This window comes from Pseudomonas sp. Pf153 (assembly GCF_001269775.1).
Lineage (GTDB): Bacteria > Pseudomonadota > Gammaproteobacteria > Pseudomonadales > Pseudomonadaceae > Aquipseudomonas > Aquipseudomonas uvaldensis.
The window spans coordinates 55,383-109,841 of record NZ_LHVL01000005.1; the positions used below are offsets into that span (position 1 = coordinate 55,383).

The following is a 54,459-nucleotide window of genomic DNA, read 5'->3' on the forward strand; positions in this document are numbered from 1 at the left end:
TGGCGTTTGAGGGGAGGGACGGGTTCGGAAAAGCCGGCAAAGGTACGCATCAAGCGAGGCCAGATCAAGCGTTTGTGGACTAACGTTCTGTATTGTCTATAGGACAACATCCCCGGATAGATTAATCTAGCCCGGTTTTTTTGCCCGCCGCCGGAGCCTTCCCATGCCCATCCTCGAGATCCGCCATCCGCTGATCAGACACAAACTCGGCCTGATGCGCCGCGCCGACATCAGCACGAAGAACTTCCGCGAGCTCGCTCAGGAAGTCGGTGCGCTGCTCACCTACGAAGCCACCAAGGACCTGCCGCTGGAAACCTACAGCATCGACGGTTGGGCCGGAGCGGTCCAGGTGGAAAAAATCGCCGGCAAGAAGATCACCGTGGTGCCGATCCTGCGTGCCGGCATCGGCATGCTCGAAGGCGTGCTGAGCCTGATCCCGGGTGCCAAGGTCAGCGCGGTGGGCGTGGCCCGTAACGAAGAAACGTTGCAAGCCCATACCTACCTGGAAAAACTGGTGCCGGAAATCGACGAGCGCCTGGCGATGATCATCGACCCGATGCTCGCCACGGGCAGCTCCATGGTCGCCACCATCGACCTGCTGAAAAAGGCCGGTTGCCGGGACATCCGCGCCATGGTGCTGGTGGCCGCGCCCGAAGGTATCAAGGCTGTGGAAGACGCCCACCCCGACGTGACCATCTATACCGCCTCCATCGACCAGAAGCTCAACGAGCATGGCTACATCATCCCGGGCCTGGGCGATGCCGGTGACAAGATCTTCGGCACCAAGCAGAAGGACGCTTGACCATGCAGGATGAGTTCAACGATCCGCTCTGGCGGCAGGTGGTGTCCGGTGCCCAGATGTTGTTCGTCGCCTTTGGCGCGCTGGTGCTGATGCCGCTGATCACCGGGCTGGACCCGAACGTGGCACTGTTCACCGCCGGCCTGGGCACGATCCTGTTCCAGGTGGTGACCGGGCGCCAGGTGCCGGTGTTTCTGGCCTCCAGCTTTGCATTCATCACCCCGATCATCCTCGCCAAGGGCCAGTTCGGCCTGGCGGAGACCATGGGCGGCGTGATGGCGGCCGGTTTCGTCTATACCTTCCTGGGCCTGGCGGTGAAGATCAAGGGCACCGGTTTCATCGACCGACTGCTGCCGCCTGTGGTGATCGGTCCGGTGATCATTTCCATTGGCCTGGCGATGGCGCCGATTGCCGCGAACATGGCCATGGGCAAGGCCGGTGACGGCACCGAGCTGATTCACTATCAGACCGCGATGATGATCTCCATGCCGGCCCTGCTCACTACTCTGATCGTCGCGGTGTTCGGCAAAGGCATTTTTCGTCTGGTACCGATCATTTCCGGCGTACTGGTGGGCTTCGCCATGTCGTTCTTCTTCGGCGTGGTGGACACCGCGAAGATCGCCGCCGCGCCATGGTTCGCGCTGCCGAACTTCACCGCGCCGGCGTTCAACTGGCAGGCCATCCTGTTCATCGTACCGGTGGCCCTGGCCCCGGCCATCGAGCACATCGGCGGCGTGATCGCCGTGGGTAGCGTGACCGGTCGCGACTACCTGAAAAAACCTGGCCTGCACCGCACCCTGTTCGGAGATGGCATCGCCACCACCGCCGCCGGCCTGTTCGGTGGCCCGCCCAATACCACTTACGCCGAAGTCACCGGCGCGGTGATGCTGACCAAGAACTACAACCCGAAGATCATGACCTGGGCAGCGATCTTCGCCATCGCCCTGGCATTCATCGGCAAGTTCGGCGCGCTGCTGCAAAGCATCCCGGTACCCGTGATGGGCGGGATCCTGTGCCTGTTGTTCGGTTCGATTGCAGCGGTGGGCATGAACACCCTGATCCGCCACAAGATCGACCTGGGCGAGGCACGCAACCTGGTGATCGTTTCGGTGACGTTGGTGTTCGGTATCGGCGGCGTGCTGATCGGCACCGGCAACGGCCCGGACGACTTCGGCCTCAAGGGCATCGCACTGTGCGCGGTGGTGGCGATAGGGTTGAACCTGATCCTGCCGGGCAATGACAGCTGGAAGCACAAGAAGGCGGATGAACCGCTGATCTGATAGGTGTGTTATCTGATGGGGCCTCTTCGCGAGCAAGCCCGCTCCCACAGTGGATCTTGGGTGGTCACAGGACTTGTGTACACCAGAGACCCCATGTGGGAGCGGGATTGCCCGCGAAAGGGCCCTTGAACTCTATAGAGCGATCGGTGCCCGCTCGCATAATGTGCTCAATGCCTTTACCCACTGCGGCTGATCATTGAGACACGGCACCAACACCAGTTCCTCCCCACCCGCCTCGCGAAACTGTTCACGCCCACGGTCGCCGATTTCCTCCAGGGTTTCGATGCAGTCCGCCACGAATGCCGGACACATCACCAGCACCTTCTTCACCCCGCTTTTGGCCAGCTCATCCAGCCGTGCTTCGGTATAAGGCTCGATCCACTTGGCGCGGCCCAGTCGCGACTGGAATGACACCGACCATTGGCCATCCGCCAGCCCCAGGCGCTTGGCGAACAATTCGGCGCTGCGAATGCACTGGGCGCGGTAACAGGTGGCCATGACTTGAGGCGGCGCGTTCTTGCAGCAGTCGGCATCCTTGAAGCAGTGAAAACCCGTTGGATCGAGCTTGGTCAGGTGCCGTTCCGGCAGGCCGTGGAAGCTGAGCAACAGGTGATCGTAGTCTTGCGCCAGATAGGGCTTGGCGCTGGCAACCAGCGCGTCGAGGTATTCCGGCTGATCGTAGAATGGCTGAAGAATCGAGAACTGCACATCGAGCCCCTTCTCCCGTACGACACGCCTGGCTTCCTCGACCACCGTGGTCACGGTGCTGTCGGCGAACTGCGGATACAGAGGTGCCAACGTGATTTTCTTGTGGCCCTGGCTCGCCAGGCGCACCAGCGCCGACTCAATGGACGGCTGGCCATAGCGCATCGCCAATTCCACCGGGCCCTGGGTCCATTGTGCGGTCATCGCCTGTTGCAACCGGCGGCTGAGCACCACCAGCGGCGACCCTTCCTCCCACCAGATCGACGCATAGGCGTGAGCCGATTGCTCGGGGCGCTTGATCAGGATCAGCGACACCAGCAACCGCCGCACCGGCCAGGGCAAGTCGATGACGTAAGGGTCCATCAGGAATTGATTGAGGTAGCGGCGCACATCGGCCACCGAGGTGGAAGCAGGCGAACCCAGATTCACCAGAAGCAACGCGTGATCGGTCATGCAATGTCCTATTTCAAAAGCGGGGGGACAAGTCGTCCAGCGCCGCGGGCAAATCAGTGAACCGGAAAATGAAACCCGCCGCCTGCAATCGGGCCGGCATGGCACGCTGCCCGCCCAGCAACAGCAATGACATTTCTCCCAACGCGACTTTCAACACCAGCTCCGGCAACGGCACCACCGCAGGCCGGTTCAATACCTCACCCAAGGCCTTGGCGAAGTCGCGATTGCGCACCGGGTTCGGCGCGCAGGCATTATAAGGACCGCTGGCATCATCGCGGTGCAGAAGAAAATCAATCAGGGCGATTTGATCGTCGATATGAATCCACGGCATCCATTGCCGACCATTGCCGATACGCCCGCCCAGCGCCAGTTTGAAGGGCAGTAGCAGCCGCGACAAAAAGCCGCCGTCGGCGGACAGGACCAGGCCGGTACGCACCAGCACGACACGCACCCCCATGGCCTCGGCCCGTTGCGCGGTCTCTTCCCAGGCGATGCATAGTTGACTGGCAAAATCTTCGCTCACCGGCCCCGATTCTTCGGTCAGCTCACGCTCGCCACCGTCACCGTACCAGCCCACCGCCGAACCGGAAATCAACACCCGGGGTTTCTGTTCGCAACGCTCCAACCAGGCCAGCAACACTTCCGTCAGGGTGATGCGGCTGCTCCACAAGAGCAACTTGCGCTTGTGGCTCCAGGGTCGGTCGGCAATCGGCGCGCCGGCGAGATTGATCACAGCGTCCACCGGATCGTCGATCTCATCGAGCTTGGCGATCCCCCTCACCTGCGCTCCACAGAGCTCCGCCACCTGTTCGGGCCGACGACTCCACACCGTCAGGCGATGCCCCTTCGCCAGCCAGTGACGGCAAAGCGCGCGTCCGATTAAACCAGTACCGCCGGTCAGCAATATGTGCATGAGGTGATCCTCTCATCGCGTTTTACCCGGCCCATTAGTCTATTTTTATAAGCAGGGATTTTTCGTATCGGACAGGGTCTGTTTTAACAATAGGACAACCTGTCGAACGCGAACGGTAAAAACTTATACCAAAAACCCGAATTGTACAGGTTTAAACGACGGCGTAGTCTGTACAGAAAGGTAAACGAGGCCCTCATGACTGTACCTATCGCAATCATCGGCACCGGCATCGCCGGACTCTCAGCCGCCCAGGCCCTGACGGAGGCCGGGCATGTCGTTCAACTCTTCGATAAAAGCCATGGCAGCGGCGGACGCATGTCCAGCAAACGCAGCGACGCCGGTTCACTGGACATGGGCGCGCAATATTTCACCGCCCGCGATCGCCGCTTCGTGACCGAAGTGCAGCGCTGGCAGGCCAATGGCTGGGCGGCGGAATGGAACCCGCAGCTATACAACTCCCAGGGTGGGCAACTGACGCCCTCGCCGGATGAACAGACCCGCTGGGTCGGCACCCCGCGCATGAGCGCCATCACCCGCGCCTTGCTCGGCAAATTGCAAGTGCAGTTCTCCTGCCGGATCACCGAGGTGTACCGCGGCCAGGAGCATTGGCACCTGCAGGATGCGGAAGGCTTCACCCACGGCCCTTTCGGCCAGGTTGTCATTGCCACGCCCGCCCCCCAGGCCACTGCATTGCTGGCAGCCGTGCCAAAGCTGGCCAGCGTGGCGGCCGGAGTGAAAATGGACCCGACCTGGGCCGTGGCCCTGGCCTTCGAAAAACCGCTGGACACTCCCCTGGAGGGCTGCTTCGTACAAGACAGTCCCCTCGACTGGCTGGCGCGCAACCGCAGCAAGCCGGGACGCGACAGCCGGCTCGACACTTGGGTGCTGCACGCCACCAGCGACTGGAGCCGGCAGCACATCGACCTGTCCAAGGAAGCGGTGATCGAACATCTGCACGGTGCATTCGCCGAACTGCTGCACAGCGCAATGCCTGCTCCCAGCTTCAGCGTGGCCCATCGCTGGCTGTACGCCCGTCCCGCCGGCAACCACGAATGGGGCGCTCTGGCCGATGCCGACCTGGGGTTGTATGTCTGTGGCGACTGGTGCCTGTCCGGCCGGGTCGAAGGTGCATGGCTCAGCGGCCAGGATGCCGCCCGCCGCCTGCACGCCAGCCTGCAGTAATTCGCTTCACCCCGCACTACCGCTGCTGTCGCAACAGACAGCAGCCTGTCTGCGAACACGCCGCTTCTCCCCTGCACGCTGAAACCGGTTGACTTGCGCGCTGGCAAATCTATGATGAAATAATTGTACAGAAATATAAATTTGTACAAGATCATGGAATCAGAGGTGCCCATGTCCAACGAAACCGTCGCCAAGCCGAAGATCGCTATCAGCGCCTGCCTGATGGGCGCACAAGTCCGCTTCAATGGCGGGCATAAACAGTCGCAACTGTGCAGCCAACTGCTGGCGGAGCATTTCGATTTCGTACCGGTGTGCCCGGAAGTCGCCATCGGGCTGGGCATTCCGAGAGAAGCGATCCGGCTGGTGGGTAACCCGCTGCATCCCGAAGCGGTCGGCACGGTGACGCCTGACCTGAACGTGACACGGCCGCTGGCCGAATACGGTCAGCAAATGGCTGACACACTGGGTGACATCTGCGGCTACATCTTCATGCAGAAGTCACCGTCCTGTGGGCTGGAGCGGGTCAAGGTCTACGATCATAACGGCGTGCCGCAGGGCGGTGGTGGACGCGGCCTGTATGCACAGGCGTTCTGTAACCGTCATCCGGACCTGCCGGTGGAAGAGGATGGCCGCCTCAACGATCCAGTGCTGCGGGAGAATTTCCTGACCCGGGTTTTCGCCTACGCAGCCTGGCAACCGTTGCGCCAGAAGCACCTGACCCGCCGGGATCTGATTGAATTTCACTCCCGCTACAAATATCTGCTGATGGCCCACAATCCGGTGCAGTACAAGGCGCTGGGCAACCTGCTGGGCAGCATGGGCAAGACCGATCCAAACGAACTGGGGCCACGCTACTTCAGTGCGCTGATGGCCGCGTTGAAAAAATGCGCCACCCGAGGCACCCACACCAACGTCTTGCAACACCTGAGCGGTTACCTCAAGCATGTCATCGACAGCGAAGACAAGCAGGAAGTCCAGCACCTCATCGGTCAATATCGGCGCGGCATCGTACCGCTGGTGGTACCGCTGACCTTGCTCAAGCACCATTTGCGCCAGCATCCCGATCCCTATCTGGCGCAGCAGGCCTACCTGCAACCGCACCCGGAAAACCTCAGCTTGCGGAACGCTATCTGATGGCGCGCGAGCCGGATTCGAGCGCTCGGGAAGACCTCGGTGCGGACTTCGCCGAGGCTTTGGCGCAGGGTTGGCTTCCGATACGCGAGGTCGCGCGCCGGACCGGTGTCAACGCCGTCACGCTGCGGGCCTGGGAACGCCGTTATGGCTTGATCGTGCCGCACCGCACGCCCAAGGGCCACCGGTTGTTCAGCGCCGAACATGTACAACGTATCCAGACCATCCTCACCTGGATCAACCGAGGGATGGCGGTGAGCAAGATCAAGCCCTTGCTCGATGCACCGCAACCGCCAGCCGAGCCTGTGGAAAATGATTGGCATCGCCAGCGCAACGCCCTCATCGTGGCTGTCACGCAACTGGCCGAGCGCCAGGTCGATGAGCGGGTGAACCAGGCCATGGCGCTCTACCCGCCCCTGACAGTGTGCGAACAGTTACTGCTGCCCTTGCTGAGCGATCTGCAGTTGCGTTGGCAGGGGCAGTTCGGGGCGCAGTTGGAACGGGGGTTCCTGTACTCCTGGCTACGCAGCAAATTTGGCAGCCGGATCTACCACAACAACCGCCAGCTACGCGGCGCGCCGTTGCTACTGGTCAACCATTCGGACGAGCCCCTGGAACCCCTCCTGTGGCTCACCGCCTGGCTGGCCAGCAACGCCGATTGCCCGGTGGAGGTATTCGATGGGCCGATACCGGCGGGTGAACTGGCGGTGGCCGTCGAACGCCTCAAGGCTCGCGGCGTGCTGTTGTATTCCAGTCACGCCCTGAACCTGTCCCAACTGCCCAGGCTGCTGAGCGGTATCGACTGCCCGGTCGTTATCGCCGGTACTCCCGCATCGATTCACCACGCCAGGTTATCCACCGGCGCAGCGATGATGAACATCACCTGGGCCGAAGATCCCTTGGCGGCCTACCGTGAATTGAGCCGCAGAGCCCTTCTCTGAATGGAAAACCCAATGCAACTGATCTGGCTGCGCAGCGACTTGCGCCTGCACGACAACACCGCCCTGGCCGCTGCCGCAGCACGTGGGCCCTGCGTGGCGGTGTACCTGCCAAGTCCGGAACAATGGCGCAGCCACGACGATGCGCCGTGCAAGATCGATTTCTGGCTACGCAACGTGGCTTCCTTGAGCGCGGCCCTGGGCGAACTGAACATCCCATTACTGATCCGTCCGGCGCCACGCTGGGACGAGGCACCGCAAGTGCTGCTCAAGGTATGCCGCGAATTGAAGATCGATGCAGTCCATGTCAATGAAGAATATGGCCTGAACGAAACCCGGCGCGACGCTGAAGTCGCTCGCACGCTGGACGATCAGGGCATCGCGTTTCACAGCTACCTCGATCAGTTGCTGTTCAAGCCCGGCAGCGTGTTGACCAAAACCGGCAACTATTTCCAGGTGTTCAGCCAGTTTCGCAAAGTCTGCTACGGCCGGCTGCACGTCTCATTGCCAAGCCTGGTTCGCGCACCGGCCCGGCAGGCACACACCGGCATCGCCAGCGATCCGGTGCCGTTGCACATCGAAGGCTTTGCGCCCTCCGGCGAAGCCCTGCGTGCCCTTTGGCCCGCCGGCGAAAGCGAAGCCCGACGACGCTTGGAGACGTTCGTCGAGCAGCACCTCGACCATTACCAGACCGATCGGGATTTTCCGGCCAAACCCGGCACCAGCCAACTCTCGGCTTACCTGGTGGCCGGCGTGGTGTCGCCGCGCCAGTGCCTGCACGCCGCACTGCAAGCCAACCAAGGCGAATTCGAAAGCGGTAATGTCGGGGCTGTGACCTGGATCAATGAATTGCTCTGGCGTGAGTTCTATAAACACATTCTGGTGGGCTATCCCCGGGTATCCCGTCACCGGGCATTCCGCCCGGAAACCGAGGCGATGGCATGGCGCGATGCCCCTGAAGAACTGGCCGCTTGGAAAGAGGCCCGCACCGGCCTGCCAATCATTGACGCGGCCATGCGCCAACTGCTGGAGACAGGATGGATGCACAACCGCTTGCGGATGGTTGTGGCAATGTTCCTCACCAAGAACCTGCTGATCGACTGGCGCGAAGGCGAGCGCTTTTTCATGCAGCACCTGATCGACGGCGATCTGGCCGCCAACAATGGCGGTTGGCAGTGGAGCGCCTCCACCGGCACGGACGCAGCGCCCTGGTTCCGGATTTTCAATCCACTGAGTCAATCGGAAAAATTCGACCCCACAGGATCGTTCATCAAACACTGGTTACCGGAACTGAACGATCTGGACAGGCAACAGGTCCATAACCCCAAAGCCCCCTGTGGATTGTTTGACCGTGTGGATTATCCCGCTCCGATCGTCGACCTCGGCCGATCACGAGCGCGTGCGCTGGCCGCTTTCAGACAGCTGCCAACGCAATAACGCCGCGCCGCCGAACCGTTGGGCGATCAACGAACATGAAATTGATTGAATGCGGATGCACTTTCCACCACTCGGGATATAGTCTTACTTAATCATGGATTAGCCGTAAAGCCTTGTAGCAGACACGGCGCAACCCTAGCGGAAGGAGCAAGGAATGGGTGTGAAACCGCCACGGCGATACTGGCTGACAGGGGCGGGTGACGGCGTTGCCGCTTCGCTTGCCGTAAAGCTGCTTGAAAGCGGTGCGCACCTGGCGATCAGTTCGCGCTCGGCCCAACCCTGCGAAGCCCTTTGTGCACGATATCCGGACCAGCTACTGATCGTGCCCGGCGATCTGACCGACAGCCAGACTGTGCGCGAGATCGGCGAGCGAATCGCCCAGCAGTGGGGCGCCCTGGACACCGTCATCCTGAATGCCGGAACCACCGAATACGCCGGCGCCCATCCTACCCCCCAGGCATTCATCGAACAGCTGGTACGCAGTAATCTGCTGGCGGCCAGTTTTTGCATCAAAACGGCTTTGCCGCTGTTACAGGCAGGCGTCCTCCCCCATCTGACAGGGATTGCCAGCCCGGCGACTTACTTGTCTCCATCACACACCGAGGCCAGCGGCAGCACCATGGGCTCTCTGTTTGAATCGACTCGCGTGAGGCTCGCCCCCAGGGGCATCGACGTGACGCTGGTCCGCCCGGGGTTCGACCATGTCTCGCTGTGCCTCGACGATGGTGTGTTGCCTACTGTCTGCTCGACAGACGAAGCAGCGACCTACATTCTGGCCAACCTGGCCGAAAGACCCCCTGAGCTGATCCTCCCGGTCGCCGCCCTGGCAGCGCTCTGGCCGCTGCCCGAATCGGCCCGGACCGGGCAGACGGACATCGCCCCTTGCCAGCCCGATACTTGGTCACCGATCAAGGGTCGCCCTTGAAGGACCCGGTTGCCTTACACTGCCGGCCATGAAAAACATCCCTCTTGTAGATCTCCCTGCGCCGGCCATTACCTGTTCGAGCTGTGCGGCATGCTGCTGCCGACTGGAAGTGTTGTTGATCACCGACACCGGCGTCCCGCAACGATTCATCGCCGTGGACGATTGGGGCGCAGAAGCCATGTTGCGGCTGGATGATGGCTGGTGCGCGGCGCTGGATCGCGACAGCATGAGGTGCACGATCTACGAAAAGCGTCCGTTGATTTGCCGGGAGTTCGAAATGGGTGCGCCGGAATGCGTTGAAGAACGCCAAGGCATTGCGACGGTGTATCGATAAAGAACAGCACGCCCTTGATGAGGCCCAGCTCGCCGAGATGGGCGGCGGGATCGATTTGCTGGTGCTGAACGGGCGCTATCGCGAGCAGGCTCGCTCCCACATGGAATTCAGGCGAGGTCCCGTTGCGGGGAGCCTCGACAGACTTGTGGGAGCAGGCTTGCTCACGTAGCACGTAGGGGCCGGCCCCCACAGGGCTGTCGGGAATTACAGCGGCATCGTGTAATGCAGCGCGTAGCTCTCCACACCGTCATTGTCCGACGCGATACCCGCGTTGGAATAATGGGTGGCGCGAATGCCCACTTCATGTCCGCCATTGAAGCGCAGGCCGAAACCAATGCGATCTTCGAACTGGAACGCACTGCCCAGCTTGTTATCTTCCAACTCAGTGTTGGCAAACAACGCAACGCCGATACCCGCCTCGATGTAAGGCTTCACGTTCTGGCCGGAAAATTCATACACGAAGACCGGCGAGAACGACAGGCTGTGGTTACTCGAAGTCTCATCCCCTTCCCAATAGGTGTAGGCACCGCTCCAGTAGCCCGTCAGACGACCCACATCGCTTTGCAGCCAGCTCTTGTCCCAATCGAACTGCATGCCCAAGCGATAGGTCATGGTCGAATCGCTGGTCTGACCGATCCCGAACTCCACACCCGCCGCTTGCGCAGTGTAAGTGTGCCCCAGCAACGCAGCCGCAATGGCGGCAAAACAGAATAAGCGCTTCATTAGAAACATCCTTTTCCGAACAGACTTAGTTAGTTTTTTCTTACAACCAGACAGAGCTATAGAAATCTCCGTTGAAACAGAAGTTCAGCCCCATTTACGCAATTTTCACGTTTTTTTTACAGATCGAAGCTTCGCACAATGCCAGACGATTGCCACAACATTGGTAGGATTTTTCCTAAATGTATCGGATCCGCGCTACTCCAGAACTGGGTTTCGCTGACAGGCCCCTCCGCCAACGCTCCCCGCTCAGCCAACAACCGCTGCAGCTGGCGAGCCACGGCGGCGCCAGTGTCGATCAGGCTGATATGCGCCGGAATCATCTGCTTGAGCATGGGTTTGAGAAACGGATAGTGGGTGCAGCCCAGGATCAGCGTGTCGCAACCGGCGGCCAACAAGGGGTCGACATACTGACGCAACAGTTCATACAAGGCCGGGCTGTGCAAATCCCCCGTTTCGATCAGCTCCACCAATCCGGGACACGGCTGGGTGATGACTCGCACATCGGTGGCGAAGCGATCGAGCAGCGCGGCGAACTTGGCGCTCTGCAAGGTGCCGGTGGTGGCCAGTACCCCGACGATGCCGCTACGGGTAGCGGCAGCCGCCGGCTTGACCGCCGGCTCCATGCCGACAATGGGCCAATCGGGGAAGTCACGGCGCAGATCGGCCACGGCAGCCACCGTTGCGGTATTGCAAGCGACCACCAGGGCTTTGGCGCCCTGCCCCAAAAGAAAGTCGGCGATGATGGAGCTGCGCTGCCGGATGTATTCCGGTGTTTTCTCGCCATAGGGAATATGCCCGCAATCGGCGACGTACAGCAGCGATTCATTGGGCAGCAGATGACGGATCTCTGCCAGCACCGAAAGCCCGCCGACCCCTGAGTCAAGCACCCCGACCGGCGCGTTATTCATGCCTGTCACCACACACGCTGCAGCCCGGGTCGCGCTTGACCCTCAGTTCGCGGAAACGTGAACCCAGGGCATCGATCAACAGCAGACGTCCTACCAGCGGTTCACCAAACACGGCCAATAGTTTCAGCGCCTCGAGGGCTTGCAGGCTTCCCACCACCCCCACCACCGGACCGAGCACGCCCGCTTCGCTGCAGGTCAGCTCGGCTTCGCTGCCATGGCCGTAGAGACAGTGATAGCAAGGGCTGTCGGCGCGGCGCGGGTCGAATACCGACAGTTGCCCTTCCAGGCGGATCGCCGCGCCGCTGACCAGCGGTTTACCCGCTGCGACGCACGCTGCATTCACCGCTTCGCGGGTAGAAAAATTGTCGGAGCAGTCCAGCACCACGTCCACGGCTCCGACTGCGACGGCCAGGCTGTCTTCGTCCATGGCGGTCGGATGAGGGACCAACCCGATCTCCGGGTTCAGCGCTGCCAGGCGACGCATCGCCGAATCGACCTTGCTCAACCCCACGCTGCCAGTGTCGTGGATGATCTGGCGTTGCAGGTTAGTGAGGTCAACCGTGTCGAAATCCGCCAGATGCAACTCGCCGACGCCGGCGGCGGCCAGGTACAACGCCACCGGGGCGCCGAGGCCGCCAAGACCGACGATCAATGCGCGGCTCTGCTTGAGCCGTACCTGGCCGTCGATGTCGACGTGCTGCAGCAGGATCTGCCGGCTGTAGCGCAACAGCTCCTGGTCGTTCAGCACGGCAGACACCCCAGGCTGATGCGTTCATGGCCGCCCAGGTCCTTGCGACTGTGGACTTCGGCAAATCCCTGGGTTTGAAGCAGGTCACGCACCGCATTGGCCTGGTCGTATCCATGTTCGAGCATCAGCCATCCACCCGGAGCAAGATGATCCGGCGCTTGGGCGATGATCGTGCGCAGGTCATCGAGCCCATCCTGGCCCGCCACCAGCGCACTGGCCGGCTCGAAACGCACGTCGCCTTCGGCCAGGTGCGGATCGGTGGCAGCGATATAAGGTGGATTACTGATGATCAACTCGAAACGCCGGTCGGCCAGGGCGCTGAACCAATGACTGTTCAGCACCGTGACATTGCCCAGGTCCAGGCGCTGGCGATTGCGTTCGGCCAGGGCCACAGCCTCGAGCACACGATCAACCGCGGTAACCGTCCAGGCCGGGCGTTCACTGGCCAACGCAAGGGCAATCGCACCGCTGCCGGTGCCCAGGTCCAGAACCCTGACTGGGGTGGCCGGCAGCAATTGCAGCGCGGTTTCCACCAGCAGCTCGGTGTCCGGACGGGGAATCAGGGTGTGGGGCGCGACTTCCAGGTCGAGCTTCCAGAACCCCTGTTGCCCCAGGATATAAGCCACCGGCTCGCCGGAGCGACGACGACGCAGGTACTCGGAGAACAACAGCGCCGCTTCGCTCGGCACGATCCGCTCGGGCCAGGTGTGCAGGAAGCTGCGGGGCTTGCCCAGGGCTGCCGCCAGCAGCAACTCGGCATCCAGGCGTGGTGTCGGCGAATCCGGCAGCTGGGCGGCGCGTAATACACTGGCGATGATGGTCATGGGGTCACCTCTGCTTACTCGCCAATCGCGGCCAGTTGATCGGCCTGGTATTCGGCCAGCAACGGCTCGATCACGGCCTCGACGCCCCCGGCAAGGATCTCGTCGAGGGAATACAGCGTCAGGTTGATTCGATGATCGGTGACCCGACCCTGGGCGAAATTGTAGGTACGGATCCGCTCGGAGCGGTCGCCCGAACCCACCAGCAATTTTCGCTCGCTGGAAATGGCATTGGCCGCGGCGCTGGTCTGCTGGTCGTTGAGCTTGGCCGACAGCCAGGCCATGGCCCGTGCACGGTTCTTGTGCTGGGAACGTTCTTCCTGGCATTCGACCACGATGCCCGAAGGCAAGTGAGTGATACGGATCGCCGAATCGGTCTTGTTGACGTGCTGGCCGCCGGCGCCGGAGGAGCGGTAGGTGTCGATCCGCAGATCCGCCGGGTTGATTTCGATGGCTTCCTGCTCGTCCGGCTCGGGCAATACCGCCACGGTGCAGGCCGAGGTATGGATGCGGCCCTGGGATTCAGTGGCCGGCACTCGCTGCACACGGTGGGCACCGGACTCGAATTTCAGCTTGCCGTAAACGTTCTCGCCTTCGACCCGGGCAATGACTTCCTTGAAGCCGCCGTGTTCGCCTTCGTTCTCGGACAGAATTTCCACGCGCCAGCCGCGACGCTCGGCGTAACGCGAATACATGCGGAACAGGTCGCCGGAGAAAATCGCCGCCTCGTCGCCCCCCGTACCGGCACGTATCTCGAGGAAAACGTTGCGCCCGTCGTTCGGGTCCTTGGGCAACAGCATGCGCTGCAGGTTGCTCTCCAGCTCAACCAGCTGTTCCTTGGCTTCGCGGACTTCCTCGACGGCCATTTCACGCAGGTCCGGGTCGCTGTCCTTGAGCAGCGCCTGGGCACCGGCAAGGTCTTCCTGCACTTTGAGCAGCTGTTTATATGTCGCGACAATCGGCTCGACTTCCGCGTATTCCTTGGAGTAGGTGCGGAACTTGTTCTGGTCGGAAATGACTTCGCCATCGCCCAGCAAGGCGGTCAGTTCCTCGAAACGGTCCTGGAGAACGTCCAGTTTATTGAGCAGTGACGCTTTCATTACGATTTCTTATCCGAAAAGCTATCCGGTGAACCCTCACCGAGGGCAAAGAGTTCCTGGGCCATGGCCAGCGCATCGAGGCGGCCTTCGGCGGTCAGCTTCTTGAGCTGGACACTGGGGGCGTGGAGCAGTTTGTTGGTCAGGCCGCGAGCCAGTTGCGTCAGCACATCTTCAGCGTTGCCACCGTTGGCCAGCAGACGCTGGGCCTTTTGCAGCTCTTCGTCGCGCAGGCGCTCGCTCTGCTGACGATACGCCTTGAGTACATCCACAGCTGCCAGCTCGCGCAGGCGCACCATGAAGTCCTCGGCGCCGACGCTGATCATCTCTTCCGCCGCCTGGGCCGCGCCCTGCCGGCTCTTGAGGTTCTCGGCGACCACTTCGTGCAGGTCGTCGACGCTGTAGAGATAAACGTCATCCAGCTCGCCGACTTCCGGCTCGATGTCCCGGGGAACGGCGATGTCCACCATGAAGATCGGCTTGTGCTTGCGCAGCTTCAGGGCGCTTTCCACCGCGCCCTTGCCCAGAATCGGCAATTGGCTGGCGGTGGAACTGATGACGATGTCGCTATGCACCAGCTCCGCCGGAATGTCCGACAGCAACACTGCATGGGCTCCGAACTGTTCGGCCAGGGTGCTGGCGCGCTCCAGGGTCCGGTTGGCGACCACGATGCGCTTCACACCCAGGTCATGAAGGTGACGAGCGACCAGGGTGATGGTCTCGCCGGCACCGATCAACAGGGCCTGGCTGCGTTGCAAGTCACTGAAAATCTGCTTCGCCAGGCTGACAGCGGCAAACGCCACGGACACCGGGTTTTCACCGATAGCCGTGTCGGTGCGCACCTGTTTGGCGGCGTTGAACGTGGCCTGGAACAGCCGCCCCAGCAGCGGCCCGACGGTGCCGGCTTCGCGGGCCACGGCGTAGGCCGATTTCATCTGGCCGAGAATCTGCGGTTCGCCCAGTACCAGGGAATCGAGCCCGGACGCGACGCGCATCATGTGACGAACGGCCGCATCGTCTTCGTGCACATAGGCGCTGGCGCGCAGCTCTTCGAGGCTCAGATCATGGTATTCGGCCAGCCAGCGCAGCACCGCATCGGCCGAAACGTGATCCTGTTCTATATAAAGCTCGCTGCGATTGCAGGTGGAGAGGATCGCAGCCTCGCGGCTCTCGGTGAGCCGGCAGAGCTGCTGCAGGGCCTCAACCAGCTGCTCAGGCGTAAAGGCCACGCGCTCGCGGACGTCTACTGAAGCAGTCTTGTGGTTAATACCAAGTGCAAGGAAGGCCATTCAAGGTCGCTGATGGTGACGTGAAGCCGGCAATTGTCCTACTTCGCCAGATTCAGGACAACCACTCGATCTCTATCGCCTCGCCTGACAGCGTAAATCGACGGGGCGGTTATGTTTGGTCGAAGGCTTGTGTCATGATGATCCGACCGCAGGTTAGTCGTCCTCTTCCTATATGAATAGATCTTCCGCGTTGCTCCTCGCTCTTGCCCTGCTCAGCGGCTGCCAGTCCATGGCCCCCGTATCGACGGACGGTTCGCCGCCGGTCGAAGACAGCACGCAGGCCCCTGAAAAGCCCAAGGTCTACGGCTCGTTCAGCGAAGAAACCATCTTCAGCCTGTTGAGCGCCGAACTGGCAGGCCAGCGCAACCGCTTCGACATTGCGCTGGATAACTACGTGACCCAGGCCATCAATACCCAGGACCCTGGCATCTCCGAGCGGGCGTTTCGCATTGCCGAATACCTGGGGGCCGACCAGGCGGCGCTGGATACCGCCATGATCTGGGCGAAGAATGCGCCGGATGACCTTGAAGCGCAGCGCGCCGCCGCCGTACAGCTGGCACGGGCCGGCCGTTATGACGACTCCATGATGTATATGGAGAAAGTGCTGCTGGGCAAGGGTGACACCCACTTCGATTTCCTTGCATTGTCTGCTGCCGATACCGACCAGGAAACCCGCAGCGGCCTGATGAAAAGCTTCGACCGCCTGCTGCAACGCCATCCGAACAACGGCCAGCTGATTTTCGGCAAGGCGCTGTTGCTGCAGCAGGACGGCGATTCCAAGGGTGCCCTCACGTTGCTCGAGGACAACCCGCCGGAAGCCGGCGAAGTAGCGCCGATCCTGCTGCGGGCGCGCCTGCTGCAAGGCATGAACCGGGGTGACGAAGCCCTGCCGCTGCTGGAAAAAAGTATCAAGAAATATCCGGACGACAAGCGCCTGCGCCTCACCTACGCCCGCATGCTGGTGGAAAACAACCGCATGGACGACGCCAAGGTGGAGTTTTCCAGCCTGGTCCAGCAATACCCCGAAGACGACGAACTGCGTTACTCCCTGGCCTTGGTTTGCCTGGAAGCCAAGGCCTGGGAAGAAGCCAAGGGTTATCTGGAAGACCTGATCGCCCGGGAGAGCCACGTCGATTCGGCCCACCTGAACCTGGGGCGCATCGCCGAGGAACGCGACGACCCGGAGACCGCGCTGATCGAGTACGCCCAGGTCGGTCCGGGGAATGACTACCTGCCGGCGCAGCTGCGCCAGGCCGATATCCTGATGAGTAATGGCAAGACAGCCGAGGCCCAGAGCCGCCTGTCCGTTCAGCGCGACGCCCAACCCGACTACGGAATCCAGTTATACCTCATCGAAGCGGAGACCCTGTCGAGCAACAATCAGGGCGACAAGGCCTGGGGTGTGCTGCAGCAAGCCCTGAAACAATACCCGGACGACCTGAACCTGCTCTACACCCGGGCCATGCAGGCGGAAAAACGCAATGACCTGGCGCAGATGGAAAAAGACCTGCGCCTGATCATCCAGCGCGATCCCGACAACGCCATGGCCCTCAATGCCCTCGGCTACACCCTGTCGGACCGTACCACGCGCTATGACGAGGCCAAGGTACTGATCGAGAAGGCCCACCAGATCAACCCGGAAGACCCGGCGGTGCTCGACAGCCTGGGCTGGGTGAATTATCGCCTGGGCAACCTCGACGAAGCCGAACGCCTGCTGCGCCAGGCCCTGGAGCGCTTTCCCGACCAGGAAGTCGCTGCTCACCTGGGCGAAGTCCTGTGGGCCAAGGGCAAGCAACGCGAAGCCCGGCAGATCTGGAACAAATTCCTCAAGGAACAGCCTGACAGCCCCATCCTGCGCGGCACCATCAAACGCCTGACCGGATCAGAGACCCTTTAAGACCATGTTTTTGCGCCACTTCATCGTTTTCAGCTTCATTGCCCTGCTCGCCGGTTGCGCGGGCTTCGGCGCCCGTGAATCCGTCCAGGGCCACGGCAACCCGACCCAATGGCGTGAGCACAAGGCACAACTGAGCGGCCTCGACGGCTGGCAGATCGACGGCAAGATCGGCATTCGCGCCCCAAAAGACTCCGGCAGCGGCACGCTGTTCTGGCTGCAACGCCAGGACTATTACGACATTCGCCTCTCCGGCCCGCTGGGTCGCGGCGCGGCGCGACTGACCGGACGCCCCGGCCAGGTCTCGCTGGAAGTCGCCAACCAGGGGCGCTACGACGCGCCCTCGCCCGAAGCCCTGCTGGAAGAACAATTGGGTTGGAAACTGCCGGTCTCGCATCTGACCTGGTGGGTTCGTGGGCTGCCGGCACCGGACAGCAAGAGCCGCCTGACCCTCGACGCCGACAGTCGTCTGTCCAACCTGGAGCAGGACGACTGGCAGATCGAATACCTCAGTTATGCCCAGCAAAACGGCTACTGGCTGCCCGAACGCATCAAACTGCACGGCAGCGATCTCGACGTCACGCTGGTGATCAAGCAATGGCAGCCGCGCAAGCTGGGGCAATGACATGACTACCCCGCGCCTGACCCTGCCCTCCCCGGCCAAGCTCAACTTGATGCTGCATATTCTCGGTCGTCGCCCGGACGGCTATCACGAGCTGCAGACGATCTTTCAGTTCCTGGACTACGGCGATGAAATCACCTTTGCCGTGCGCGACGACGGCGTGATTCAGTTGCACACCGAATTCGAAGGCGTCCCCCACGACAGCAACCTGATCGTCAGAGCCGCGAAAAAACTCCAGGAGCAATCCGGTTGTTCGCTGGGCGTCGACATCTGGATCGAAAAAATCCTGCCCATGGGCGGCGGTATCGGTGGCGGCAGTTCGAATGCGGCGACCACGCTGCTCGGGCTCAACCATTTGTGGCAGCTAGATTGGGACGCGGATCGCCTCGCCGCCCTGGGCCTGACGCTGGGGGCCGATGTACCGGTTTTCGTACGTGGCCACGCGGCTTTTGCCGAAGGCGTAGGGGAAAAACTCACACCGGTAGAACCCGAGGAACCCTGGTACCTCGTGCTGGTGCCGCAAGTATCTGTAAGTACAGCAGAAATTTTTTCAGATCCGCTGTTGACACGTAACTCTCCTCCCATTAAAGTGCGCCCCGTTCCCAAGGGAAACAGTCGAAATGACTGCTTACCGGTGGTAGCGAGGCGTTATCCAGATGTTCGTAACGCTTTGAATTTGCTAGGTAAATTTACCGAAGCAAAACTCACCGGAACTGGAAGTTGTGTGTTTGGGGGCTTCCCAAGCAAAGCTGAAGCTGATAAAGTCTCGGCCCTTCTTACAGAGACCCTTACAGGGTTTGTGGCAAAAGGAAGCAACGTTTCTATGTTGCATCGCAAGCTACAAAGCCTGCTCTAAAAGGAATCGAGTGTTAGGCACTCGCAGCAACAGATACAGGGGCGTCGCCAAGCGGTAAGGCAGCAGGTTTTGATCCTGCCATGCGTTGGTTCGAATCCAGCCGCCCCTGCCATTTTCCTATACTCATCCAGGCATACCCTCAGCCTCCAGGTACTGCGCGTGTCCAAGATGATGGTCTTTACGGGGAACGCCAACCCCGATCTGGCTCGGCGTGTCGTACGTCAGCTGCATATCCCTCTCGGTGACATTTCTGTCGGTAAGTTTTCCGACGGCGAGATCACTGCCGAGATCAATGAAAACGTTCGCGGTAAAGACGTCTTCATTATTCAGCCGACCTGCGCTCCGACCAACGATAACCTGATGGAACTCGTCGTGATGGCTGATGCCTTCCGCCGTTCCTCGGCTACTCGTATCACTGCTGTTATTCCTTACTTTGGTTATGCCCGCCAGGATCGCCGCCCGCGTTCCGCGCGCGTGGCGATCAGCGCAAAAGTCGTCGCCGACATGCTGACCGTCGTCGGCATCGACCGTGTCCTCACGGTTGACCTGCACGCTGACCAGATTCAGGGCTTCTTCGATATTCCCGTGGATAACATCTACGGCTCCCCGGTCCTGGTGGATGACATCGAAGATCAGCGCTTCGAGAACCTGATGATCGTGTCCCCGGACATTGGTGGCGTCGTGCGTGCACGGGCCGTTGCCAAATCCCTGGGCGTGGATCTGGGTATCATCGACAAACGCCGCGAGAAAGCCAATCACTCCGAAGTGATGCATATCATCGGCGACGTCGAAGGCCGTACCTGTATCCTTGTCGATGATATGGTCGATACCGCCGGCACCCTGTGCCATGCGGCCAAGGCTCTGAAAGAGCACGGCGCGGCCAAGGTCTTTGCCTACTGCACACACCCTGTGCTGTCGGGTCGGGCGATCGAGAACATTGAAAATTCCGTGCTGGACGAGCTGGTGGTCACTAACACCATCCCGCTGTCCGCAGCAGCACAAGCCTGTGCACGTATCCGCCAACTGGATATCGCACCGGTTGTTGCCGAAGCGGTTCGCCGCATCAGCAATGAAGAATCGATCAGCGCGATGTTCCGTTAAGGGCCCTGCCCTTGCCATGACATCCCGTTGACGAAAAGCGCCCCGCCCCAACACTCATGTTGGGGCGGGGCTTTTTTGCCCATCCGCTTTGACGTCGGTCGCAGACGTCACCCGGAATGGCTATTTTGGAGATACAAAATGACTGATTTCATCCTGAACGCCCAAGCGCGTACCGACCTGGGGAAAGGTGCGAGCCGCCGCCTGCGTCGTCTCGCCAACCAGGTTCCTGCCGTTGTCTACGGTGGTGACAAGGCCCCTGAGTCCATCACCATGCTGGCCAAAGAAGTGGCCAAGCTGTTCGAAGACGAGGCTGCCTTCAGCCACGTGATCGAGCTGAACGTCGATGGCAAGAAGCAAAACGTCATCGTTAAAGCGATGCAGCGTCACCCGGCCAAGCAATTCATCATGCACGCTGACTTCATTCGCGTCGTGGCTGGCCAGAAACTGACCGCAACCGTTCCAGTGCACTTCATCAACGAAGCTGCTCCGATCAAGAAAGGCGGCGAGATCTCGCACGTCACTTCCGAGCTGGAAGTTTCCTGCCTGCCGAAAGACCTGCCTGAATTCATCGAAGTCGACCTGGCTAACGCCGAAATCGGCACGATCATTCACCTGTCCGACCTGAAAGCGCCTAAAGGCGTTGAGTTCGTGGCCCTGGCACACGGCGACGACAAGGCTGTTGCCAACGTCCACGCTCCACGTGTTGCTCCAGAAGCTACCGAAGAAGGCGCAGCAGAGTAATTTCACTCTGTCGCCGGAGTGACCGGTAACATCGCGGACTGGAACGTAGCGAGGCAGCGGGCGGGAACGCGAAGTTTACTCAAGGGTAGATCCGCAATTTTCGTCCACTGTCGCCAAAGTACCTGACCGCGACTTGTTATCCACACTCCAGGAAGGGCCCCTATCGTGACTGCCATCAAACTGATCGTTGGCCTGGGAAATCCAGGCACCGAATACGAACAGACCCGGCATAACGCAGGGGCCCTTTTTGTTGAGCGCATCGCGCACGCACAAGGCGTCAGCCTGGCGGCCGATCGCAAGTATTTCGGCCTGACCGGGCGCTTTTCGCATCAGGGTCAGGATGTTCGTCTGCTGATCCCCACCACCTACATGAACCGCAGCGGCCAGGCCGTGGCGGCATTGGCCGGTTTCTTCCGTATCAAGCCCGAAGAAATCCTGGTGGCCCACGACGAACTCGACCTGCCTCCGGGCGTTGCCAAGCTCAAGCAGGGCGGCGGCCATGGCGGTCACAACGGGTTGCGCGACATCATTGCGCAGCTGGGTAACCAGAATACCTTTCACCGCCTGCGGCTCGGCATCGGCCACCCGGGCGTTGCCAGTATGGTGTCGAATTTCGTCCTGGGTCGTGCGCCTCGCGCCGAACAGGAAAAACTCGATGCCAGCATCGACTTTGCCCTCGGCGTGCTGCCGGATATTCTCGCCGGTGAATGGAACCGCGCGATGAAGAACCTGCACAGCCAGAAGGCCTGACTCTTACCGAGGGGAAACACCATGGGATTCAATTGCGGCATCGTCGGCCTGCCTAACGTCGGCAAGTCCACCCTGTTCAACGCCCTGACCAAATCCGGCATCGCGGCCGAGAACTTCCCCTTCTGCACCATCGAGCCGAACAGCGGCATCGTGCCGATGCCGGATGCGCGCCTGGATGCCCTGGCGGCCATCGTCAATCCCAAGCGTATCCTGCCGACCACCATGGAATTCGTCGACATCGCGGGCCTCGTGGCTGGCGCGTCGAAGGGCGAGGGTCTGGGCAACAAATTCCTCGCCAACATCCGCGAGACCGATGCCATCGCCCACGTGGTCCGCTGCTTTGAAGACGAGAACGTGATTCACGTCTCCAACAGCGTCGACCCGAAACGCGACATCGAGATCATCGACCTGGAACTGATTTTCGCCGACCTCGACAGCTGCGAGAAACAACTGCAGAAAGTCGCCCGCAACGCCAAGGGTGGCGACAAGGACGCCGTCGTCCAGAAAGGCCTGCTGGAGCAGCTGATCGCCCACTTCACCGAAGGCAAGCCGGCGCGCAGCCTGATGAAAAACATGAGCACCGAAGAGAAGCTGGTGATCAAGGGCTTCCACCTGCTGACCACCAAGCCGGTCATGTACATCGCCAACGTCGCTGAAGACGGTTTCGAGAACAACCCGCACCTGGACGTGGTCAAGGCCATCGCCGAAGAAGAAGGCGCCATGGTGGTTCCGGTCTGCAACAAGATCGAAGCGGAAATCGCCGAACTGGACGACGGCGAAGAAAAGGACATGTTCCTGGAGGCCCTGGGCCTGGAAGAGCCTGGCCTGAACCGCGTGATCCGCGCCGGTTACGAAATGCTCAACCTGCAGACTTACTTCACCGCCGGTGTCGAAGAAGTCCGCGCCTGGACCGTCCGCGTCGGCGCCACCGCCCCGCAAGCCGCCGGCGTGATCCACACCGACTTCGAAAAAGGCTTTATCCGTGCCGAAGTCATCGCCTACAACGACTTCATCCAGTACAAAGGTGAAGCCGGTGCCAAGGAAGCCGGTAAATGGCGCCTGGAAGGCAAGGACTACATCGTCAAGGATGGCGATGTGATGCACTTCCGCTTTAACGTCTGACTCTGCTGAAAACGAAAAAGCCGCGATGATTCGCGGCTTTTTTGTGGGCGACGATCAGCCCAACAGATGCCCTGGATCGACCTCGGGCGCGACCCCGATCAGCCCTACCCCAGCGTCGGGCGCCACGATCAAGTTGTCGTCATCCAGGTTTTCCCGCCAGTCCCCCGCCAGCGCAATCTGGAACCTGTGGCCTTGTGTGTCTGCTTCCACATTCGTCACATAGGTGCGATCCAGCGCCTGGTTGTAAATCATCTTCAGCGTAGTGTCCGTGCCGTCTCCGAAGCCGGTATACCCCAAGGCCGATACATCGATCTTGTCATCGACCGTAAAACCTTCGATAAGGTCGACCGCGCCATGGCTGTCCGTCCGGTAGCTGTCCTCTACTGAGGTGTAGCGGAACACATCGGCGTTCTGCCGATTATCTGTCCACAACGAAATGTCGGCTCTGTCTCCACCATTCAGGCGATCAGCGCCACCACCACCAACGATGACATCAGCTCCGGCGCCACCGTTGATACGGTCATTGCCGTCCAGCCCATAAATGATTTCCGACAACGCAGAACCGGTAATCGTATCGTTGGCAGACGTACCCTCAACGGTAGGCGCGGCGAGCACCAGGTTGGTGTTGTTCAACAGCCCCACCAGATTGCCGTCCAAAGCCAGTTCAAACCGATGCCCGGAAGCATCGACGTCGTAACTCTTGAGATAAGTATGGGAACCATCGGCACTGGCCTGGATAGCCAAGGTGCCGTCATGGCCGTTGCCAATCCCGGCGAAGCCCAAGGCAGTCAGGTCGATACGGTCCTGGGAGACGTCGAAGTCCAGGATCCGGTCGCTGCTGCTGTGTGTCGCCGTGCGGAAACTGTCGCCGAGTTCGGTGAAGCGAAAGATGTCAGCGCCCGTGCCACCTTGCAGGACGTCACGCCCGCCATTGCCTTGCAGCACATCATCTCCCCCCAGGCCGTGGATGATTTCGCTGGCGTCAGTACCTTGCAAGATCTCATTGCCGGCGTATCCGTCCACGTGTAGCTTGCCGTCCTGGCTGCCGAAGCCGGTATCGATACTGCCATCGGCGTTCAGGCGGATGATGCTGAAATCGCCGTTGTTCGTGCCGGCCGCCAGGATCTTGCCATCGGCTTGCACCGTCAAAGCCACAGGTGTGCCGGTCTCGAAAGTCACCGTACCATTGGCGCCAAAAGTGGTATCGAAGGAGCCGTCGGCATTAAAGCGCGCTACGGTAGTGTGGGTGTCGCCGTCACCATGGCCCATGACGATGATCTTGCCGTCAGCTTGCAGGGTAACCACCGAATCTTCGCCAAAGCCCATGGCGGGGTTCAAGTAAAGGGCACCGTCGTCACCAAAGCGGGTATCGGGTTGACCATCGGGGGTGAAGCGCTGCAGGACGTATGTCGGATCGCCCATGCCGGCGGCATTGTATGCAGCCCCGACGACCACGCTTCCATCTGCATGCACCGCAGTCGAAATTGCGCCGTTGTAGTGTTCGTCGGCGGGAATGCTGACCGTCAGCACGCCACCGTCGCCGAAGCCTTCGACCAAAGAGCCGTTATTGCCGAGCCTGGTCACTGTTGCCTGGTCAAACCCTCGGGCGCTGACCTGGAAGGTGCCATCGGTATTGGCCGTCAGGTCAATGTCCTTGAAGCTGTGGTTGATGTCGACCGTAACGACACCATTCTGACCGAAGGCGGCATCGCGAGTCCCATCGCTGTTGTAGCGCTCCACCTGTACGCCCGTATCCAGGGCGACGGCAACAAGCACCTTGCCATCGGACTGCACTGCCGTCAGCTCGTAGCGAGACGCCGGGGCTATCGCGGCAGGAACCATGTCGACACCACCTTCATGGAAGGTGGTGTCCAGACTGCCATCGGCGTTCAAGCGGATAATTGAATGGTTTTGTTCGTAGCCGTAGCTTTCCTCGCCCGGCGCCCCGGGGTACCCCCATGCAAGGTACTCGGTATAGCCGCCAACCAGTATCTTGCCGTCCGGCTGGATAATGATGCTCTGGTTCTCGTCGAATTGACCGGTGAGGTCGACCTGGACAGTGCCAGGGCCGGTTCTTACGGTATGGGTACTTGCCGTCGTGCTGTCGGTGTTTGCCATGGGATAGTCCTTTAAGAAGTCCTGGATCCATCGCTCCAGTAGAGCAATTGGGACTTGCTCGCTTTCCCATCGTTCCCACCAATTGCGACCTGCGGGCTTGCTCAATCCTGAGAGATGCCCCTTGTGGTACGTCGCTAGAACAGATACTCCATGTAGATCGCCGCACCACCACCGGCCTGCGCGTCAGCATTCATACCCGCCATCACTACCGCTCCTTTGGCCGACTGCAGGAGTTGCCGGTTGACTGTGCCGGCAGCAATGAGAAGCCGCCGGGCTGGCATTCAAGGCCGCCGACAATGCCAGCAGCTTGGGATCGAGCCCGAACAACAGGGCCGTGGCCGAACCGCCCACCACCAGGCCACCGCCCACTTCGGTGTACATGCAAGGGCCGGTGATGTCGTCTTCGGTCAGGTCACGGCTGACCAGCGCGTCGCTGACAAACACCTTGCCGAAGCTGGGGAAAGCCTCTGCCGCGCCGGCCGCTCCCACGCTCTTGCCCTTGATCTGGATATTGACCTTGCCGAAACGCGGCAGTCGCGCGCCGAATCCAGCCCCGACGCCGACGCCGCCTTAGCGATAGCTGACGCCCTTGCCTTCGGGTGAACGCAGGATGATCGAACCGCCCCTGGGGATAAGATATTTTTTCGCCAGTAGCCGTGGTAAAGGCGATTTCAGGATGCGATCCACCGGCATTCAAGTGACTGACGATGCCATCGGCGACCTCTGCGTGAGTCAGGAACTCGCGGCGATCCAGGGTGAGATTGAGGGCAATGCCCAACAAGCCAATACCGATCAGGGCGAAAAGCAGGCCCAGCAGTATCTTCCCGATGGGTGACGGGTGTCGTTAACCATGGCAGGTCTCGATATTCGTCCATGGAAAAAGGGGGCTCAGGATAACTAGATGTTTCGCCGTCTCCCACCTGCGATACACACCTCCTTCATTTACTTGCGGTAGCCATCAACACGCCAAAGCAGAAAAAAGTAATGCCCGACAGCTTGCCGACAATCCCGGCTGCCCTGTTGGTGGAGAGCCAGCGCCTTGCACCATTGGCCATGAGGGCGTAGCCGCTATGAACCAATACGACGAGCAAGCCATAGGAAGAGATCAGCAGGAAAAACTGGTCGAAATAGTCAGCCCCCGGCTTGATGAACTGAGGAAACACAGCGAGAAAGAAGAATCCCGCCTTGGGGTTCAACAGCTGGATTGACAGTGCCTCGACAAATCGTCGACACGGTCGCGACGAGGTGGCGTTGAGCTCGGGGAGAAAACGCTTCGTCCGCCACATCTTGCCCCCCAGGTACAACAAATACAGGGCACCGGCATATTTGAGAAACGTGAACGCCGTAGCCGACGTGGCAAGGATCAGCCCGACGCTACTGGCGCTGATACCCGCCACGACAAAAGCACCCAGCGCGATACCGCAGATGCCGGGCAGCGAACCGGTCCAACCATGGCGCAAGGCGTTGGAAACTGTCAGCACGACCCCTGGTCCGGGGCTGAGCACGGTCAGGGTAGCCAGAATCAGAAACAGTTCGTAATTGACCATGAATCACTCCATCAAAGCGGCGGGGCTCAGAGTGTTGTGAACTGGCATCGCTGACAAACGCTTTAATTGCACCAGGGATGTGACTAAATTAGACACATGATTTCCAACCTGCCCCCTTTGAACGCCGTTCGCGCCTTCGCCGCTGCCGCTCGCCACCAGAGCTTCAGCCGTGCGGCCGAAGAGTTGCATGTCAGCCACAGCGCGGTCAGCCGTCATATCAAGTTGCTGGAGGAACGCCTGGGGGTGCTGCTTTTCGAGCGTCGAACCCGGCAATCACTGCTGACGCCGGCTGGCCGGACATTTTATGAGCAGGTCAGCGTGGCCCTGGCGCAGATCGCCAATGCCGCAACCGCCCTGACCCGAGGCGCTTCGCTGCGCAAAGTCAGAATCAACGTGCGCCCTTCCTTTGCGGAGCGCTGGTTGATCCCGCGCTTGCCGAACTTCATGGCGTTGTATCCGGATATCCAACCTGAAGTGGTCACCAGCACCCTGCCACCGGATCAATCGCGCGAAGCATTTGACGTCGTGATTCGCCGCGGACAGTCTGGATGGTCAACCAATATCCAACCACATGCCTTATTGGAGGATGACTTGGTGCTGGTCGCCGCGCCGTCGCTGCTGCAAAGCCAGCCACTGGACAGCCCCAACGACCTGGTCCAATACACGCTGCTGGCTGGCAGGACCCGCGGCAGCGACTGGCAGGACTGGGCCAGGCACGCAGGCATCGCTCAGCTACGTACTCAACCCACTTTGCAATTCGATCACATGCATCTGGTGCTGCAAGCCGCCGTCGACGGCCTGGGTGTCGCCCTGTGTCCCGCATCATTGCTGGGCAGGGACTTATCCACAGGGCGACTGACCTGCCCGTTTCCCTCCTTGCGCCTGCCATTGACCCGTTATTACTACGGCGTCGCTCAGGACGCCGCCGCTGAGACGCAGATGTTTATCGACTGGATGCGCATTCAAATTCATCAGGACGCAACAGAACCCTCGTAACCCGACGCTCCTGGACCTCGACAACGGTCATGCGCCATGTCTGCCATTGGAGTTCATCGCCAATGACCGGCAAGCGATCCAGCAAGCTCATGACCAATCCCGCCAGCGTCTGGTAGTCATCCGTGGCCTTCGCCTGGAAGCCGGTATGTTCGCGGATCTGGCTGAGGTTCAACGCGCCGTTGACCAGGAAACCGCCCTCCTGGGCCACGATATTCGGCCCCTCGATTTCACTGGCATCGGGCAACTCACCGGCGATGGATTCCAGAATGTCGGTCATGGTGAGCAGGCCAATGAAGTCGCCGAACTCGTTCACCACGAAGGCAATGTGGGTCGACTCCTTACGCATTTGCTCCAGAGCGTTGAGAATCGTGAAGCTGTCCAGCAGGTTGATGGCCTTGCGCGCCATGACTTCCAGGCTGGGTTGATTGCCCGCCAGCAACTCCTTGAGCAGTTCCTTTTTATGGACGAAGCCCAACGGCTCATCCACCCTGCCCTCACGAATCAACGGCAGTCTGGAATAGGACGAGTGCATCAGCCGTGTACGAATCTCCTCCGGAGTGTCGGCCAAGTCGATGTGATCGACGTCGGCGCGGTGAGTCATGACATTGCGTATCGGGCGCTCCGCCAACTGCAATACGCCACTGATCATAACCCGCTCCCGTCGATCGAAGACTTGTTCGACTTCATCGCCGGCGAGCATGTCGGCGATCTCTTCACCGACCTCCTCTACCCCCAGTTTTTGCCCCCCGAGCAAGCGCAACACCGCATGGGCGGTACGCTCGCGCATAGGGCGATGGCCTTGCAGGCTCTTCTTGCGACGCGCACGGGCCAACTGGTTGAACAGTTCGATCAGAATCGAGAAGCCAATCGCGGCGTAGAGGTAACCTTTCGGGATGTGGAAGCCCAGGCCTTCGGCGGTGAGGCTGAAGCCGATCATCATCAGGAAGCCCAGGCACAGCATGATGACAGTCGGATGGCCGTCGACGAAATTTGTCAGCGGCTTGCTGGCGACGATCATCAAGCCGATGGAGAACACCACCGCGATCATCATGACCGACAGGTGCTCCACCATGCCCACCGCAGTGATGACCGCGTCCAGCGAGAACACCGCATCAAGCACCACGATCTGCGCAACGATAGGCCAGAACAGCGCATAGGCCGCGCCACCTGAACGCTGCGCCACATGCCCTTCAAGTCGCTCATGCAATTCCATGGTGGCCTTGAACAACAGGAATACACCACCGAACAGCATGATCAGGTCCCGGCCCGAAAAAGACTTGCCGAACACCTCGAACAGCGGCGCGGTCAGGGTCACCATCCAGGAAATACTGGCCAGCAGGCCAAGGCGCATCAACAAGGCCAGGGACAGGCCGATGACACGGGCACGGTCGCGCTGCTCCGGTGGAAGCTTGTCCGCCAGGATAGCGATGAATACAAGGTTATCGATGCCGAGCACCAGCTCCAGCACGATCAGGGTCAGCAGGCCAAGCCATGCCGTGGGGTCAACGATCCATTCCATGGGTCATGCGCTCCCTCGGAATGTCATCGCGGGATGGAGACGAATTGCGGGTCGGAAAAAACGACTGGGAGGTTCCTGGGCGGTGCTCATCAGAGGCCTGAAATCAATATGGGATAAAAATCCTACAGCGTTTCAAGACGCTTCATACGCGGCGAATCATTACAGGATCTGACAGAGCATGCCCCGCATTACCTCACCGACGCGGGGACTCCAGCCTGATGCAGGCAAACGGCCTGGAGGGGCTAAACCCTTTTGACCTTGAAGCGACTCAGCACCCGTTGCATTAATGAAGCCCGCTCTGAAAGATCCCTGGCCGCCACCGCGCACTCCTGCGAGTTCGACTGGTTCTTCTGCGTCACTTCATCGATTTGCTCAAGCCCGATGCTCGCTTGCTGCAAGCCCGAAGCCTGCTCGCTGGAGGCTTGATAGATCAGCGAAACCAGATTGGACACCGAACTGGTTCCGCTGACGATGTTCTTGAGCGACTCGGCAGTCCGGGCCGCGATGACCATGCCGCGCTGTGTCTTGCTCGAAGAGTCGGCAATCAGCGTGGCCGTTTGCTGGGCGGCTTCGGCGCTGCGGGCGGCCAGGCTGCGCACTTCATCGGCCACTACGGCAAAACCACGTCCAAGTTCACCCGCCCGGGCCGCTTCGATGGCCGCGTTCAGGGCCAACAGGTTGGTTTGCGCGGCAATGTTGTCGATGGTAGTGATGATCGCCGTGATGTCCTTGCCCGAACTGTCGATCTCGGCCATGGCGGCAATCAGTTCGCTCATCAATTTGTCGCTCTCCCCCGCATCCGCCCTCGACGCCTGGGATTGCTCATCGGCTTTTCTGGCGTTGGCGGCGTTGTCCCGGGTCTGGGCGGCCATTTGCGTCATCACCGCACTGATTTCCGTGATGGACGACGCTGAATTGGACGCCCCCTCTGATAACGACTGGCTCAGGTCAGTGACTTGCGCCGAGCTGCCGGTGATCCGCGTGGCGCTGGTCTGGACTTCCGAAATCAATTGATTGAGGTTGCTGACCATCTTCTCCAGCGCCTTGCCCAGCGTATCGTGGGGTGAGGAGAGCCGGACCTCCAGGTCCAGGTCGCCTTCGGAAATGCGCTCGGCCACGATGACCTGCCGTTGCAGGCTGTCAGACATATCGTTGAGCGCCACGGACAATTGTCCGACTTCGTCCTCCGATTTTTGCACCAGGCGACGGGAAAGATCCCCCAGGCTGATGTTGGCGGCCAAGGCAGCGGCTTCGCGGATTGGCCCGACGATTTTCGCGCTGGCAAACCAAAGGGCGACCAGGGCCAGCAGCGAGATAGCCAACCCTACCGACACCTGCCAGATACTGTTGTCGATGCTGCGCGCCTGCAGCTCCTGCTCCAATGCAATGGCCTGGCTCATGACCACGGCCTTGGGCAAACGAATCAACACCGCCCAGGGCTTACCGGTGCGACCGAGCGTGATGGGCATCAACACTTCGATGTCCTGCGTTTGCGCGTTGAGCAGACCGTTACCACGTGCCCCCTGGATATCCTGGAGCACTTTTTCCCAGGCGTCAGGCAGCAAGGCCTTGAGAGGTTGGCCGATCAGATCGGTACGTCGACTGTCCGCGACCACCAGCCCCTGGTTGCTCAGGATGGACACTGTGCCTTGGCCGCCGTACAGATCGGCAGACATCTGCTCGCTGAGTTTCTGAATGAAGGCGATATCGAAGTCAGCCCCGACCACACCATAGAACTTGCCATTGGACACGATGGGGACCGACAACGTGGTCAACCATACGTTTTTCCCCTGGACCACATAGGGAATGGGGTCCAATACGCTTTCCTTCAACGTATCGCGTGGACCACTGTACCAACCGCCCTTGAGCACCCCGTTAGGATGGCGGTCCGCAGAGTCGTACTCAACCAATGGTTGCACCGCAACATGGCCGTCAGCGCCGCGTGTCCAGTAGGGGGTGAAACGTCCCGTCAACGGATTGCTGCCGTCCGGGGCATTACGAAACGCAAGGTCCTGCCCATCCAAGGCATCCGGCTCCCAGCAGGAATAGGTGCCGTTGAAGTCAGGGTTATCCTTGAGCACGCTGAGCAACACGCTGTTGATCTGGTCCCGTCCCAACGCCAGGTGACTTTGCGAAGCCTTGCTGGCGGCAAAGGTATTGGCCATGGTGCGCGCCGCATCCAGTGCATTTTGCAGTTTGGCCTGGATGGCATTGGCGCGGGATTCGGCCAGGTTTTGAATTTCCCGGATCGTTGCCTTCTCAACCAGCGCGGAAACTTCCTTGGAAACGTAATGTTCATTGGAGCGAGCGCTGAAGAGCCCGTAAACCACCAGGCTGATGGACGAAACAAACAGGCATACGCCTGCCGTGACACAAATACGTGCCTGCAATGACTTGAACTTCATATCAACCCCTGCCTGATTCTATTTATTGCCAGCGTCAACGACGACGGCCTTCCAACGGGTGCACGACTCGGCGAGTAGCAATCGATCACTGCTGCTTACGCGGTCCCCGGGCGAACGCCTTCAAGGACATGGCGATACAGCTTCAAAGCGTTGAAACGTGGCGGGTTGGGGGCACAAATCCATCTCTTTCCGCTCGGAAAGAAGAAGAGATATTCGAATCAAAAACAGAGGGCCTCATCCAGAGCAGGCCGCTCCCTGGGGATAAGGGCAATCGATGGAAAGAATGTGAAGCCCGCTTTTGCTGTAACCACAGGGTCACCCTTGAATACGGCCGCAGAATCCATTCAAACCAATAACCACGGCAGCAAATTAACATGGGACATATTTCGACCCTATCAACTTGAGGCTTAGACGAGGCAGTACTTTAGTCGCAAGGACGAGGAAGACATTCTGGTAAACGCAGTTGCTGCGCAGCCAGCAGAGACAGCGCCATCACGCAGTCCCGCTGGCCTTCGCAGCACTCACGGCTCGGCTCAGGCTTTTTTAGTTCTCGGCAGAAAAATCGCCAACACCCCGAACAACGGCAGGAACGAGCACAACCAATACACGTACTCGATGCCGCGTATGTCCGCCAAGTGCCCCAGCAGCGCCGCACCGATCCCGCCGAAGCCGAACATCAGTCCGAAGAACACGCCGGCGATCATCCCGACGTTGCCCGGCACCAGTTCCTGGGCGTACACCACGATGGCCGAGAATGCCGAGGCCAGGACGAAGCCGATCACCATGCTGAGAATGCTGGTCCACAGCAGATCGACATAAGGCAGGACCAGGGTGAACGGCGCCACGCCAAGAATCGAGAACCAGATCACGGCCTTACGCCCGATCCGGTCGCCAATCGGGCCACCGAAGAACGTGCCCGCCGCCACCGCGCCGAGGAACAGGAACAGGTGCAACTGCGAGGAGGCCACCGACAGGTCGAATTTCTCGATCAGGTAGAACGTGAAGTAACTAGTGAAACTGGCCATGTAGAAATACTTGGAAAACACCAGCAAGCCCAGCACCACCAGCGCACCCAGGACCCTGCCCCTGGACAAACCATGGGTAGCTGCCTGGCCCTGCTTGAGCTTGAACAAGTTCAGGTGGTTGGCGTACCAGCGACTGATCCGGTACAGCACGAACAATGCAAACAGCGCGAACACACCGAACCAGGCTACGTTGCCTTGCCCATAGGGAATGATGATCGCCGCCGCCAACAAAGGACCGAATGCCGAACCGGCGTTGCCGCCGACCTGGAATGTCGATTGCGCCAGACCATAACGACCGCCCGAGGCGAGCCGGGCGACTCGCGAAGCTTCCGGGTGGAAGGTCGAGGAGCCGATACCGATCAGCGCGGCGGCCAGCAGGATCAAGGCAAAGTTGCCAACCATGGACATCATTACGATGCCGACCAACGTGCACACCGTACCGGCCGGCAGCAGCCAGGGCTTGGGATGCCGGTCGGTGTGGTAGCCGACCCAGGGTTGCAACAGAGAAGCAGTGAGTTGGAAGGTCAACGTGATCAGGCCCACCTGGGTGAAGGTCAGGCCATAACTGTCCTTGAGCATCGGGTAGATCGAGGGCAGCACTGCCTGGATCAAGTCATTGATCAAATGCGCCAGTGCCACGGCGCCAATGATGCGCATGACCAATGGGCTGCTTTGGGCTGCGGCCGGAGTGGACGAGGTGCCAGCCTGGGTATTGCTGAGAGCCATGGGAAGTTTCCATACAACGGATGGGTGCGCACGGGCAGGTGCGTCAATGTGCCATTTTTCGGTGCAGCAAAGCTATCCCCTTAGCTTGCTATCGACCGTAAAAATTCTCGCTGAACAAGGTGATAGCTCAACGCCATGGTCTGAATCTTGCCTTGCTTATCACCTACGATGCGGCCCCTTACAAAGGGGACCGAGAATGGGAAGTTTCGCTACAAAACCCGCCCACAGAGCGGATCTGAACGAACTTTCGAGGCCTTTTAAAAGAACACCTGTTTCAGCACTTGTGTAGAAACGCACAAAAACAGTGCAAGGTGTTCAGGGGAGTATGGGCATGCACGCTTTTCTATCACCGGGCATCAGATGGCTGGGACGTTTTGGTTTCGCCCGTAAATTCCAGTTGCTGTTCCTGCTTTTCATTCTGCCGCTCATGGGTAGTCTGTGGATCATTGGCCAGGACTATCGTGACAAATTAAGCCTGATCTCCGGTGAGCGCGCCGGGGTGCGTCAATTGCTGGCGCTGGACAACCTGGACAATCTGCTCACCGCCCAGCGCAACCGCGCGGCCCGTTGGCGAGCCACGGAAACCAATCGCCAACCCACCCCCGCCACGCTGGCGGCGATGGCTTCTTTCGACGCCGTGCAACCGGCTCTCAACCAGGCAGCCAGCGAGCTAGGTACAGCCTTGCAGACCGAAGGGGCCGAAGGCGCCACCCTCGCCCGCTATCAAGCCCTGCAAGACAGCCTCAAGGTCCTGGATTCGAAAAGCCTGGGTTCCGTGGGTTGGTGGCCGGATGGCTACGACCGCTTCACTGCATCGCTCAATGCCCTGCAATCCCTGCGCGAGCAGATCGTCATGGACAATCGCCTGACCCTCGCCTCCTGGCTGGAAACCTATTTGCTGACCCAGATCTCGACCCAGCAGACACCCGACCTGATCGAACGGGTCGGCCGCCTGGCCAGCGTCGGTCAGGCTTCGGTTGTGTCGGGTCAATTCAGTTTGCAAAGCCGCCTGCAACTGCGAGACCTGCGCAGCCGGATCGGCGATTCCCGGGATCAATTGCTCAAGACCGGCGGACTCCTCGAGGCTCGCCTGCCCAGCGAGTTGCAAGGCTGGGCCGGACAATATCAGGGCAGCCTCAAGCATTTGGATGCCGAATTGAAGGTACTGGACGACGGTGTGTTCGGCGGCTCCATCAGTCTCAAGCCGGAAGACTTCGAGAAGCACATGGACACCCTCCTGACGGACCTGGCCTCCCTGCGCCAGCAATCCCTGGTGGCCCTGGATACCCGCCTGGACCATTATCACGGCACGGCGGTCCGCCAATTCATCCTGGTGGCAACGGTGCTGGGCTGCCTGGTGCTGGCAGCGCTCTATCTGTTCATCTGCCTGCAAGCCTCCATCCGTCGCAGCGCCAGCGGCATCACCCTGCTGGCCGAAGCCTTGCGTGATGGCAACCTCAGCCTGCAAGTGCCAGTGCAAGGGCGTGATGAATTGGCGGCCATCAGCACCGCCCTGAACGTCGCCGTGGTGCAATTGCGCAACAGCCTGCTGGGTGTGGATCACGAGACGTCTCAGGTGAGCAACGCTGTGCGCACCCTCAATGTCCATTCCAGCGATGCACTGGGAGAAGTCGAAGCCCAGCAGATGCAGATCAGCCAGATTGCCGCCGCCGCAACACAACTGGCCGCTACCTCACAGGGCGTAGCAAAAAGCTGCGAACAGGCTGCCGGCAGCGCCCAGCAGACCCGGCGCATCGCCGCGGACAGCAGCCGAGACAGCCAACGGACCACGGCCAGCATCCAGCAACTCAACCAGCGGCTCAACGACACCGCCGCCGCACTGGGCCGAGTGAGTGAACAGGGGCAACAGATCCAGATGGTGGTCGACACCATCCGTGGCGTGGCCGAACAAACCAACCTGCTGGCCCTCAACGCCGCCATCGAAGCCGCTCGTGCCGGAGAACAGGGTCGAGGCTTCGCGGTGGTGGCCGACGAGGTGCGCAGCCTGTCACAACGCACCCAATCCTCCACGCAGCAGATCGCCGGCACCGTCGACAGCCTGCGCGCCACGGTCAACGAGGCTGTCAGCCTGATGGAAGCCGCCTGCGAACAGGCACAGACCGATGCACAAGCCGTCACCAGCCTGGGCGAACGATTGGGAGAAATCGCCAACGCCGTGCAGAGCGTGACCGATACCCTCGCGCAAATCGCCACGGCGGTGGACGAACAAGCCAGCACCGCCGATGAGGTGAGCGGCAATATCCAGCAGGTCGACCAGGCGGCGATGCGCCTGCTCGATGGCGCACGGGCCGTTAACCTCGCGGCGGACACCCTGAGCCAGGGAAGCCAGGCCTTGAGCGCAAACACAGGAAGATTTCAACTCGGTTGAGGGGCATTTGCGGCGAGGATGGATAAGCGGTTGAAAGCGCAGAGAAATATTTCAGATTTACGCTTGACACATCCTCGCTACCGGCGAATAATGCGCGCCACTTGGCTACATAGCTCAGTTGGTTAGAGCATAGCATTCATAATGCTGGGGTCCGGGGTTCAAGTCCCTGTGTAGCCACCAAGTACTAAAAACGGCTTATCGAAAGATAAGCCGTTTTTTTATGTCTCAAGAAAACAGCGCGGAATTTCCCGTGCCGTTCCCGTCGATTGCACCCCGCGCCTCGCATCGCTACAGTCGATCTCTATCCCCCGCCACGGATGGAGCGACACGTGCTTACAAATTTCAGTTCGAATCTTCATCGTTTCTCAGCCGTTTCGCTGCTGGCTGTCGCTCTCTCGCTCGTTGCCTGTAAGACTCCCACCTCCTCTACCGCCACTGCGCCATTACCCACCGCACCGGAGAACGCTTCAGGCTACCGCACCGACCTGCAGACCCGACACGCCGGTAAGCACATGGCCGCGGCGGCAAATCCGCTGGCCGCCGAGGCCGGACGGGAGATGTTGCGACGCGGGGGCTCGGCCATCGACGCGGCGATTGCGATGCAAGCGGTACTGACACTCGTGGAGCCGCAATCTTCCGGCATCGGCGGCGGAGCATTCATTGTGCTGTGGGATGGCAAGGCCGTACGCACCTACGATGGCCGCGAAACAGCACCGGCCGGCGCCACCGAGAAGCTTTTCCTGCAAGCCGACGGCAAACCCATGCCGTTTACTGCCGCCCAGATCGGCGGTCGTTCGGTCGGTACGCCGGGTGTGTTACGTGCGCTTGAACTGGCCCACCGTAAACACGGTCGCTTGAAATGGGCCACGCTGTTCGAACCGGCCATCGCCCTGGCGCAGAACGGTTTCGCTATCTCGCCACGATTGCATTCCATGATCGCCAGCGATCCGTCTCTGTCGGGCTCACCGGACATGGCCGCCTACTTCCTCAATAGCGATGGCAGCCCGAAAGCGGTCGGCACGCGGCTGAAGAATCCTGCATTGGCCGGTGTTCTCAAGCGCATCGCCAGCGAAGGCCCGGATGCGTTGTACGAGGGGCCCGTTGCCAGGGAGATCGTCGCCAAGGTGCAGGGCCATGCCAACCCGGGCAGCCTTTCTTTGAACGACCTCAAGGGCTATACCGCCCGGGAGCGAGCGCCGCTGTGCACCGACTATAAACGCTGGCAGGTCTGCGGCATGGCGCCGCCCTCTTCCGGAGGCATCGCCGTGGCGCAGATTCTTGGCACGCTGCAGGCCCTGGAGCAACGCGACAGCCGTATGGCCCTCGCGCCCTTGAAACCGCGGAAGAGCGATAAACCCGCCGGCCTGGAACCCGCGCCCGAAGCGGTGCACCTGATTGCCGAAGCGCAGCGGTTGGCCTACGCCGACCGCGCCCAATACGTCGCCGATGCGGATTATGTGCCCGTTCCAGTCAAAGGTTTGGTCGACGCCGGTTACTTGGCCAGCCGCGCCGCCCTGGTCGGGCCGCGCAGCATGGGCGTCGCCAAGCCAGGCACGCCACCGGGTGTGCAAGTGGCCTATGCGCCGGACCGTTCGCCGTTGCGCATCTCCACCTCGCAGGTGGTGGCGGTGGATGACCAGGGCGGCGCCGTGTCGATGACCACCACAGTGGAATCGGCGTTCGGCTCGCACCTGATGGTTCAAGGCTTCATGCTCAACAACCAGATGACCGACTTTTCGTTCATCCCCGAAGAGAACGGACAAAAAGTTGCCAACCGTGTCGAGCCCGGCAAGCGCCCGCGCTCGTCCATGGCACCGACCCTGATCTTCGATCGCCAGAGCGGTGAGCTGCTGGCGGCCGTCGGCTCGCCGGGGGGCTCGCAGATCATCGAATACGTCGCCAAGTCAGTTGTCGGCTTGCTGGACTGGAACCTGGACCCACAAACCGCCATCAACCTGCCGAACTTCGGCAGCCGCAACGGCCCCACCGAACTGGAAAAGGGCCAGTTCAGCCCGGCTCTGATCAAGGCGCTGAAAGACAAGGGCCATGCGGTCAGCGAAATCGACATGACCAGCGGGACCCAGGCGATTGTCCGGGTACGCGACGCGCAGGGGAAAACCTCATTGGCCGGTGGGGCGGATCCACGGCGCGAGGGTGAAGCGCTGGGGGATTGAAATTCGGAATGGACTGATATCGAGTCGTCATCATCGCGAGCCGGCTCGCCCCCACATCTATCCGGCGTGAACACGGGGAGTTGTTGACGTCATCCTCTGTGGGCGGGCCTGCTTGCGATTGCGATTTGTACAAACGACGGCGCAGGATTCACCACCGTTGTTCGGGGAATCCGATGCTGGTTCGGAGTCTTCAGTTCGCCCCTCAGGTCGACAGCTGATTGGCAAACTGGCTCACCGCATCCACCACTTTCTTCGCCCCGTCCTGAATCTCGACGATCACACTTCCCGCCTCGGCTGCCAGGGCCAGACCCTGTTCGGCCTGGTGCTGGCCGTCGTTCATCAGCGATACGGCATTACGCGCCATGTCCTGGTTCTGGCGGACTACGCCAACGATCTCATCGGTCGCCTGGCTGGTGCGCGACGCCAGTTGCCGTACTTCATCGGCCACCACCGCGAAACCACGGCCTTGCTCACCGGCCCGAGCAGCCTCGATGGCTGCGTTGAGCGCCAGCAGGTTGGTCTGTTCGGCGATGCCGCTGATGGTCTTGACGATGGTGCCGATCACCAGGGATTGCTCATTCAGGGCCTCAATGCCCTCGCCGGCGGTCTGCATGTGCCGGGCCAGCTCGCGCATCACTTCCACGGCCTGAGTCACCACGGTAGTACCGCGCTGTGCGCTGTTGTCGGTATGCAGCGAAGTGCTGTAAGCGATATTTGCCGCCTCGGCGACGGCTTTTTCCTGATTGACCTGATCGGTGATGTCCGTAGCGAACTTGACCACTTTATAGAGCCGGTCGTTGGCATCGACCACCGGGTTATAGGACGCCTCCAGCCACACCTCACGGCCGTTGCTGTCGATGCGTTTGAAACGACCGGCGACGAATTCGCCACTGTTCAGGCGCTTCCAGAACTGTTGGTACTCCGGGCTGTTGCATTCTTCCGGTCCGCAGAACATGCGGTGGTGCTTGCCCTTGATCTGCGCCAGGCTGTAACCCATGGCACTGAGAAAACGATCATTGGCTGTCAGCACCTGGCCGTTCAGGTCGAACTCGATCACAGCCGTCGAACGCACCAATGCACCAATGAGGTTTTCATGCTCGCGAGAGCCCTCGATGGTGCGGGTCAGATCGTTGGAATACATGGAGAAATAGCGAATCCGGCCATCGACGGTCCGTACCGGCTGAAGGATCGAACGCAGCCACGCTTCCTTTCCATTGCCGCGCAGCAGACGAACGGCACCGGAGAAATGCTCGCCACGAGTCAGCGCCGACGTGAAGCGACGCTGGTGTTCATTGGATTTCAAATAGGCCGGAACAAGCTCTTCGATAGACCGGCCGATAAGGTCCTGGCCCTTGTAATGCATTTCATCCAGGAACTTCTGGTTGACCGTTTTCACACGCCCCTCTGCGTCGAAGGTCAACGCCAGCATTTCGCGGTCCAGACTTTCCTTTACCTGCATGAGACTGGACAGTTCTTGGCGAAGAGCCGACAACTCCTGTTTCAAACGTTGATTGAACATAGGCGTGCTCCGACAGGCAGGAAAAGTGAATGGATCCATCCCTTGCCATCGGCTTGACATTTTTTTTCTAAAGAGTGCCGTTGGTCGGCCTGCAAAAATTCCAGGCCCCTTGCGAACCCTGTCCTCCCTCCCAAGGTCATTGGGATTGTTCTACTGTTGCCGCTGATCGCCGGGGCCCTACCGCTCCAGATACCCTCCTCCATAAAACCAACCATAAAACCGAGGTAACTACCGTGACCACCGACATTGAAGACAGCCGCTCCGCCCGCTTCGCCTTGCGCTGTTCCAGCTTTGCCGAGCGCTGGTTTCCCGACTCCTGGGTCTTCGCCGCGCTGGCAGTGCTGGTCGTCGCGGTGGCAACGCAATTCATTGGCGCCACGCCCACGGCCGCCGCCATGGCGTTCGGCGACGGTTTCTGGAGCCTGATCCCGTTCACCATGCAAATGGCCTTCGTCGTGATCGGCGGGTATGTGGTTGCCAGCTCGCCGCCCGCCGTCAAGCTGATCGACCGGCTGGCACGGATTCCGAAGAACGGCCGTTCGGCGGTGGCCTGGGTGGCGCTGATCTCCATGGTTGCGTCGTTGCTCAACTGGGGCCTGTCGCTGGTGTTCGGCGGCCTGCTGGTACGAGCCCTTGCCCGTCGAACCGACCTCAAGATGGACTATCGCGCCGCCGGCGCCGCCGCCTACCTGGGCCTGGGCGCGGTATGGGCCCTGGGCCTGTCCTCATCGGCGGCGCAATTGCAGGCCAACCCGGCCAGCCTGCCGCCATCGATCCTGTCGATCACTGGTGTCATACCTTTCACCCAGACCATTTTCCTGTGGCAGTCCGGAGTGATGTTGCTGGCATTGATCGTGATCTCGTTGATCGTTGCCTACGCGACCGCCCCAGGCCCGAACAGCGCCCGTGATGCCGCCGCCTGTGGAATCGACCCAAGCTTCAGCATGCCGGCCCTGCAACCGCGCACCCGTCCGGGCGAATGGCTGGAACACAGCCCATTGCTGACCATTGCCCTGGTATTGCTGGCCTCCGGATGGCTGTTTCACGAGTTTTCGAGCAAGCCCGCCATCAGCGCGATTTCCGGGCTCAACACCTACAACTTCTTGTTCCTGATGCTTGGCGCGCTGTTGCATTGGCGTCCGCGCAGTTTCCTGGACGCGGTGGCCCGGGCTGTCCCGACGACTACCGGCGTCTTGATCCAATTCCCACTCTACGGTTCGATCGCCGCGCTGCTGACCACGGTCAAGGGCAGTGATGCCCAGACCCTGGCCCACCATATCTCGACCTTTTTCGTCCAGATCGCCTCCCATGACACTTACGCCTTGTTGATGGGTATCTATTCGGCGGTATTGGGCTTCTTCATTCCATCCGGCGGCGGTAAATGGATCATCGAAGCGCCCTATGTGATGCAGGTGGCCAACGACTTGAACTATCACCTGGGTTGGGCGGTGCAGATCTACAACGCCGCCGAGGCGCTGCCGAACCTGATCAACCCGTTCTACATGTTGCCGCTGTTGGGGGTACTGGGGTTGAAGGCTCGGGATCTGATCGGGTTTTCCTTCGTGCAGTTGCTGGTCCACACCCCTCTGGTGCTGGTATTGCTGTGGGCGCTGGGAACGACTTTGACCTATTTGCCACCAGTGATGCCATAAGGCCATAAAAAAGGGCCGATATTTACATCGGCCCACTTTTTCTTCGGCCCGGTCTGTTTCAGTATGGGGGCGCCCTGTTTCGAGGGGCCCATACGCTGAAAAGGATCTGAGCATGTTCAAACTCGCAGTGCTTCCTCTTGCCGCCCTGGCCATGAGCGCCACCGCCCACGCCGACATCGATGTACAGCTTGGCAGCACAGAACGCGTGACCCGCCTCTTCGCTTATCCCAACAACTGCAATGTCATCTGCTTTCGCGACTGGACCCTGGAACAGACCGTCGAGCATTACCTGACCCAAAGCGTGCAACGCGACGGCTACGGCACGGCCAAGGTCAGCGTCAAACGCGACAATGATACGGTCTACGCCCACATAGCCGGCGTGCCGAAAAGCTACGGCCAGCCATTGACCGCATTGCTCAACGCCGGTGACCTGGCCTACACAGGCGCCACCAAGCTCAACGGCGACAAGAAATGGGCCTACAACTGGTACCTGTTCCTGCCGCTGGGCATGGCCCTGGAAAACCGCAAGAGTGTCGAGCTGCTGCACTTCCCGCCGGATTACTCCCTGACCCAGGCCCAGGACTACCTGGAATCGGCCACCACGGATCGCTGGGCCACGCTGCTCACCGTCAACGGCATCGCCGCCGACCAGACACCGGCCTACCAGACCATCATCGACATCGCGCCGATTGCCGCCCCGTCCAATGCCGGTTCGGCGCTGGAAGGTGTCTACGACTATTTCACTGACTACCAGACCACCATGGTCAAGCAAGTCAGCCAGGGCACCAGCGGAGCCGCGTTGCCAATGGTGGCCTTCGGTGCCCCGGTGCGAAACTGGATCAAGACACAATACGGCCCGACGGTCGGCGTGCTTGGCCTGGCGACCATCACCCCGGCGGCGGGGCTGAAGGTGCCGGTGCTAGGCTCCAACCACCCCAGCTACATCTGGTACGCCGCCGATCCGGAGAGCTATGACGGGGACCAGGCCAAGGCGGATGCGGCGGGCCTGAAGGTCATGGGCCAGGATTTGAGCGCAGCGTGCTGGCAGGCCGGGATGGGCAGCAAGCCGGGCACCGATCCGACCACGTTGCTGAACCAATGCACCCAGACCTGGCAAGTCACGCAAAAGGAAAAGACCTGCGAGTTGTTCTACACCTCGGTTCGCAAATTGACGCCGGCTGAAGCGGCCCAGAAATGCGAGACGCCGGCGATCAAATCGCAGCTCCCGCAGTTGAAAACGCCGATGCCATTGCCGTCCGAACCGGTGTAAATCTCATGGCTTTCCCGCATCAGCCTGCGCTCATGCGGGAAAAGCCCTATGGGCACCTGTCAGAGTTGACAGTAGATAGCGCCCTTGATCGGGGCGACACTATTCGGGTCAATCACGACGCTGGAAGGATCCAGCGCCAGTAAGTCGGGTGTTGCGCACCGACAAGGACCGTCATGAGCATTTTTGTGACCGATAGAGCCAGTTCACAGAACCGGGACTGTATCTACCCGGAAAAAGAACTCAGCACTCGCCTGGGTTATCCGTCTGCGCGCGATTTCGAAGTGCTACGCACCGCCAACGGGCGCGGCAGCGGAATCGTCTCACTCAAGCGCTTCGCCCCCATGGAACGAATGTGTCGTGTATCAGGGCTTCTGTTGGGACGACGACGCCTGCACACCCTGCAGATCCTGCCGGAAATCCACATGTATGACCCACGCTTCGCCGGATTGCTGGCACACTCCTGCAATCCGAATGTCTTTTTGGACATGAGCGAATTATGGCTATGGTCCCTGACGCCCATACAGGAAGGCGACAGCCTGAGCATGGACTACGCCAGCACGGAGCCGAAACTGTACCGGCAGTTTGCCTGCCGGTGCGGTTCCTCCAACTGCCACGGGTGGATCACCGGTTATGACGAACCACCCAACGAGCAAGGCATGAAGTTCCTCAAGCGCTGGCGCCGTCGCTGCCATCGCGACTGACGCCTGCTGCCACGGAACCTGGGATCAGGGCGCGCCCACCGGACGCAGGCGATACTGCGGCGGCAATTGCTCGAAACCGCTGATCGTGGTGTCCAGGCTTTTCCAGCGCCCGTCCTTGATGCCGTAGATGCAACCGTGAATCGACAGTTTCTGTCCACGGTGCCATGCGTTCTGGACGATGCTGGTATGGCCGACGTTGGCCACCTGCTGGATCACGTTGAGTTCGCACAGACGGTCGACGCGTTCCTCTTCGGTTGGCAATTGCGCCAATGCCTCGCGATGTTCGTAGTACAGGTCGCGGATCGAGCGCAGCCAACCATCGATCAGGCCCAGTTGCCGGTCCTGCATCGAGGCGCGAACGCCGCCACAACCGTAGTGGCCGGTGACCAGGATGTGTTTGACCTTGAGCACGTCAACCGCGTACTGGATCACCGACAGGCAGTTGAGGTCGGTGTGCAGCACCACGTTGGCCACGTTACGGTGCACGAACAGATCGCCCGGCAGCATGCCGACGATCTCGTTGGCCGGCACTCGCGCATCGGAACAGCCGATCCACAGGTATTCCGGGGTCTGCTGACGGGCCAGCTTGGCGAAGAAGTCAGGATCCTCCTGCTTGATCGCATCGGCCCAGCGCGCGTTGTTATCAATCAGATCTTGTAGTTCGTTCATGCTATCCAGCCCTCGAGAATAGTCCGCATGTTGGACACCACACCGCCGGTCGAGGTCACTTCATTAATGTCGTTGGAATTCCCGGCCTGGCTGCGGGTCCACCCATTAGAGGCCCACAGCATGAGGAATAGCCATGAATGATTCACGACGTCCTTTCGATGCGGCGCAACCGGAACCCATCGACGACAACGAAGACCGCATGGGCTCGATGCATGAGCTGGAGTTCGATGACGAACAGCCCAGTGCGAGAATCGGTGACGAACTGCCGGAAGACGAGCGCGAACAGCTGATCCCCCCTGAACGCGTACGCGAAGCAGGCCTGACGGGCGCGTCCATGGACGATCGCCAACCGACCGACGATGACATGAGCCCCGAAACCCTCATCCGCGAAGACGGCGCCCGGGATGCCCACGAGGCCGGCGAAGACGAACAGGCTGACTGGGATCTGAGCGTGGTGGGTGAAAATGACATCGGCGGGGGCGATGGGTTGGACGAGGCGGAGATGGCGCAGGTCGATCCGCTGGATGGCAAGCGCTAAATACCGACAGTCACCGTAAATCCCTTGTGCAAGCGGGCTTGCTCGCGAAAGCGGCGTCACATGTTGCAAAGATGCAAGCTGACCCACCGCTTTCGCGAGCAAGCCCGCTCCCACAGGGGCTCGCTTCATGCCGTTGGGGCATCACTCCACCAATGTGCAGGCCATTACCACCGCGTCTTCACGCCCACCCACCGCCGGGTAGTAATCGCGCCGCCGGCCGATCTCGTTGAAGCCATAGCGCTCATATAGGCGGAACGCCGTGCGATTGCTGTCGCGCACCTCCAGGAAGCACTCCCGGGCCTCGGCCTTGCAGGCAATCGACATCAAATGCTCCAGCAGGCGCAAGCCCAGTCCCCGGCCCTGGTTTTCCGGCTTGACGGTGATGTTGAGCAGGTGCGCTTCGTCGAGAATGATCTGCACGACACCATGGCCTACCTGCTGCTGGCCTTCGAACATCAACCAGATCTGGTACTTGCCCAACCCGTCGAGAAAGATCCCTCGGGTCCAGGGGTGGCTATAAGCCGCGTATTCGATTTTCAGCACAGCGTCGAGGTCCGCCTCGGTCATCGGGCGGAACGATACAGCGTCACTCATTCGATTCTTTCCAGCGCGCCATCAGCCGGCGCATGGCTTGCCAGACTTCAGCCTTGCGCTGTGGCGTTTCCATTAACAGTTCCAATCCAGGCAGTGCCCAGGCCGAGCCCAGCCCCTCGATCTGCAGTTCGCGGTTGAACGCTTCGGCATCTGCCTCCCCGGCAAACTTCACCGCCGGCAGGCCGATCAACCAAAGACATACACAGGGCGCGTCTTCGAGCCGCGCCGACACGAAGCCCTGGACGAAATCCCGCGCCGCCTCCGGTCCCTGGTCCATCGTCCCACGGGACAACAACGGCCAGCGCACCGGTTCGCCGACGATCTGCGGGCTGTCCGGCAGGCCGGCGGCGCGCAGCATGTCCTTGAGCAGCAGGTAGGCCGGATCACGGCTTTGGAACGGCTCCCCCGTGGGCAGCTCCACCAACAGCAGGCAACGCCCGGCCCGCAGCAATTGCAGGCTGAAGCGCGGTGGCGGGACCGGGGCGACCCTGACCGGGACAGGCGTCTCTTGTACCTCCTCTGCCGGTTTGACAGGCGCACGGGCGGCAGCCGAGGGGCGAGGAACCTCGATTTTCGGCCGTTCGACCGATGGCGGCGGTTCGGCAACGGTCTTGGCGACAGGCGTCGTCACGGCCGGCTCGGCGTGCGCCAGCTCGAGCGCTTCCAGCAGCTCGAGCCGCGACGGGGCGGCAAATGGCAATTCGGTACGCGGCAGCCAGGTGACCACCTGCATGGCGGTCAGATAGGCGCGGCGACGGGACTCGATAAGCAAGGGTCGGCCACTTGTGGATAACTGAAAGTGGGAGGGATTCTACCGCCCTTCGACGCGAATCGCTTCCCCGTTGATTCAATCGTCGAACGATACAAAACGACAGTCCGTCTCAGGGGTGAATCGCAACCGGTCCGATGCAGTACAATTACCGCTTTTAATTGCCAACCCGACGGCCATTGCGATGATCGAACCCAAGCGCGTCTTGCGCGCCCTTGCCGAACACTGGGCATTGCTTGAACCTTTGTGCGAGCACTTCGACCAGGGCACCCTGAGCCTCAACGAATTGCGTTCACAATTGGCCGCCCAACAACTGGACAGCACGCCCCAGGACATCACCAACCTGCTGGACGTGTGGATCCGCCTGGATATTCTCGTTCCGGTGGCGAAAAGCCCGAACCGCTTCGAGCTCAACGCCCAGATCCATGATTTCCTTGCGTACCTGCGCCGCGAGCACCGCCTGGGCCTGTGCCTGGAGATCGAAGCCTACCTGCGCCACCTCGAACGCCTGGCCGGCTACATCCAGGACGCCTTCGACGTGCGCGACGGCAACGACCTGGCCCGCCAGCTGCGCCTGCTGGACATGCGCGTGCGCGACGTCCTCAAGAAACTCGCCAACGATGAGCAGGCGCTGGTGTCGGTCGCCGAACGCGCCAAGACCAGCGACCGGCAGATTCCTCTGCGCCAGCGCTACGCCGAAGTCCTGGCGACCTGGGACGAATACGTCGAGCCGATGATCCAACTGGTGAACGCCGACGGCGCGTTCGAGCAAGGCGTGCGCAAGGTCGAAAACGTGCTGTTGCGCATGCTCACCGAACAGCAGCGTCTCGGTCACCTCGTCGATGACGACATGCTGCTGCGCACCCACGCGCGCATCCTGGAGATGCAGACCAGCGCCCAGTTGACCCTGCGCCATGCCCGCGAGCTGCTCCTGCCGCTGCGCGAAGAAGCCCGCCGCCACAACGCTGTCACCCGTGGCGCCGCACTGGCCCTGGCCGCCATTCGCCGCAAAGGCATCGACGCCGTGCCGCAAGCCGCCATGCCGTTGTTCACTCGGCCGCAAAGCACCTTCCTGGGCAGTGCCAGCCAGGTCGAAGCCTATGTCTATGCCCTGGCCCGCTTCGAGCCGAAACCGGCGCGCTTCCCCAAATCCCACAAGACCCACAAGGGTGGCGAAGCACCACGCGCGCCACGCACCGTTCGCGAAATGGTCGAACGTTGCGAAGAGGCCCTGCCGATGCCGGACCTGATGACCTGGTTGCTGGAGCAGGAGCCGGACGGCGCCACCGACGAATTGCTGTACTGGTTCTCGCGCCTGTCGCGGGAAAAACGTTTCAAGCGCGAGCGTCTGGAACGCCGCGAATACTACACACACGAGCATCAGGTCAGCCTGCGCTCCTTCGCCCTGCTCTCGGCCGGCGACGCCGCCGAGGATTCTGCGAGCATCCCAAATGCATCTTGATCTATCCGAACTGTCCCAGCTGGCGCCGATCTTCCGCGAGCTGTTCAAGGGTTATCACATCAGCCGCCGCGACCCGGAGCTGTACGCCCAACTGTCGAACTTCCAGGACCAGTACCGCACGCTGTTCAAGGCCCTGGGCTTCGAGCTGGTGTGCGACACCCGTGGCTTCTACTACTTCGTACCGGACCTGGCCGCCGCTGCGGTGAACAAGACCGCCCAGCGCCTGGCCCTGTTCACCTTCATCCTGGTCGAACACCTGGCCGACCAGGGCCGCGACCCGATCGCCGTGCTCGACGGTGGCAGCCTGGGCCGCGACGAATTGCCGTCGCTGCTGGAAAAGTACCGCGACCTGTTCATCCAGGCCGAAGTGCAGACCCAGGAAGAGCTGGAAGAAAAAATCATGCGCCGCATGACTCAACTGGGCTTCGCCAGCGAGGAAAACGGCGTGTATCGCTTCCTGCCGCCGATGCATCGGTTCCTCGACGTCTGCCTGTCGGTCCAGCAGGACCGCGACTTGGCCGCCAGCCTGCACAGTGTGTTGCCGTTACCGGTACCGGTATTGGTCGACGAAGACAGCGACGAAAAACTGCTGCAAACCGATGATCCGCTGGACCTCAGCGAATTCGAAGGTGAAAGCGAAGAAGACGCACTGGCCCGCGCCATTGCCGAAGAACAGGAGACCGACGCATGAGCAAGGAACGCTACGGCATCCGCCGCTTTGCCCTTTTGAACACCGCCGGCTACAGCCTCGGCCTGTTTCCGCTGGAAGAACCGCTGTCGGTGTACGGCGCGAACAACCTCGGCAAATCCGCGTCGATCAACGCCTTGCAGTTCCCGATCCTGGCGCGCATGTCGGACATGAGCTTCGGCAAGTACAGCCTGGAACAATCCCGGCGTTTCTACTTTGCCTCGGATACCAGCTACATCCTGGTGGAAGTCGCCCTGCCCCATGGCCCGCACGTGATCGGTGTGGTCGGTCGCGGCCCCGGCGGCGGTTTCGGGCACCAGTTCTTTGCCTATGCCGGCAAACTGGACCTGGCTCACTACCAGAAGAACGACACCTGCCTGCGCCAGAAGGAACTGTTCACCAACCTGGAGCGCGAAGGCCTCAAGGCCTACGAACTCAAGCCGGATGAACTGCGCCGCCTGCTGGTGGGCGGTCATACATCCATTCCCCTGGACCTGACGCTGATCCCACTGCGCTCCACCAGCGAACAAAGCCTCAAGACCTTCCGCGCACTGTTCATCAACCTGTTGCACATGCGTGAAATCACCGCGGCCAAGCTCAAGCAATTGTTCCTCGATGCGTTCGAACACAGCCTGCGTTCCGGCAGCGTGGATTACATCGCCGCGTGCGAAGAGGCCTTCCGCGACGTACGACGCATGGAGCAGGACTACAACTCTCTGGTGGCGGCTGGTCCGCTGGTGGAGGCCCTGGCCAGCGGCGTGAAGCAGCGCGACATCCTGCGCGGCAAGTTGCATCGCCTCTCTCCCTTGCTCGACTCGCTGCTCGGCACCTGGTCGGATTACGCCAGTGCACGCAAGGAAGAGCTGACCATCCAGGCCGAACACTACCGCAACGAACAGGACTCGCTGCAGAACGACCAGCGCGGCAGCACCCAGGAGCTGATGCGCCTGGAGCGGGAGATCACAGGCATCCAACGCTGGCTCGGCGAGCTGTCGGTGCTCAAGCATCGCTTTGCCCTGGTGGATGACGTCAAGGTGCTGGAGCAGCAACTGCTCGCCGCCAAGGACGCTCACGATGAGCTGGCCGGCGCCCTGGCCCAGTCCCGGCAGTTCAGCGCTGAAGACCTGGAAGAACGCCTGCGGGACCTGGAAAAGCGCTTGAAGTCGGTCAAGCAGCAACTCGATCACGCCGACAACAACAGCTATGCCCGCCTGCGGGAAGAATTCTCACAACAGGACGTCGAGCGTCTGATGCGCCTGTTCAACAGTGCCCTGTTCAGCCTGCCGCTGGGCGAGCATGGCATCGCCCTGGATGAGAACGGCGACTGGGTCAAATCCGTGGAACTGATCCTCGACGGCTTCAAGGGCGAGCGTTTCGAAGTGCCGGGCCTGTCCATTGACCTGTCCCACATCGAGCCGCCAGCATTGCAGGCCCTGGCCGACCGCGCCGCGCTGCGGGATCAAAAGGAACGCCTGGAGAAAGAGCTCAAGCAGCTCAAGACCCAGCAAGCCGTGGCCGCCGACCGTGCCGCTAGCAAGACCCAGACCGAGGCGCTGTACCAGCAGGTCCTGGACGCACAGAAAGCCCTCGAGGACTTCCGCCGCACCCAGACCCTGAGCGCCGAAGAAGGCGAGAAGCTCGAACAATTGGCGCAGATGGAAGCGGCCCAGGACGAACTCAAGCGCTCCAGCGACGCCTTCACCGAACGCGTCCAGCAGTTGTCGGCCAAGTTGCAACTGGTGGGCCGGCAGATCGCCGACTTGGAAGCCAAGCAACGCACCCTCGACGATGCCCTGCGCCGTCGCCAACTGTTGCCGGCGGACCTGCCGTTCGGCACGCCGTTCATGGACCCGGTCGATGATTCCATGGACAACCTGTTGCCACTGCTCAATGACTATCAGGACAGCTGGCAGGGCCTGTTGCGCATCGACGGCCAGATCGAAGCGCTGTACGCCCAGGTGCGCCTCAAGGGCGTGGCCAAGTTCGACAGCGAAGACGACATGGAGCGGCGCCTGCAGCTGTTGATCAACGCCTATGCCCACCGCACCGACGAAGCCCTGACCCTGGGCAAGGCTCGCCGTGCAGCGGTGACCGACATCGCCCGGACCTTGCGCAACATTCGCAGCGACTACGACAGCCTTGAACATCAACTGGCGCTGTTCAACCGCGAGATCAACAAACGCCAGGTGTCCAACCTGCAGAGCTTCCGCATCGTCCTGGCGCCGAACAAGGAAGCCCTAAAGCACATCGACCAGATCATCCACAGCGCCGGCCAGTACGAAGAAGGCGAAACCCTGTCGGTGTTCGATCTCAGCCAGAGTGCCGAGCAGGACAACAAGAACGAAGAAGCCAAGGAATACCTGGCGCGGCTGGTGGCGGCGAACCACAACCAGCTCGGTCTCAAAGACCTGTTCGAACTGGCGTTCGAGATCACCAAGGTCAACGGCCAGCCGGTGATCCACACCGACATCGACGGCGCAGCGTCCAACGGCACGACCATGACCATCAAGGCGCTGACCAACATGTACCTGTTGCTGCACCTGATGGACCGCGAACAAGCCGGCCGCGTGCGCTTGCCGTATTACCTGGACGAGGCGGCGGACATCGACGAGAAGAACCAGGCAGCCCTGCTGGAAACCAGCCTCCAATTGGGCTTCGTACCGATTCTCGCCAGCGTGAAGCCGCAGGTCTGCGCCAGTGTCGCCATCGACCTGGAAGGCGGCAGTGGCCCGAACGGTATCTACATCGACGAAGCGGACTGGAAGTACATCCGTCGTCGTGATGCGGTGAAGGCCACGGTGAACGTAGAAGCCGACGAGCCGGAGCTGGATCCGGTGTAAGGTGAAGAGCCGGGAATGAAAAAAGGCCGCGATCCATTGGATCGCGGCCTTTTTATCGCCTGTGGTCTGATGGCCCTATCGCGAGCAGGCTCGCGATGGCGTCGAAACGCCAGACCCGTCACTTACCGAGCTTGATCTTCGGCGCCCAGGTCAGCCATTCATCTTCAAACTTATCGAACAGGGGGAAGGTCTGCTCCGGCCGGGCCGGACTGCCCATGCTCTCGCCATCCGGTGTTGCGAAAGCAACACCGCCCTGGATCAACGTCTCCAGCGACTCGGTCCTCACCGTTGCGCCCTTGAACAGACCGAAGTCCAGGCCAAATCCACTGGTGTTCCAGAAGCGCGTGCCACTGCGCACCAGCGGCGCGTACTTGGGCTCGATCAGGATATGGATCAATACCCGATCCGCCGTCTGCCCCAATTCATAACCCGTAACCTTGCCCACGGTAATTTCGCGATACGTCACCGGCACGCCCGTCTTCAACGAGCCTCGGCGGGCCGCGCTCAATACCAGGCTCAAACCAGCCTCGGGCACAGCGGTTTCCGGTGGGCTGGCAAGGGCCACGAAGTTTTTCTGCGGTCCCAGATTCTTCGTCGAAGGCTGCACCTCGAGGTATTGACCGGTCACCAGCGTCTCCAGGTTCGACGTCTTGATCAAGCCCAGCTCGGGCTTGACTACCCAGAACTGACTGCCGATCCGGGCGATACGCTCAGGGACTTCGGTGATACGTGCGGTGAGCAGCACCGATTGCAGGTCGGGGCTAAGGTCCACGTCCTCGACCTTGCCCACATCCAGTCCTTTGAAGCGAATCGGAGTACCGCTGCGCAAACCGTCGGCACGATCGACCTTGATCGTGACCACGGTTCCCTTTTGCTGCGCGGCCTCGCGGTCTTCAAACAAGCGGAAGCGCGGAATACGTCTTTTCAACGGTACATTCGGCTCCGGCGTCTCGAAAGCGATACCACCGGCCATCAGGCTTTGCAGCGATTCGCTCTTGACCTGGATGCCCCCCGTCAAGCCGCCCGTGAGAGTGACGCCGCTGGCGTTCCAGAATCGCGTCGAACCGTTGACCAGCCCTTCGTACTCCTTCTCGATGTGCACGCCAATAATCAATTGCTTCTTCTTGCGAGAGAACTGGTAGCTCTGCACCGACCCGACTTTGACCTGCTTGTAGAGAACCGGACTGCCGACCTCCAGTGATCCGAGATTCTCGGTGAGCAGCACCAAGTGCAAGCCCGGCGAACGCAAGTCCAGCGGCGGCGCCTTGGCCCGGGCTTCGAACTCGCGCTGTGGTGCGCTGCCCTTGTCCCCTGGGCGCACGGCAATGTAATTCCCCTTGACCAACGCTTCCAGGCCCGTAATACCGGCCAGGGAGATCGAAGGTTTGACTACCCAGAACTGGGTTCCCGTCACCAGGTAATCTTCGGCCAACGGGTCCATCGTCAATTCGGCGGTGGCGCTGGAGAGGTCTGGATCGACCTTGAGGGTCTTCAGGCTACCTACCTGAATGCCTTTGTACATCACCGGCGTCCGACCGGCCTGCAAGCCTTCGAAGTCACTGAGTTTGACCTTCACCCGAATGCCGGCGGCCGCTGCGTCAAAGTCTTCGTAGAGACGAAACGGCAGGCTCGGGTCCGTCGGAGGGCTGTCCTTGCGGCTCTCCGGCGTGGCGAATGCAATACCACCGGCCACGATACTGGCCAGGGATTCGCTGCGCACCTTCACACCCGAAAGGTTGGCATCGATGCTGATGCCGCTGGCATTCCAGAAGCGCGTGTGTTTGCGCACCAGGCTGGCATAGGTCGGTTCGATGAAAACCTTTATTTCGACCGTATTCTGATCTTCGGACAGCTGATAGCTTTTCACTTGTCCGACCTGAATCTGCTTGTAGAACACGGGGCTGCCCCGGTCCAGCGAGCCCAGGCGGTCAGCCTTGATGGTCAAATGCAAACCTGGCTTGGCATCCGACAGCGGCGGCTCCTCGGCCAAGGCCTTGAACTTGCGACTGGACTCCCCTTCACCCGGACTGATCGCCACGTAGTTACCCGATACCAGGGTTTCCAGGCCAGTGATCCCTGCCAGGGTAACGCTTGGCTTGACCAGCCAGAAACGTGTACCCGTCTTGAGGTACTGCTCGACGTCTTTGTTCATCTCGACGGTCGCAACCACGCCCTTGGAGCTGCCTTCGTCATCGAGCGTAAGGTCCTTCACTTTACCGACCGTCATACCTTTGTAGACAACTTCGGTCTTGTTGACCTGGATACCTTCGCCGCTTTCAAAGCGCACGCTGATTTCAATCCCGGTTTCGTTATAAGCCCGCCAGGCGAGCCAGCCCCCAATGATCAGGGCAATCAGCGGCAAGACCCAAATGGCCGACCAATTGGAGGCCGGTCGGGTTTTAGCGGTTGGCAAATCAGTCATGGTCGTTATCCGACTCCGTGTTATCCCAAATCAGTCGGGGATCGAAGGTTACTGCGGCAATCATTGTCATAATCACTACGCTGGCAAAAGCGATCGCGCCGAGCCCGGCTTCGACACTGGCGAGTCGTCCGAAATTCACCACTGCCACCAAAATGGCGATCACGAAAATATCGAGCATCGACCAGCGACCGATGAACTCGATAAAGCGGTACATGAGGATGCGTTGCCGTGCGGACATGGGCTGGTGTCGCTGTATGGAGATCAGCAACAAGGCAATGCCCACCAGCTTGAAAGTTGGCACCAGGATACTGGCGATGAACACCACAGCGGCAATGGGAATCATGCCATGCTGCACCAACTCGATCACACCGGCCATGATGGTGCTCGGGGCACCTTGGCCCAGTGAGTTGATCGTCATGATCGGCAACATATTGGCGGGTATGTAGAGAATCGCGGCGGTGATCAACAAGGCCCAGGTGCGCATGAGGCTGTTGGGGCGGCGGGGATGAACCAGCGCGCCACAACGGGTGCAGGTCTGTCCGTGGGCATCGGCGTTCAACCGATTCAATTCGTGGCATTCGGTACAGATCAGAATCCCTGCATCAATCGCCCGCATGATCGTCCTCTCCTGATAATGCTTGCCAAATCTGATGGGGTGACATCACCACCTCCAGCCAGACTTGAACCAGCAGTAAACTGATAAAGCACACCAGGCCAAGACCTACAGTGATAGCCGCCATGTCCGCCAGCTTGACGATGGCCACCAGTACGCCCATGAGGTAAACCTCAAGCATCCCCCAATCCCGTAGATGGTGATAAATGCGGTAGAGCAATAACCCATAACTACGGCCGACATTACAGCGAATGGTCAGCAACACCGTCAGCTGACAAAGCAGCTTGAGCAACGGTATGCCCATACTGCACAGGAATACCACCACGGCTATGCCTTGCATGCCGGTATCGTACAGACCAACCACACCGCTCCAGACGGTGTCTTGAGAGGATTGTCCGAGCAGATGGAGTTGCATGATGGGTAAAAAGTTCGCCGGCACATACAACAACAGAGCGGCGATGACCAAGGCAAGACTGCGTTCGACCACATTATGACGGTGGGCGTAGAGCTCATAACCACAACGGGGACATTCGGCTTTTTCACCATGGGCCAATTGAGGCTTGCGCATCAACAGATCGCATTCATGGCAAGCCACCAGATCATTCAGGGGGAGATCTGACAACTCGCGAGTGTCCAACGGATCTGACATAAAGAGCTCTGGCTCAGCTAAGGTGAGGCTATTCTAGTGCTCCGGCTCGAAAATAACCGTGCAAATTCGTAACGAACTTTCCTACAAACTTTTCCTACGGGCAAAACAAAACCCCTACCTGCATCAGCAGATAGGGGTTTCGGAATTTAATCTTGACGATGACCTACTCTCACATGGGGAAACCCCACACTACCATCGGCGATGCATCGTTTCACTTCTGAGTTCGGGATGGGATCAGGTGGTTCCAACGCTCTATGGTCGTCAAGAAATTCGGTAGCCGGCGCGTGCCATACGGTCACGTTCCAGCAAATGGGCATGCGATAGTTTGTGTGTGCCTTACGAACAAGTCCGAACTTTCGGTTCGTTTCGTCTTCACAACACCGCAATCTGGTCTCTATCGAGACC

46 protein-coding genes, 2 tRNA genes, 1 rRNA gene and 3 pseudogenes are annotated in these 54,459 nt (G+C 60.5%); 28 read left to right on the forward strand and 24 right to left on the reverse strand.

The annotated features are described in order from the left end of the window. Positions 1–163 precede the first annotated feature (163 nt). Positions 164–802, forward strand: coding sequence for a uracil phosphoribosyltransferase (gene upp / locus AD666_RS00690; RefSeq protein WP_053146541.1), 639 nt, complete (start codon positions 164–166; stop codon positions 800–802). 2 nt (positions 803–804) lie between these two features. After that, entirely contained in the window at positions 805–2,079 is a 1,275-nt protein-coding gene (locus tag AD666_RS00695; protein ID WP_053146546.1) for a uracil-xanthine permease family protein, read from the forward strand. A gap of 132 nt (positions 2,080–2,211) precedes the next feature. On the opposite strand, the gene hemH is transcribed toward AD666_RS00695, so the two are convergent. Next, entirely contained in the window at positions 2,212–3,237 is a 1,026-nt protein-coding gene (hemH, locus tag AD666_RS00700) for a ferrochelatase (RefSeq protein ID WP_053146547.1), read from the reverse strand. 13 nt (positions 3,238–3,250) lie between these two features. After that, positions 3,251–4,150 carry a TIGR01777 family oxidoreductase gene (locus AD666_RS00705; protein ID WP_053146548.1) on the reverse strand — a complete coding sequence of 300 codons (900 nt, stop codon included), beginning with the start codon at positions 4,148–4,150 and terminating at the stop codon, positions 3,251–3,253. Positions 4,151–4,345: 195 nt separating this feature from the next. Here AD666_RS00705 and AD666_RS00710 point away from each other — a divergent pair, with 195 nt between their 5' ends. From AD666_RS00710 to AD666_RS00735, 6 genes are all read left to right on the forward strand, one after another. After that, the gene (locus tag AD666_RS00710; protein WP_053146554.1) at positions 4,346–5,332 is read left to right on the forward strand and encodes an NAD(P)/FAD-dependent oxidoreductase; all 987 of its coding nucleotides are present in this window, start codon (positions 4,346–4,348) and stop codon (positions 5,330–5,332) included. A 171-nt stretch (positions 5,333–5,503) separates the two neighbouring features. Then, positions 5,504–6,466, forward strand: coding sequence for a DUF523 and DUF1722 domain-containing protein (locus AD666_RS00715; protein ID WP_053146555.1), 963 nt, complete (start codon positions 5,504–5,506; stop codon positions 6,464–6,466). After that, positions 6,466–7,404, forward strand: a complete 939-nt coding sequence (locus tag AD666_RS00720) for a MerR family transcriptional regulator (protein WP_053146557.1) — start codon at positions 6,466–6,468, stop codon at positions 7,402–7,404. The genes AD666_RS00715 and AD666_RS00720 overlap by 1 nt, the downstream gene beginning before the upstream one ends. 12 nt (positions 7,405–7,416) lie before the next feature. Beyond that, positions 7,417–8,838, forward strand: coding sequence for a deoxyribodipyrimidine photo-lyase (gene phrB, locus AD666_RS00725; protein ID WP_053146559.1), 1,422 nt, complete (start codon positions 7,417–7,419; stop codon positions 8,836–8,838). 154 nt (positions 8,839–8,992) lie between these two features. Continuing rightward, positions 8,993–9,763, forward strand: coding sequence for an SDR family oxidoreductase (locus AD666_RS00730; protein WP_053146561.1), 771 nt, complete (start codon positions 8,993–8,995; stop codon positions 9,761–9,763). Positions 9,764–9,791: 28 nt separating this feature from the next. Next, a complete protein-coding gene (locus tag AD666_RS00735) occupies positions 9,792–10,097 on the forward strand; it encodes a YkgJ family cysteine cluster protein (protein WP_053146564.1) in 306 nt (101 codons plus the stop codon). A gap of 204 nt (positions 10,098–10,301) precedes the next feature. Here the strand turns inward: AD666_RS00735 and AD666_RS00740 are convergent, their stop codons facing one another. The 6 genes from AD666_RS00740 to hemA all read right to left on the reverse strand — a co-directional run bounded on the left by AD666_RS00740 (position 10,302) and on the right by hemA (position 15,683). Continuing rightward, entirely contained in the window at positions 10,302–10,820 is a 519-nt protein-coding gene (locus tag AD666_RS00740; protein ID WP_053146566.1) for an acyloxyacyl hydrolase, read from the reverse strand. Between the two features lie 116 nt (positions 10,821–10,936). Next, complete coding sequence (gene murI / locus AD666_RS00745; protein ID WP_053146568.1) at positions 10,937–11,728, reverse strand: glutamate racemase; 792 nt, start codon at positions 11,726–11,728, stop codon at positions 10,937–10,939. Continuing rightward, the gene (locus tag AD666_RS00750) at positions 11,721–12,476 is read right to left on the reverse strand and encodes a molybdopterin-synthase adenylyltransferase MoeB (protein WP_053146570.1); all 756 of its coding nucleotides are present in this window, start codon (positions 12,474–12,476) and stop codon (positions 11,721–11,723) included. The genes murI and AD666_RS00750 overlap by 8 nt, the downstream gene beginning before the upstream one ends. Then, positions 12,470–13,300: a peptide chain release factor N(5)-glutamine methyltransferase gene (gene prmC, locus AD666_RS00755; RefSeq protein ID WP_053146572.1), complete on the reverse strand. Its 831-nt coding sequence runs from the start codon at positions 13,298–13,300 to the stop codon at positions 12,470–12,472. The genes AD666_RS00750 and prmC overlap by 7 nt, the downstream gene beginning before the upstream one ends. Positions 13,301–13,314: 14 nt before the next feature. After that, positions 13,315–14,397 carry a peptide chain release factor 1 gene (gene prfA, locus AD666_RS00760; RefSeq protein ID WP_053146574.1) on the reverse strand — a complete coding sequence of 361 codons (1,083 nt, stop codon included), beginning with the start codon at positions 14,395–14,397 and terminating at the stop codon, positions 13,315–13,317. Next, a complete protein-coding gene (hemA, locus tag AD666_RS00765; protein WP_053146576.1) occupies positions 14,397–15,683 on the reverse strand; it encodes a glutamyl-tRNA reductase in 1,287 nt (428 codons plus the stop codon). Before hemA ends, prfA begins: the two co-directional genes overlap by 1 nt. Before the next feature lie 172 nt (positions 15,684–15,855). On the opposite strand from hemA, the gene AD666_RS00770 reads away from it, so the two are divergent. The 8 genes from AD666_RS00770 (at position 15,856) to ychF (ending at position 22,769) form a co-directional block, all read left to right on the forward strand. Next, complete coding sequence (locus AD666_RS00770) at positions 15,856–17,580, forward strand: tetratricopeptide repeat protein (protein ID WP_053146579.1); 1,725 nt, start codon at positions 15,856–15,858, stop codon at positions 17,578–17,580. Positions 17,581–17,584: 4 nt separating this feature from the next. Next, on the forward strand, positions 17,585–18,202 hold the full coding sequence (lolB, locus tag AD666_RS00775; RefSeq protein WP_053146583.1) for a lipoprotein insertase outer membrane protein LolB: 618 nt from the start codon (positions 17,585–17,587) through the stop codon (positions 18,200–18,202). 1 nt (position 18,203) lies between these two features. Next, positions 18,204–19,055: a 4-(cytidine 5'-diphospho)-2-C-methyl-D-erythritol kinase gene (ispE, locus tag AD666_RS00780; protein ID WP_053146585.1), complete on the forward strand. Its 852-nt coding sequence runs from the start codon at positions 18,204–18,206 to the stop codon at positions 19,053–19,055. Positions 19,056–19,092: 37 nt separating this feature from the next. Beyond that, positions 19,093–19,167: transfer RNA gene (locus tag AD666_RS00785), tRNA-Gln, on the forward strand. A gap of 47 nt (positions 19,168–19,214) precedes the next feature. Further along, positions 19,215–20,156 carry a ribose-phosphate pyrophosphokinase gene (locus AD666_RS00790; RefSeq protein ID WP_003171603.1) on the forward strand — a complete coding sequence of 314 codons (942 nt, stop codon included), beginning with the start codon at positions 19,215–19,217 and terminating at the stop codon, positions 20,154–20,156. A gap of 138 nt (positions 20,157–20,294) precedes the next feature. Beyond that, entirely contained in the window at positions 20,295–20,897 is a 603-nt protein-coding gene (locus AD666_RS00795) for a 50S ribosomal protein L25/general stress protein Ctc (RefSeq protein ID WP_053146587.1), read from the forward strand. Between the two features lie 165 nt (positions 20,898–21,062). Further along, positions 21,063–21,647, forward strand: a complete 585-nt coding sequence (pth, locus tag AD666_RS00800; RefSeq protein WP_030138575.1) for an aminoacyl-tRNA hydrolase — start codon at positions 21,063–21,065, stop codon at positions 21,645–21,647. Positions 21,648–21,668: 21 nt separating this feature from the next. Next, positions 21,669–22,769: a redox-regulated ATPase YchF gene (gene ychF / locus AD666_RS00805; protein WP_053146589.1), complete on the forward strand. Its 1,101-nt coding sequence runs from the start codon at positions 21,669–21,671 to the stop codon at positions 22,767–22,769. A gap of 54 nt (positions 22,770–22,823) precedes the next feature. On the opposite strand, the gene AD666_RS00810 is transcribed toward ychF, so the two are convergent. Both AD666_RS00810 and AD666_RS00815 read right to left on the reverse strand, forming a co-directional pair. Beyond that, positions 22,824–24,887: a calcium-binding protein gene (locus AD666_RS00810; protein WP_053146591.1), complete on the reverse strand. Its 2,064-nt coding sequence runs from the start codon at positions 24,885–24,887 to the stop codon at positions 22,824–22,826. A 134-nt stretch (positions 24,888–25,021) separates the two neighbouring features. Continuing rightward, a pseudogene (locus AD666_RS00815) lies at positions 25,022–25,580 on the reverse strand (hypothetical protein). Here AD666_RS00815 and AD666_RS26390 point away from each other — a divergent pair. Further along, positions 25,498–25,722: a hypothetical protein gene (locus AD666_RS26390; protein WP_172679570.1), complete on the forward strand. Its 225-nt coding sequence runs from the start codon at positions 25,498–25,500 to the stop codon at positions 25,720–25,722. The pseudogene AD666_RS00815 and the gene AD666_RS26390 sit on opposite strands and share 83 nt — an antisense overlap. Positions 25,723–25,825: 103 nt before the next feature. On the opposite strand, the gene AD666_RS00820 is transcribed toward AD666_RS26390, so the two are convergent. Then, on the reverse strand, positions 25,826–26,434 hold the full coding sequence (locus AD666_RS00820; protein ID WP_053146593.1) for a LysE family translocator: 609 nt from the start codon (positions 26,432–26,434) through the stop codon (positions 25,826–25,828). A gap of 96 nt (positions 26,435–26,530) precedes the next feature. On the opposite strand from AD666_RS00820, the gene gcvA reads away from it, so the two are divergent. Next, entirely contained in the window at positions 26,531–27,430 is a 900-nt protein-coding gene (gene gcvA, locus AD666_RS00825) for a transcriptional regulator GcvA (protein WP_053146595.1), read from the forward strand. Here gcvA and AD666_RS00830 read toward each other — a convergent pair. From AD666_RS00830 to AD666_RS00840, 4 genes and pseudogenes are all read right to left on the reverse strand, one after another. Next, complete coding sequence (locus AD666_RS00830) at positions 27,378–28,949, reverse strand: TerC family protein (protein ID WP_053146597.1); 1,572 nt, start codon at positions 28,947–28,949, stop codon at positions 27,378–27,380. The genes gcvA and AD666_RS00830 overlap by 53 nt on opposite strands. Before the next feature lie 242 nt (positions 28,950–29,191). Continuing rightward, complete coding sequence (locus tag AD666_RS26915; RefSeq protein ID WP_371259557.1) at positions 29,192–30,097, reverse strand: methyl-accepting chemotaxis protein; 906 nt, start codon at positions 30,095–30,097, stop codon at positions 29,192–29,194. Further along, positions 30,092–31,354: pseudogene (locus AD666_RS26920) on the reverse strand (HAMP domain-containing protein); the annotation flags it as partial. The gene AD666_RS26915 and the pseudogene AD666_RS26920, both read right to left, overlap by 6 nt. A 533-nt stretch (positions 31,355–31,887) precedes the next feature. Beyond that, positions 31,888–33,105, reverse strand: a complete 1,218-nt coding sequence (locus AD666_RS00840; RefSeq protein WP_053146600.1) for an MFS transporter — start codon at positions 33,103–33,105, stop codon at positions 31,888–31,890. 331 nt (positions 33,106–33,436) lie between these two features. Between AD666_RS00840 and AD666_RS00845 the strand changes: the two genes are divergently transcribed. The 3 genes from AD666_RS00845 to ggt all read left to right on the forward strand — a co-directional run bounded on the left by AD666_RS00845 (position 33,437) and on the right by ggt (position 37,668). After that, positions 33,437–35,494: a methyl-accepting chemotaxis protein gene (locus AD666_RS00845; RefSeq protein WP_053146629.1), complete on the forward strand. Its 2,058-nt coding sequence runs from the start codon at positions 33,437–33,439 to the stop codon at positions 35,492–35,494. 103 nt (positions 35,495–35,597) lie between these two features. Further along, positions 35,598–35,674 (forward strand) — tRNA-Met (locus AD666_RS00850). 137 nt (positions 35,675–35,811) lie between these two features. Next, entirely contained in the window at positions 35,812–37,668 is a 1,857-nt protein-coding gene (ggt, locus tag AD666_RS00855) for a gamma-glutamyltransferase (protein WP_053146602.1), read from the forward strand. 202 nt (positions 37,669–37,870) lie between these two features. On the opposite strand, the gene AD666_RS26925 is transcribed toward ggt, so the two are convergent. Continuing rightward, positions 37,871–38,302: a methyl-accepting chemotaxis protein gene (locus tag AD666_RS26925; protein ID WP_232776565.1), complete on the reverse strand. Its 432-nt coding sequence runs from the start codon at positions 38,300–38,302 to the stop codon at positions 37,871–37,873. A gap of 108 nt (positions 38,303–38,410) precedes the next feature. Next, positions 38,411–39,247 (reverse strand): annotated as a pseudogene (locus tag AD666_RS26930) (PAS domain-containing protein); the annotation flags it as partial. Between the two features lie 173 nt (positions 39,248–39,420). Here AD666_RS26930 and AD666_RS00865 point away from each other — a divergent pair. From AD666_RS00865 to AD666_RS00875, 3 genes are all read left to right on the forward strand, one after another. Beyond that, the gene (locus tag AD666_RS00865; RefSeq protein ID WP_053146605.1) at positions 39,421–40,839 is read left to right on the forward strand and encodes a short-chain fatty acid transporter; all 1,419 of its coding nucleotides are present in this window, start codon (positions 39,421–39,423) and stop codon (positions 40,837–40,839) included. A gap of 112 nt (positions 40,840–40,951) precedes the next feature. Further along, positions 40,952–42,109, forward strand: a complete 1,158-nt coding sequence (locus tag AD666_RS00870) for a hypothetical protein (protein WP_053146606.1) — start codon at positions 40,952–40,954, stop codon at positions 42,107–42,109. A 173-nt stretch (positions 42,110–42,282) separates the two neighbouring features. Further along, entirely contained in the window at positions 42,283–42,810 is a 528-nt protein-coding gene (locus AD666_RS00875) for a lysine methyltransferase (protein ID WP_053146607.1), read from the forward strand. 24 nt (positions 42,811–42,834) lie between these two features. On the opposite strand, the gene can is transcribed toward AD666_RS00875, so the two are convergent. Further along, positions 42,835–43,479 carry a carbonate dehydratase gene (can, locus tag AD666_RS00880; protein WP_041023284.1) on the reverse strand — a complete coding sequence of 215 codons (645 nt, stop codon included), beginning with the start codon at positions 43,477–43,479 and terminating at the stop codon, positions 42,835–42,837. A gap of 133 nt (positions 43,480–43,612) precedes the next feature. Here can and AD666_RS00885 point away from each other — a divergent pair, with 133 nt between their 5' ends. Then, positions 43,613–44,017: a hypothetical protein gene (locus AD666_RS00885; RefSeq protein ID WP_053146609.1), complete on the forward strand. Its 405-nt coding sequence runs from the start codon at positions 43,613–43,615 to the stop codon at positions 44,015–44,017. A gap of 141 nt (positions 44,018–44,158) precedes the next feature. On the opposite strand, the gene rimI is transcribed toward AD666_RS00885, so the two are convergent. Beyond that, on the reverse strand, positions 44,159–44,611 hold the full coding sequence (gene rimI / locus AD666_RS00890) for a ribosomal protein S18-alanine N-acetyltransferase (RefSeq protein WP_053146613.1): 453 nt from the start codon (positions 44,609–44,611) through the stop codon (positions 44,159–44,161). Further along, a complete protein-coding gene (locus tag AD666_RS00895; protein WP_053146614.1) occupies positions 44,604–45,383 on the reverse strand; it encodes a hypothetical protein in 780 nt (259 codons plus the stop codon). The genes rimI and AD666_RS00895 overlap by 8 nt, the downstream gene beginning before the upstream one ends. A 181-nt stretch (positions 45,384–45,564) precedes the next feature. Here AD666_RS00895 and mksB point away from each other — a divergent pair, with 181 nt between their 5' ends. From mksB to mksF, 3 genes are read left to right on the forward strand one after another with little or no spacing between them, the layout of a single operon-like run. Next, on the forward strand, positions 45,565–46,842 hold the full coding sequence (gene mksB / locus AD666_RS00900; protein WP_053146615.1) for an Mks condensin complex protein MksB: 1,278 nt from the start codon (positions 45,565–45,567) through the stop codon (positions 46,840–46,842). Further along, entirely contained in the window at positions 46,832–47,533 is a 702-nt protein-coding gene (mksE, locus tag AD666_RS00905; RefSeq protein ID WP_053146617.1) for an Mks condensin complex protein MksE, read from the forward strand. Before mksB ends, mksE begins: the two co-directional genes overlap by 11 nt. Beyond that, entirely contained in the window at positions 47,530–50,370 is a 2,841-nt protein-coding gene (mksF, locus tag AD666_RS00910; RefSeq protein WP_053146619.1) for an Mks condensin complex protein MksF, read from the forward strand. Before mksE ends, mksF begins: the two co-directional genes overlap by 4 nt. Positions 50,371–50,488: 118 nt before the next feature. Here mksF and AD666_RS00915 read toward each other — a convergent pair whose 3' ends face one another. The 4 genes from AD666_RS00915 to rrf form a co-directional block, all read right to left on the reverse strand. Further along, on the reverse strand, positions 50,489–52,792 hold the full coding sequence (locus tag AD666_RS00915; protein WP_053146621.1) for a PqiB family protein: 2,304 nt from the start codon (positions 52,790–52,792) through the stop codon (positions 50,489–50,491). Continuing rightward, a complete protein-coding gene (locus tag AD666_RS00920) occupies positions 52,785–53,408 on the reverse strand; it encodes a paraquat-inducible protein A (protein WP_053146623.1) in 624 nt (207 codons plus the stop codon). Before AD666_RS00920 ends, AD666_RS00915 begins: the two co-directional genes overlap by 8 nt. Next, on the reverse strand, positions 53,395–54,054 hold the full coding sequence (locus tag AD666_RS00925) for a paraquat-inducible protein A (protein ID WP_053146625.1): 660 nt from the start codon (positions 54,052–54,054) through the stop codon (positions 53,395–53,397). Before AD666_RS00925 ends, AD666_RS00920 begins: the two co-directional genes overlap by 14 nt. A gap of 150 nt (positions 54,055–54,204) precedes the next feature. After that, positions 54,205–54,320: ribosomal RNA gene (gene rrf / locus AD666_RS00930) — 5S ribosomal RNA — on the reverse strand. Positions 54,321–54,459 lie beyond the last annotated feature (139 nt).

Excerpts from the sequence above, each read along its gene's own strand:
- upp (WP_053146541.1), top strand. The coding sequence starts at position 164 with ATGCCCATCCTCGAGATCCGCCATCCGCTGATCAGACACAAACTCGGC.
- AD666_RS00695 (WP_053146546.1), top strand. The coding sequence starts at position 805 with ATGCAGGATGAGTTCAACGATCCGCTCTGGCGGCAGGTGGTGTCCGGT.
- hemH (WP_053146547.1), bottom strand. The coding sequence starts at position 3,237 with ATGACCGATCACGCGTTGCTTCTGGTGAATCTGGGTTCGCCTGCTTCC.
- AD666_RS00705 (WP_053146548.1), bottom strand. The coding sequence starts at position 4,150 with ATGCACATATTGCTGACCGGCGGTACTGGTTTAATCGGACGCGCGCTT.
- AD666_RS00710 (WP_053146554.1), top strand. The coding sequence starts at position 4,346 with ATGACTGTACCTATCGCAATCATCGGCACCGGCATCGCCGGACTCTCA.
- AD666_RS00715 (WP_053146555.1), top strand. The coding sequence starts at position 5,504 with ATGTCCAACGAAACCGTCGCCAAGCCGAAGATCGCTATCAGCGCCTGC.
- AD666_RS00720 (WP_053146557.1), top strand. The coding sequence starts at position 6,466 with ATGGCGCGCGAGCCGGATTCGAGCGCTCGGGAAGACCTCGGTGCGGAC.
- phrB (WP_053146559.1), top strand. The coding sequence starts at position 7,417 with ATGCAACTGATCTGGCTGCGCAGCGACTTGCGCCTGCACGACAACACC.
- AD666_RS00730 (WP_053146561.1), top strand. The coding sequence starts at position 8,993 with ATGGGTGTGAAACCGCCACGGCGATACTGGCTGACAGGGGCGGGTGAC.
- AD666_RS00735 (WP_053146564.1), top strand. The coding sequence starts at position 9,792 with ATGAAAAACATCCCTCTTGTAGATCTCCCTGCGCCGGCCATTACCTGT.
- AD666_RS00740 (WP_053146566.1), bottom strand. The coding sequence starts at position 10,820 with ATGAAGCGCTTATTCTGTTTTGCCGCCATTGCGGCTGCGTTGCTGGGG.
- murI (WP_053146568.1), bottom strand. The coding sequence starts at position 11,728 with ATGAATAACGCGCCGGTCGGGGTGCTTGACTCAGGGGTCGGCGGGCTT.
- prmC (WP_053146572.1), bottom strand. The coding sequence starts at position 13,300 with ATGACCATCATCGCCAGTGTATTACGCGCCGCCCAGCTGCCGGATTCG.
- prfA (WP_053146574.1), bottom strand. The coding sequence starts at position 14,397 with ATGAAAGCGTCACTGCTCAATAAACTGGACGTTCTCCAGGACCGTTTC.
- hemA (WP_053146576.1), bottom strand. The coding sequence starts at position 15,683 with ATGGCCTTCCTTGCACTTGGTATTAACCACAAGACTGCTTCAGTAGAC.
- AD666_RS00770 (WP_053146579.1), top strand. The coding sequence starts at position 15,856 with ATGAATAGATCTTCCGCGTTGCTCCTCGCTCTTGCCCTGCTCAGCGGC.
- lolB (WP_053146583.1), top strand. The coding sequence starts at position 17,585 with ATGTTTTTGCGCCACTTCATCGTTTTCAGCTTCATTGCCCTGCTCGCC.
- ispE (WP_053146585.1), top strand. The coding sequence starts at position 18,204 with ATGACTACCCCGCGCCTGACCCTGCCCTCCCCGGCCAAGCTCAACTTG.
- AD666_RS00795 (WP_053146587.1), top strand. The coding sequence starts at position 20,295 with ATGACTGATTTCATCCTGAACGCCCAAGCGCGTACCGACCTGGGGAAA.
- ychF (WP_053146589.1), top strand. The coding sequence starts at position 21,669 with ATGGGATTCAATTGCGGCATCGTCGGCCTGCCTAACGTCGGCAAGTCC.
- AD666_RS00810 (WP_053146591.1), bottom strand. The coding sequence starts at position 24,887 with ATGGCAAACACCGACAGCACGACGGCAAGTACCCATACCGTAAGAACC.
- AD666_RS26390 (WP_172679570.1), top strand. The coding sequence starts at position 25,498 with ATGATCGAACCGCCCCTGGGGATAAGATATTTTTTCGCCAGTAGCCGT.
- AD666_RS00820 (WP_053146593.1), bottom strand. The coding sequence starts at position 26,434 with ATGGTCAATTACGAACTGTTTCTGATTCTGGCTACCCTGACCGTGCTC.
- gcvA (WP_053146595.1), top strand. The coding sequence starts at position 26,531 with ATGATTTCCAACCTGCCCCCTTTGAACGCCGTTCGCGCCTTCGCCGCT.
- AD666_RS00830 (WP_053146597.1), bottom strand. The coding sequence starts at position 28,949 with ATGGAATGGATCGTTGACCCCACGGCATGGCTTGGCCTGCTGACCCTG.
- AD666_RS26915 (WP_371259557.1), bottom strand. The coding sequence starts at position 30,097 with ATGTCTGACAGCCTGCAACGGCAGGTCATCGTGGCCGAGCGCATTTCC.
- AD666_RS00840 (WP_053146600.1), bottom strand. The coding sequence starts at position 33,105 with ATGGCTCTCAGCAATACCCAGGCTGGCACCTCGTCCACTCCGGCCGCA.
- AD666_RS00845 (WP_053146629.1), top strand. The coding sequence starts at position 33,437 with ATGCACGCTTTTCTATCACCGGGCATCAGATGGCTGGGACGTTTTGGT.
- ggt (WP_053146602.1), top strand. The coding sequence starts at position 35,812 with ATGGAGCGACACGTGCTTACAAATTTCAGTTCGAATCTTCATCGTTTC.
- AD666_RS26925 (WP_232776565.1), bottom strand. The coding sequence starts at position 38,302 with ATGCGCGAGCTGGCCCGGCACATGCAGACCGCCGGCGAGGGCATTGAG.
- AD666_RS00870 (WP_053146606.1), top strand. The coding sequence starts at position 40,952 with ATGTTCAAACTCGCAGTGCTTCCTCTTGCCGCCCTGGCCATGAGCGCC.
- AD666_RS00875 (WP_053146607.1), top strand. The coding sequence starts at position 42,283 with ATGAGCATTTTTGTGACCGATAGAGCCAGTTCACAGAACCGGGACTGT.
- can (WP_041023284.1), bottom strand. The coding sequence starts at position 43,479 with ATGAACGAACTACAAGATCTGATTGATAACAACGCGCGCTGGGCCGAT.
- AD666_RS00885 (WP_053146609.1), top strand. The coding sequence starts at position 43,613 with ATGAATGATTCACGACGTCCTTTCGATGCGGCGCAACCGGAACCCATC.
- rimI (WP_053146613.1), bottom strand. The coding sequence starts at position 44,611 with ATGAGTGACGCTGTATCGTTCCGCCCGATGACCGAGGCGGACCTCGAC.
- mksB (WP_053146615.1), top strand. The coding sequence starts at position 45,565 with ATGATCGAACCCAAGCGCGTCTTGCGCGCCCTTGCCGAACACTGGGCA.
- mksE (WP_053146617.1), top strand. The coding sequence starts at position 46,832 with ATGCATCTTGATCTATCCGAACTGTCCCAGCTGGCGCCGATCTTCCGC.
- mksF (WP_053146619.1), top strand. The coding sequence starts at position 47,530 with ATGAGCAAGGAACGCTACGGCATCCGCCGCTTTGCCCTTTTGAACACC.
- AD666_RS00915 (WP_053146621.1), bottom strand. The coding sequence starts at position 52,792 with ATGACTGATTTGCCAACCGCTAAAACCCGACCGGCCTCCAATTGGTCG.
- AD666_RS00920 (WP_053146623.1), bottom strand. The coding sequence starts at position 53,408 with ATGCGGGCGATTGATGCAGGGATTCTGATCTGTACCGAATGCCACGAA.
- AD666_RS00925 (WP_053146625.1), bottom strand. The coding sequence starts at position 54,054 with ATGTCAGATCCGTTGGACACTCGCGAGTTGTCAGATCTCCCCCTGAAT.